The sequence below is a fragment of the Mycolicibacterium brisbanense genome, assembly GCF_001570425.1.
In the GTDB taxonomy this organism is placed as follows: Bacteria; Actinomycetota; Actinomycetes; order Mycobacteriales; family Mycobacteriaceae; genus Mycobacterium; species Mycobacterium brisbanense.
The window spans coordinates 55,749-112,952 of sequence record NZ_BCSX01000028.1; the positions used below are offsets into that span (position 1 = coordinate 55,749).

Genomic DNA, 57,204 nt, shown 5'->3' on the forward strand with positions numbered 1-57,204 from the left:
GCGGATCCGAAGATCCACGGCGCCATAGGAACAACGACGTGGAGAAATCGGCGGTGCCCAGCGGTCGGAACCTTCAGGCCCTCGATGAGGGGTATGGGTGTTGCGCCGCTGCGGGTTTCGGCAGAGCGACGCAGCACAGCCCACAGTGCCGGCAGGCACAGCGCCGCATGGACGAGATAGGTCAGCACCAGAGGATCGGGCGCGAATACGGCGAGCAACCCCGAGCACAACGGCCCCACGCCGAAACCCAGTGAGAGACAAACCGATGCGCGGCGGGCACCGGCACCGGCGGAGGCGTTCTCGAACGGCGGCTTCGACAGCTCCGTGATCCATGCCGAACCGACCGACATCGCGATACCGACCGCCAGGCCGCTGAGGAGCCGGCCGACGAACAATGCCGTGAACCCCCAGCTGTCCCCGATGGCCAGGACCAGGCTGCCCAGCGCGGAGCTGATCAACCCGGTGACCATCGCGGGCCGTCTGCCGTGTCGGTCCGAGAGCGCCGAGGCCACGAGCAGACCAGGCACCAGCCCGATGACGTAGGCGCCGAGCAGGATGTCGACGTCGACGCGGGTGTATCCGGAATGCTGCGCGTAGGCGATCAGCAAGGGCGTGAACTGATTACCGCCCCACCCGATGCAGAACACGGCTGCGGCGACAGCGAACCACGGGCGAAGTGCCTGTCTCTGTGTGCTTTCCGCGGAATCGAGTGTGTACGTCATTCGAGCACCACCCGGTAGGTGGCTTCGAGGTGTGCCAACAGCGCGGTCTCGAATGCGTTCACGTCGCGTTGTCCGATGGCCTCGGCCAGCCGGCCGTGCTCATCGACGAGCAGTGCGAGCCGGGCCGGATCGGCGCGCGCCGCGTCCGTCATCATCCGGCGTTGCCGGTCGCTGAGTGAACCGTAGAAGCGCTGCGCAATCGAGTTGCCCGCCACTTCGACGATGCGGCGGTGGAACGCGTCGTCGGCTGCCGCGAACTGGCGGGCGTCGCCCGCCGCGGCTCCCCGGCGCTGTTCGTCGACAAGCTCGGACAGCTCGGCGAAGAGTGGTTCGATCGACTCGGGCGAGCGGCACAACCGTCGCACCGCGGCAGTTTCCAGCGCCAGGCGCATCTCCAACACATCGGTGGTGTCGTGCGGCGAGACCGGTACGACGACGGCACCGCGCCGCGGCACCAGATCGAGCAGGTCCTCGGCCGCGAGCCGCAAGAACGCCTCATGGACCGGAGTCCTGCTGACGCCGAGCTGCGTGGCGACTTCGACCTCGCTCAGCAGCTGGCCACCCCGGACCTCGCCGGACAGGATCTGATCCTTGGTGGCCTGGTAGGCGCGCTGGCTGGACTTCTGCACGAGGACTACCGTACGCCCATGCATGCAACCTTGCATGCATGCACTTATCATTGTGACCGATCCCACCGCCGGCAGGCGCATGGTTAGCTTCGACCATGCGCATCGACGGCCAGCAGCTTGCCGCGCTGGCCGCCGTGATCGAGTCGGGCAGTTTCGAGGCCGCTGCGGGCCGGCTGCACGTCACGCCCTCAGCGGTGAGCCAACGCATCAAAGCCCTGGAGCAGCGGGTCGGCCAGGTCCTGGTGGTTCGTGAAAAGCCTTGCGTGGCAACTCCGGCCGGAGTTCCGCTGCTGAGACTCGCGGCGCAGACCGCAATGCTGGAGGCGGAGGCGCTGGCCGAGATGAGTGGCGACGCGGCCCCGTGGACCCGGATTGCGCTGGCCGTCAACGCCGATTCGATGGCGACCTGGTTCACCACGGTGCTGGCACGCCTGCCCGGTGTGCTGTTCGACATCCGCATCGAGGATCAGGATCACTCGGCGCAGCTGCTGAGAGAAGGCGTCGTGATGGGCGCAGTGACCACCGAGCGCAGGCCTGTGCCGGGCTGCCGTGTGTACACCCTTGGCGCCATGCGGTACGTGCCCGTGGCCACCGCCGACTACGTCGAGCGATATTTGCCGCACGGGTTCACCGCGGCGGCCGCCTCGCAGGCACCGTCACTGGCGTGGAACCGGGCTGACGCGTTGCAGGACAGCTTGGTACGCAAGGTGTTCCGCAAGGACATCGTCCGGCCGACGCAATTCGTACCGACCGCAGAGGGTTTCGCCGCAGCCCTGCGGGCCGGTCTGGGCTGGGGCATGTTTCCCGAGGAGCTCGTCGAGGCGTCCTGGGTCCCGATCGCCCCACAGCATCTCGACGTCCCGCTCTACTGGCAGTGCTGGAAATTGGACAGCGAGGTGGTCTCGACCGTCACCGAGGTGATCCGCGCGGCCGCGGCGAGCCTACGCGCGCGCCGATAGCGGCGAGGACGGCGCCGCGTCGTCCGCTGCCGCTCGGCCCCACCGTCCGGCCAGGGCGGCGCAGGTGGCGAGCTGGATTTGATGAAAGATCATCAGCGGCAACACGATCAGTCCAACCGGATGACCGGCGAACAGTACCGTGGCCATTGGCAGGCCGGTCGCCAAGCTCTTCTTCGAGCCGCAGAAGATGACCACGATCCGATCGGCACGGTCGAAGTGCAACAGTCGTGCCATCCCCGCGGTGATGCTCAACACGACGGCCAACAGCACGACGCTGACGGCGATGACGGCGGCGATGCTGGAGACTTTCATCCCGGTCCAGATGTGCTCGGCCATACCGGCACTGAACGCCGCGTACACGACCAGATACACCGAGCCGCGGTCGACGACCTTGGTGAGCGTTGTGTGCGATAGCAGCCGGCGCAATTTCGATCGGAGCACCTGCCCGGCGACGAACGGCACCAGCAGCTGCAACACGATCTCCAGGATGGAGGTTGCCGAGACGGTCGCGCCGCCGGTGGTCTGCATGAGCAGGGTCACCAGCAGCGGGGTGATGAGGATGCCCAGCATGTTCGACGCCGACGCGCTGACGACGGCCGCCGCGACATTGCCGCGGGCGATGGAGGTGAAGGCGATCGAGGATTGCACCGTGGACGGCAGCAGGCACAAGAAGAGCATGCCGATGTAGAGCTCATCGGTGAGCACCGACGGGACCAGCACCCGCATCGCCAGTCCCAGCAGCGGGAAGAGCACGTAAGTCGCGGCCAGGACGGTGGTGTGCAGCCGCCAGTGCTTGAGCCCCTCGAGTGCCTCCCGGGGTTCCAGGCGCGTGCCGTACAAGAAGAACAGCACGGCGATGGCGACCTTCGTCGCCCACTCCAAGACGTTCGCGGCATCGCCGCGCGCAGGTACCAGCAGACCGATGGCCATCGAAGCGACCAGGCCGAGCAGGAACCCATCGATGCGGAGTTTGGCGAGCACCGGTTCACCGTACGGCGATCGGCACTCATAGCAGAAGTCGATGAAGTCGATATATCTAAACGGGTATCGTGATTAATGTGTTCGACCCGGAGTTGCTGCGGACCTTCCTCGCAGTCGAGCGGGCAGGCGGTTTCACCGCAGCCGGACGCGTGCTCGGACTGCGGCAATCGACGGTGAGCGGCCATATCGCGCGATTGGAACAGGCCGTCGGCCGCGAACTGATCCGGCGGGACACCCGCAACCTGGCATTGACCGCCGACGGCGCCGCCATGGTCGGTTTCGCCCGTCGCATCCTCGACGCGCAGGCCCAGGCCGACCGATATTTTTCCGAATCCCGACTCACCGGCTTCATCCGGCTCGGCGCGTCCGATGACCTGGTGGCGCGCGAATTGCCCGACGTGCTTGTCGAATTCCAGCGGTCCTATCCGGGCGTGGATCTCGAGTTGGTCGTGGGTCTGAGTGAGAACCTCAAAATCCGCATGGCTGCAGGTGAACTGGACATGATGGTGGCCAAGCGCCTGCCCGGTGACCGGCACGGCCGGCTTTTGTGGCGCGACCGGTTGGTGTGGGCGGGACGGCCCGGCCTGAGCGATATCGCCGATCCGGTTCCCGTCGTGACCTATCCGACGCCGAGCCTGACGCGTCGTGTCGCGCTGCGTGCGCTGGAACGTGAGCGCCGCGCCTGGCGGATCGCGTGCGTGAGTGACAGTCAACTGGGTCTGCAGGCAGCGGCACTCGCGGGGCTCGGTATCGTCCCGCATGCCGAAACCCTGTTACCGACAGGCCTTTTCCCGGTCGATGACGATCGGTTGCCGGACCTCGGTGAACTCGAATTCGTATTGCTGCGCAGACGTACCGAGCCGTCGGAGCCCGAGCAGGCGCTCTACGACGCGATCGTCGACGGCGCGAACCGCATGCACCGATGAGGCCCTATCCGTTGCTGTAAACCCGTGTGGGCGCGATGAGTACGGCGGTGCGGCCCTGTTCGACCATCACCCGGTCGTAGGTGTCCCAGTCGTCGTGCGTGCCGCCGGCGGCGGTGAAGATATCCCGCAGCAGCACACGCAGCCGTTCCGGGTCCAGCCAGGGTTGCGGATCGTCGGGACCTGCCAGCTCGGCATGTCCCTCGACGGTGGCTCACTGCCAACCATTGCGGAACGTCACCGAAAGTTGCGGCCTGGCACGCAGATTTGCGAGTTTGACCCGGCCGTACGTGACGAATCCGAGGACGGGTGCCGACGTCGCCGGGTGCGCCAGCACGCCGGCATTGACCAGCGTGGACTGGATGGTCGCGTCAGCGCGCAGTGTCGACACCACCGCCAGACCGTGGTCGTCGCGGGCCAGAGCAGCGGCCTCTTCCAGTGTCGGCATGCGTGCTCCCCTCGTCTCAGCCCACCGGCACCACACCTCGCGGCAAGATGAGCGGCAGGTCGTTGTACGTGACGATACCCGGCGCGGCCGACACGACAGCGGGGATCGCATTGAGTGGTGGGGTGGCCGTCATGATGTGGCCGAGCACCATGAACTCCTCGAGCGTGGTGGCCTCGAAGTCGGGCGGTGGCAGGAAACCGACTTTCATGGTGACCGTCGGACGCCCGGCCACCTCGATCACCCAGCCGTCCTGATCGATCTGCCAATCCGGTTGCAGTGTTTGCCCTTTGCGCCACCGCACGTTGATCTCGACGCGCGTCACACCCCCGACCACCCCCTTCCAGCTGGCAGACACACCCGCCACACACCCCGCCGGAATGGTCCACGAGCCGAGGTCGAGATCCTCGGTGGTCTGGGCGTACTCGGCATCGCAGCGAACTTCGTCGAGCTCGATGCCGAGGGCATCGGCGACCATGCGCACGGCTTCACCGAACACGCCGGTGCCGTGTGCTGTCATGGCCTGCAGGTCGGGATGGTCGATGGGCTGACCGAAGCCGACCGGTTTCTCGGTGGCGGGCGAGTCGTAGAACGTCGTATCGGCCGCCTCGTTGACGGTGATCTTGTCCACCCGGTCGCAGATGCCCGCGGCCACCACCGACAGCTGGTTGACATAGCCCGGGCTGATGCCGGATCCGAACATCGTCGCGCCTCCACGCCGGCATGCGTCGGCAATGCGATCCCGCCCGTCGCCCTGGTTATGGCCGGTGATGAACGAGGCGGTGGCGACCACGTTGATGCCCGCCTCCAGGATGCGGACCAGCTCGTCGACGTCGATCCACATCGGGTTGTAGACCACGACATCGGGTTTCAGTGCGAGCAGCGCATCGATGTCGTTGGTCGCACTGACGCCGAGCCGTTCGATCCCGCAGAGTTCGCCGACGTCGCGGCCCGTCTTGTCGGGCGACCATGCGTAGCAGCCGACGAGTTCGAGGGTGGGGTTGCGCGCGATGGCCGCCACCGAGCTCTTGCCGACATTGCCCGTCGTCCACTGGACCACCCGATAGCTGCCTGACACCTGATCGGCCCCTTCCGTCGGCTCCAGTGGTAGTTTTCCACGGCCGTGAGAAAAAGGGAAGGCCTGGGTGTGTCACCGACGGTGCCACTACTGTTGCCGCAATGACCGCCCGATCAGGTGACCGTGGGAGCGCCGAGGACACCCGACGGCGCCGCGGTCGGCCGCGTCGCATCGATCACCAGCAGATCGTCGCTGCGGCACGCGGTATCGCTCCCGAGGACTTGACCATGCAGGCCGTCGCCGACGCGCTCGGCGTGGACCGCACGGCGCTGCACTACTACGTAGGCGATCGTGACGGGCTGCTGGAACTCGTCGTCGCGGACCTGTTCGAGACCGAGATCCGGGCGCTCGAGCTGCCCGATGAGGTCGATTGGCGAGAGACGTTGCGGGCCTACGCCAACGCGATCCGCCACGGCGTCCTCAAACTCGGCGCAACCGGAATGAGCTTCCGGCTCAGTGGTATTGGCGGCGCGGCGAGTCTCGGGCTCGCCGAGCGTGTGCTGCGGTCGCTCACCGGCGCCGGCTTCGGTGTCGATGACGCCGGACGAATCCTCACGCTGGTGTCCGGCATCGCGCTCTCGGCAGCCCACGACGTACTCGGATCCGCGGATTCCCGGCGGCACCATCAGAACCCGGAGGTCGCCAGGGCACTCAAAGAGCTGCCGGCCGAGGACTTCCCGCTGCTCGGCACCGTCAACGCCCGACGTGCTGCGGCCGCGGCCGACGACCGCGACTTCGAATTCAACCTCGGGGTGATCATCGCGGGCCTCGAACACGCCCTCGACGACTGACGCGGACTACTTGGCGCGCAGCGCCAACCGCTCGGCGTTGTCAATCAGAATGCTCTTGCCCTGCACGCGAATCCAGCCACGCTGAGCGAAATCGGCCAGCGCCTTGTTGACCGTCTCGCGGGAGGAGCCGACCAGCTGGGCGATTTCCTCTTGCGTCAGTTCGTGGTTGACCCGCAGGGCATTGCCTTCGCGGCTGCCGAACCGCTGCGCCAGGTACAACAGCTGCTTGGCCACCCGTCCCGGGACGTCGGTGAAGATCAGGTCGGACAGGTTGTCGTTGGTGCGGCGCAACCGGCGGGCCAGCACGCGCAGCAGCTGCTCGGCGATCTCTGGCTCCTCGGCGATCCAGGACTGGAGTGCCGCACGGCTCATCGACACGGCCGACACCTCGGTGAGGGTGGTGACCGTGGAGGTACGCGGGCCGGGGTCGAAGATGGCGAGTTCGCCGAACATGTCCGACGGACCCATCAGGGTGATCAGGCTTTCGCGGCCGTCGGTGGTCCGGCGCCCGATCTTCACCTTGCCGGAGATGATGATGTAGAGCGTGTCGCCCGGTTCGCCTTCGACGAACACGGTGCGCCCGCGGGGGAAGGTCACCGGTTCGAGCTGACGTGCGAGCGTCTCGATGGCTTTGGGCTGCAGGCCCTGGAAGATACCGGCACGGGCCAGGACCTCGTCCATGCCGCCCCCCTTCAAATAATCGCCTCAGGCGTCACCGTCAATTTCGTACCCTACCGGGGGCGCGGATTTCCCAACGTGACGGATACCACTTTAGCTGACCGGTTTTCCGGTCCTTGTGTCACTGGGGGGCGACGAGGCCGGTGTCGTAGGCGTGGATGATCGCGGCGGCCCGGTCACGCAGGTTCAGCTTGACGAAGATTCTGCCAATGTGGCTCTTGACAGTGAGCCCGGAAATGCTTAGTTCATCGGCGATCTCGGAGTTCGACCGCCCCTTGGCGATGAGGGTCAGGACGTCGAGTTCACGCGCCGTGAGGTCGTTGACCGCGGTGGCGCGCGGTGCCGTCGCGGCTTTGCGGTAGGTGCTGAGAACCCTGGATGTGACGGCCGGGTCGAGGTAGCTGTGCCCCTGCGCGACCGCCCGGACAGCTCGAATCAGCTCTTCGGCGGAGGAGTCCTTGAGCACAAAGCCTGCGGCCCCGGCCCGAAGCACGCCGGACAGCAGCTCGTCGTCGTTGAACGTGGTCAGGGCCAGTACGGGCGGACCCGACTGCGCAGTGAGAAGGCGCGTGGCTTCGATGCCGTCGACGCGTTTCATCCGGAGATCCATCACGACGACGTCGGGGCGGTGCCTGTCGACGGCGGCGGGCACCTCGTCACCGTCAGCGCATTCGGCGACGATGGTGAACCCGTCCTTGCGGCGCAGAATCCGGCGGAGCCCGGAGCGCACCAGGTCCTGATCGTCGACGAGCACGACCGCGATCTCGGGTGCCGGATCGGTCATGACGGTGCCAGAGGGCAGGACGACTCGGCGGTGCCGAGCGGAATGTTGGTGCGTACCGCCCAGCCGTCGGATGTCGGGCCGACGCTGATGATGCCGCCGAGCTGCCCGACGCGCTGTCGCATCCCGCGCACACCGCGACCTTCCGAACATCCGGCCGTGACCGCGACCGGCAGCTGGTTGACCACGTCAAGTGTTACCGAGGTGCGTGAGATGGTCAGCGTCACAGATGATTTCGCTTCAGGCGCGTGCTTGGCGATATTGGCCAGCGACTCCTGGGTGATGCGGTAGAGGGCCAGGCCGACAGCGGGGGAGACCTGCGTGGTGCGTCCGCCGGCGGTGAACTGCACGGTGAGGCCGGCGCGGACGAAGTCGTCGATCAGCCCGGAGATGTCGTCGATGCCCGGCTCAGGCGTGGTGCCCATCGGTGCGCTGTCGAGAAGCCCGACCGTGCGGCGGATGTCGGCCATCGCCTGGCGGCCAAGATGTTCGGCCTGCTCGAGCGCGTCGACGGCGTCATCGACATCGCGGTCCTGCTGCAACCCGCGGCGCGCACCTGTGATGTGCAGCAGCGTCACACTCAGCGAGTGGGCGATGACGTCGTGCACTTCGCGGGCGATCCGGCGCCGCTCGTCGGCTGCGGCATGGGCGGCCAACGCTGCCTGGGCATGCTGCTGCTGCTCCATCAACACGGTCTGCACGCGCATGAGATAGCCCACCAGCCAACCCATTCCGAGGATGCCGAGGTAGAGCGGAAGGTTGTCGAGCCTGTGCAACGCAGCCGCGGTCAACAGCAGAGCGGCGGCGGACACCGAGGACAGACACCCGCCCGCAAACCCCGTCAACGACGTCACCTCGCCCACCATCAACACCGCCAGCAGGGGAGCGAAATCGTTGGCGACCGGCGTGGACGTCGCAAAGAGGAGCAACGCGGTGCCTGCCGTCCAGGCCACCCCCACCATCGGCGCCTTGAACTTGGCACCCGTCGCGTAGACCTGCACGAACGGGGCGACCGCCAGGGCGAGTGCCAGCAGGGACACCGCAAGATCGGCGCTGGGCCGCTGCACGGCGGCGACCACTGCGGCGCCCACCACGGTGGCGTCGACCGCTATGACGGACGCCCAGTTGTGGCCGACCGGGATCGACTCGCCTTGCCTGCGCATCTGCTCGCGCACGGAGCGCGCCATCGCACTCAGCATGTTCCGATCGTAGAAGCCCGGGTCGCCGGTTCGCATCATGCCGCGGGGGTATGGACGTGTCCTACCACGGTCGTAGAGCTACAGCCGCAACATCTCGCGGCCCATCGCGGCGTCCTCGATGAAGTCGAGTCGGTGCGGTCGGTGGTACTCGGGTTGCGGCTTCGCGATCAGTGCGGGGGCGAGCAGCCAGGCGCGTACGGCCGCCATGATCCGCCGCGATCGGTCGGTGATCGGGTGCGGCCTGGTGGCAGGTATCGCGATCGGGACGGCGCGCGGCAATGCACGTGCGACGACCGCCATCTGGTGGGCTGGTGAACGTTGTGCTTGCGTCATGGTTTGACGCTATGGAGCCGAGGCGGTCTTCCACATCGCGCTGCTGTCCGATCTTGATGTGCTACCGCAGTAGGAGATCGGCAACCGACCGCAGCACCAGATTCAGGAGTGCTTGTCCTTCTTGCCGAATGGCAGCACGTGCATGATCGCGACCACGATGCCGCCGACCACCAAGCCGATGACAGCCGATGCCGCGGTGTTGACCAGCCACGCCGCGACGCCACCGAGCCCCGCCGCATTCGCCAGTGCGTGATGCACGAATTCCTCTGCGTGGTGCACCAACCCGTACGGGCCATGCCAGCCAAGGGTATTGGTGCCCGCGAGCAGGATGTGACCGCCGACCCACAGCATCGCGACCGTGCCGATGGCCGACAGCGCGGTGAGCAGCTTGGGCATACCGGCGACCAGGCCACGCCCGATCCACTTGGCGAACCGCGAATTGCGTTGTGTCAGAGCCAGACCGATGTCGTCCATCTTCACGATGCCTGCCACTACGCCGTACACCGCGGCGGTGATCACCAGGGCGACGATGGCCAAGATGATCAACCGGGGGAAGAACGGTTGGTGGGTAACCTCATTGAGGGCGATGACCATGATCTCGGCCGACAGGATGAAGTCGGTGCGGATCGCGCCGGTCACCATGTAGCGCTCGGCGTCCCCGCCGACCGCGCCTGCGGGCGCATCGTGATGGTCGCTCCCGTGTTTGGCGACGTAGCCCCAGACCTTTTCGGCGCCCTCGAAGCAGAGGTAGGTCGCACCCAGCATCAGGATCGGGGTCAGCAACCACGGCGCGAACTGGCTGAGCAGCAAGGCCACCGGCAGGATGAACACGATCTTGTTGCGCAGCGAGCCGATCGCGATGCGCTTGATGACCGGTAGCTCGCGATCGGCGGTGATGCCGTGTACGTACTGAGGCGTCACCGCGGTGTCGTCGATCACGACACCGGCGGCCTTCGCGGTGGCTTTCCCCGTCGCGGCGCCGATGTCATCGATCGAGGCCGCGGCCAGACGTGCCAACGCCGCGACGTCGTCGAGCAAACCGAACAGGCCGGCGCTCACTGCTTGTTCTCTTCGCGCAAGCGGCTCATCGGCGCGTCTCCATGAGCCTGAACATTACCTGTCAGTGCATGCCGATGAGCGACTCGATCCAGCCGCGAGCGAAGTACAGGATGAAGCCGGCCGCGACGATCCACAGCAGCGGGCTGATCTCCCGGGCCTTGCCCGCGGCCGACCGCAGCACGGCCCACGCGACGAAGCCGACGCCGATGCCGTTGGCGATCGAGTAGCTGAACGCCATGGTGGCCACCGTGAGGACGACCGGCAGCGCGATCGAGAACTCGGAGATATCGATGTGACGCAGGTGCGACACCATCATCGCGCCGACGATCACCAGCGCCGCGGCGGCGACTTCCGTGGGCACGATCGAGGCCAGCGGCGAGACGAACATCGCCGCGAGGAACAGGGCGCCGGTGACGAGATTGGCCAGCCCGGTGCGGGCGCCCTCCTCAATACCCGCGCCCGATTCGATGAATACCGTGTTGGACGACGCGGACGACGCACCGCCGACGACGGCGCCTGCGCCCTCGACGATCAGCGCGGACCGCAGACGCGGGAAGGTGCCCTGGGCATCAGCCAGACCGGCCTCGCGGGACAGTCCGGTCATGGTGCCCATGGCGTCGAAGAAGTTGGCGAACACCAGCGTGAAAACCAGCATGATGGCGGCCAGCGCGCCGATCCGGCTGAAACTGCCGAGGCTGAATGCGCCGACGAGCGACATGTCGGGCAGCGCGAACGGAGATCCGGACAGCGACGGTACCGACAGACCCCAGCCGCCGTGGTGCTCGGTCGCCGACCCCAAGTGCCAGATGGCCTCGACGATGATCGCGATCACCGTGCCCGCGGCCAGCCCGATCAAAATGCCGCCGCGTACCCGCCGGGCCACCAGGATGCCGGTGATCAGCAAGGTCACCACGAACACCACGGTGGGCACGGTGTTGATCGAGCCGGTGCCGCCGCTACCCAGGCCCACCGGCGGTGACGGGTGTCCGGTGGAACCCACGAAGCCGGCGTCGACGAGGCCGATGAACAGGATGAACAGCCCGATGCCCGCTGTGATGGCGAGCTTGAGCTGGATGGGCACGGCGTCGAAAACCAGCCGTCGCAAGCCGCTCGCCGCCAGCAGCACGATCACCAGGCCGTTGATGACGACCAGACCCATCGCCTCCGGCCAGGTCACCGAGCCGACGACCGTGGTGGCCAAAAACGAGTTGATGCCGAGGCCTGCCGCGAACGCGAAGGGCATCCGCGCGATGACGCCGAACAGGATCGTCATCACGCCGGCGGCCAGCGACGTCGTCGCCGACACTTGCGCGAACGTGAGCTTGTTGCCTGCCACGTCGGGAGCGCTCGAGAGGATGACGGGGTTCAGCACGATGATGTAGGCCATCGCGATGAACGTGACGACGCCACCGCGTATCTCGGCGGAGACACTGGAGCCGCGCGCCGAGATTTCGAAGAAGCGATCGAGGCGGTTCATAGCTGATGACCCTAAAGTCGGCGGCCGCCGCTCGCTCAGCATTGCCCCGACTGCGTTGCCCGTGCCGCGCCACGGAACGCCTTGACCTCAAGTTGACTTCAGGTGCCATGCTGCGGTCATGACAGTCGGATGGCCGCCCGTAAAACTCGCTGCGGCGTCGGGAAACCAGCACGAATCCGGGGGTAAACCCCCTGGGAGTGGGTTTCGGCGCGGGATAGCTTCGGGTTACGAAGTGGCCAGGACCGGATCGACGACAAACGGCAGGAGCGGGGCCATGCCAGTCACCAAGCCAGTCCCTATGAGCGTGCGATTCGAGCGCGATGCGCTGCCCCTGTTGGACCAGCTCTACGGGGTCGCGCGCAAGTACGCGCGTAGCGCCGCCGATGCCGAGGACCTGGTGCAGGAGACAATGCTCAAGGCCTACGCCAGTTTTCACACGTTCGAAGAGGGCACCAATATCAGGGCGTGGCTGTTCCGGATCCTCACCAACACGTGGATCAACTCGTATCGCGCTGCCCAGCGCAGACCCGACGAGGTGCTGGCCGACACCGTTACCGACGCGCAGTTGGCCGCTGTGGCAGCACGTTCGACGGTCGAGTTGGCGTCGGCGGAACTCGCCGCGCTTGAGTCGCTAGGCGACGACGAAGTCTGCCGGGCCGTGCAGTCCCTGCCGGAGTTTCAGCGGATCGTCGTCTACTACGCCGACGTTGTGGGCTTCCGGTACAAGGAGATCGCCGAGATCCTGGACATTCCGGTGGGCACTGTGATGTCCAGGTTGCACCGCGGCCGGCGCGAATTGCGCGGCTTGCTTGCCGAGATCGCCGTTGCCCGTGGCTATGTCGGCCGCGACGGCTCTGCGGGAGCGGCAGCCTAGCTCCCTGGCCGCCCGGTCGCGGCCGAGGATTGTCCGGTGAATCGGGAAGCCGGGCGCGCCTGCCCGTGTTGTCACGTGATTGAGGCACGGCTCAGTGGAGCGGATAACCCGGCTTAGGTGTAAGGTTTTTCCGGCTGTACATAGTTATTCGAACTAATTCGCTGAGCGTTCGCACAGTTCGGGTGATGTCGGGAGGTATGGGTGGTGGCGAGTCGCATCGCGCGAGTGTTCAAAGTGCTGTGGATACCGCTGGTCCTGATCGTCGTGTTGGCGATCTCGGGTCTGGCGGTGTCCCGACTGCACCGGATGTTCGGCTCCGAAGATCTCAACGCGAATGCCGGTGCCGGCATCGAGATCGTGCAGTTCAACCCCAAGGTGCTGGTGTACGACGTGTACGGGCCGGAGGGGTCGACCGCGACGATCAGCTACTTCGACCCGGACGCGAAAATCCACGAGGTCAACACCACCCTGCCGTGGTCGGTCACGTTGTCGACCACGCTGCCGACGGTCAGCGCCAATCTCATGGCCCGCAGTGACAGCAACCAGATCGGCTGTCGCGTCACGGTGAACGGGACCGTTCGTGAAGAGCAATCCGCCGATGGCATCAATGCCCAGACCTACTGCTTGGTGAAGTCCGCATGACAGACATCCAAACCGCAGAACCTGCTCAGCCTGCGCACGCCAAGAACGCCCGAGGGCATCGGCCCTACTTCGCGCACGCGATGCGCATCCTGGCTGTGCCGATCATCCTGTTCTGGGTGGCGTTCGCGGTCGTGGTCAACGTGATCGCGCCGCAACTGGAGGTCGTCGGCGAGGAGCACTCGGCGCCCATGGCGCCGGCCGATGCGCCGTCGATGATCGCGATGAAGCGGATGGGCGCGAACTTCCAGGAGTTCAACTCCAACAGCACGGTGATGATCGTCGTGGAGGGCCAGAACGCGCTGGGCCCGGAAGCGCACCGGTATTACGACGAGATCATTCGCAAGCTGCGTGAGCATCCCGACCACATCCAGCACATCCAGGACTTCTGGGGTGACACGCTGACAGCCGCGGGAGCGCAGAGCGCCGACGGCAAGGCCTCGTACGTGATGCTCAACCTGGCCGGCGAGCAGGGGCAGACCCTGGCCAACCAGGGCGTGGACCTGGTGCGCGAGGTCATCAAGGACACCCCGGCCCCGCCGGGCGTGCAGGCCTATGTGGCCGGGCCGGCGGCCCTGACCGACGATCTGCACGTCATCGGTAACGCCAGCCTCGGCCAGATCACCCTGTACACGCTGGTGGCGATCGCGGTGATGCTGCTCATCGTCTACCGGTCGATCCGGACGACCCTTGTCCAGTTGCTGCTCACTGCGGTCGGCCTGCTGAGCTCCCGTGGTGTGGTGTCGGTGCTCGCCACGCATGATGTGTTCGGCCTGACGACGTTCGCCGGGAACATCCTCACGATGCTCGCCATCGCGGCGGCGACCGACTACGGCATCTTCCTGTTCGGCCGCTACCGCGAGGCCCGCGGCGCCGGCGAGGAACGAGAAGACGCGTACTACACCACATTCAAATCCGTGTCACCGGTCATCATCGGTTCCGGCCTGACGATCGCCGGGGCGACGTACTGCCTGAGTTTTTCGCGGCTGCCCTACTTCTCCACCATGGGTGAGCCTGTCGCGATCGGCATGATCGTAGTGGTCGCGGCGGCGGTCACGATGGGACCGGCGGCGCTGTTCCTCGGGACCCTGGTCGGCCTGTACGAGGCGAAAAAGCCTCCGAAAGGCCGGTTCTGGCGCAAAGTCGGGACCGCCGTCGTTCGTTGGCCCGCGCCGATCCTGGTGGCCAGTGCGTTCGTGGTGTTGATCGGTCTGGTGGCCGTTCCCGGCTACAAGCCGGCGTACAACGACCGCTGGTATCTGCCGACCGACGCGCCGGTGAACATCGGGTTCGCCGCCGCAGACCGGCATTTCACCCAGGCCCGGATGAATCCTGACATCCTGATGGTCGAGGCCGACCACGACATGCGCAATCCGGCAGACATGCTCGTGCTCGATCGCGTGGCCAAGAACGTGTTGCGCACCCACGGGATCGCGATGGTGCAGAGCATCACGCGTCCACTGGGAATCCCCATCCAGCACAGCTCGATTCCGTTCCAGACGAGCATCCAGGGCCAGACGCAGAATCTGAATCTGCCGTTCCAGCGGGAACAGTTGGCAGACCAGCTCAGGATGATCGACGCCACGAACGTGTCGATCTCGATCCTGGAGAAGCAGTACCAGCTGTCGCTCGAACAAACCAAGCTCACCCAGGATTCGGCGGCCAAGTCGCAGGAACTCCTCGCCGTCACCGAGAAAATGCGAGACAACATCGCGAATTTCGATGACCAGTTCCGTCCGCTGCGCAACTACTTCTACTGGGAACCGCACTGCTTCGACATTCCCATGTGTGCCGCGACGAGGTCGATATTCGATTCCCTCGACTCGATCGACGAATTGACGGACAAGACGGCCTCGGTGCAGGTCAATACCGACCAATTGGCAGACCTGGCACCGAAATTGACCGCGCTGCTACCCCAGACGATCGCGTCGATGAAGACCAGCAGGGATCTGTCGCTGGCGTCGTACAACTCGCAAAAGACGCTGCTCGACCAGATGCAGGCGATGAACGACACCGCCCTTGCGATGGGGCAGAGCTTCGACGACGCCAAGAACGACGATCTGTTCTATCTACCGCCCGAGGCGTTCACCAACCCCGACTTCGAACGCGGTCTGAAGATGTTCCTGTCCCCGGACGGCAAGTCGGCGCGGATGTTCATCACCCACCAGAGTGATCCGGCGACGCCGGAAGGCATTGCGCGCGTGGATGCCGAGCGGACGGCCGCGCAGGAGGGCCTCAAGATGTCCTCGCTGTCCGACGCCAAGATCTACCTGGGCGGCGTGGCGGCGACGTACAAGGATATGAGCGACGGGGCTCGTTACGACCTGATGATCGCGGTGGTGTCGGCGCTGACCCTGATCTTCATGATCATGCTGATCCTCACCCGCAGTGCGGTTGCAGCCTTGACGATCGTCGGCACCGCGGCCAGCTCGATCGCGGCGTCCTTCGGTATCTCGGTGTTGTTGTGGCAGGACCTCTTCGGCATTCATGTGCACTGGCTGGTCATGTTGATGTCAGTGATCATCCTGCTGGCGGTCGGATCGGACTACAACCTGCTGTTGGTGTCCCGGTTCAAAGACGAGATCCATGCCGGCCTCAAGACCGGCATCATCCGCTCGATGGCCGGCACCGGCGGTGTGGTGACCTCGGCCGGTCTCGTGTTCGCCGCAACCATGGCGGGGATGATGGGCAGCCAACTGATCGTGTTGGCCCAGATGGGTTCGACCATCGCGATCGGTCTGCTGCTCGACACCCTGATCGTGCGGTCCCTGCTCATGCCGTCGATCGCGACGCTGCTGGGCCGGTGGTTCTGGTGGCCGCAGGTCGTCTACCCCCGCGGTGACTACCACTTCCGCAAGTACGAGCCGCGTCGTCAAGACCCCGGCAAGGACGACGACACGGTTTCCCTGCCGGCTCAGGTGTAGCGCTGCGGTTGCCCGCCGCACGGGCAACCGCAGCACGACTGCTCAAATAGCCGATCTGGGTCGAATACCTTGTCGAGCAAGGCTTCCCGGCACGGCTCAGGGTCTGGGTCCCCGTTGGTAGATGGCCTCACTATTATTTCGTGATCGGACCCCTCGACCGCCGCTGGCCGGGCGGCTGGGCGCCACGAGAAACGGACGATGGTGCGGATGACGAGTGCTGGCGGGGGACAACTGCTGCGGGGGCGTGCCGCGGAATGCGAAACGCTGCGCGGCGTCGTCTCCGACGCGCGTTCCGGCATCAGCCGGACGCTGGTGTTGCGTGGTGAGGCCGGGGTCGGCAAGACGGCGTTGCTGGACTACGCCATCCGCCAGGCCTCGAGTTTCCGGATAGCCCAGGTGTCCGGAGTGGAATCCGAGATGGAGCTGGCCTTCGCCGGGCTGCAGCAGTTGTGCACGCCGCTGCTCGGGCACATCGACGAGTTGCCCGAACCGCAACGCAACGCCGTGTCGGTGGCGTTCGGACTCGGCGTCGGGCCGACCCCCGACCGCTTCCTGGTCGGGTTGGCCGTGCTGAGCCTCATGGCCGCAGCAGCCGACGACCGGCCGCTGTTGTGTGTGATCGATGACGCACAATGGCTCGACCAGGCATCGGTGCAGACGTTGGGGTTCGTGGCGCGCCGAATGTTGGCCGAGCCGGCGGCCATGATCTTCGGAGCGCGCGATGGCGTCGAAGACTTCCTGAGCGGCCTGCCGGAGTTACGGGTCACCGGCCTGCCCGACAGTGACGCACGGGTGCTGTTGGAATCGGTCATGTTCGGTGGGATCGACCCACGTGTCCGCGACCGTATCGTGGCCGAGACAAGGGGAAACCCGTTGGCGCTCTTGGAAGTGCCGCGCACCATATCGGCGGCGGAGATGGCAGGCGGCTTCCGGCCCGCCGCCGTGCGGCTGCCTGCCGACCGAATCGAGAACGGCTTCGTTGAGCGGATCAAGGCCTTGCCGCCGGACACCCGGCGGTTGGTATTGGTTGCGGCCGCCGAACCGGTCGGTGACGCCGCGTTGTTTCTGCGTGCCGCCGAACACCTGGGTATCGCGGCCGATGCGTTGATCCCCGCCGAGGATGCCGGGATCGTCGAATTCGGTCCGCGCATGCGCTTCCACCATCCGCTCGTGCGTTCGGCCGCCTACCGCGCTGCGGACATCGGCGAGCGTCGCGACATCCACCGCGCCCTGGCGCAGGCCACCGACTCGGCCATCGACCCCGACCGCCGGGCCTGGCACGCCGCAAACGCCACCGCGGGGCCCGACGATGCCGTCGCGAAGGAACTGGAAGCCTCGGCCTGGCGGGCCCAGAGCCGCGGTGGTATCGCCGCGGCCGCGACCTTTCTGGAGCGCGCGGCCATTCTCACCGCTGACGCCGCGTTGCGCGGCTCCCGTGCCATCGCGGCCGCCCAGGCCAAACGCGATGCCGCGGAGCTCGAAACCGCTTATGAACTCCTCGCTTTGGCTGAGCTGTGCCCACTGACGGAGCTGCAACAAGCCGAGGTCGGACGGTTGCGAGCACAGATGGAGTTCACGCGAAGCCGCAGCGGCGCCGCTGACGCACCGCAACTCGACCAGGCTGCGGCTGCGCTGATCGACGCCGCCACCCGACTGGAAAGCCTGCACGGTGAACTCGCCAGGGAGGCCTACGTCGAAGCCTTCGCTGCGGCGATGTACGCCTCACGCAACCGGCCCGACGCGCTGACGCGGGTGGCGACAGCGGCCCGCAACGCCGTCGACCGGGTTCCGGATCTGCGGCATCCCGTCGACCTACTGCTCAGTGGCATGGCCTATCGCGTCACCGACGGGCTGGCTGCCGGTGCCCGCCAGCTACGTGCCGCACTCGAAACCTGGTGCACGCCAGGCGGCCCCGATGACGATGCACAGGCACTGCGGTGGATGGCGCTGGCATACCCCGTGGTCCACGAATCCGCGGCGGGCGAGCTGTGGGACGACGATCTCCTCGACCGGATGTCCGGCGCGATGGTTCAGCGTGCGCGTTCTGCCGGCGCGTTGGCACTGTTGCCGCCTGCCATCGCATTCCGGGCCGGGGTGCACGTCATGGAGGGTGAATTCGCCTCGGCCACAGCACTTATGGAAGAGGCCGACGCGATCTCGCTGGCGATCGGACATCAACCGATGCGCTACCACAAGGTGGAACTGGCCGCCTGGCAGGGTGACCTCGCGGTGGCGAGCGGCCTGATCGAAGCGGGCACCGCCGAGGCAGCAGCCAAGGGGGAGGGCCGCCTGGCCGGCGTCATCGGCTACACCGCGGCGGTCCTCTACAACGGGCTGGGGCGGTACGAAGAGGCAATGGCCGCCGCCACCGAGGCGTGCCGGTTCGATGACCTGGGCTTCTACGGCTGGTGCCTGCTCGAGCTCGCCGAAGCCGCTGCCCACACGGGCGACCGCGCAGCCCTCTCGATGGCGGTGCGACGCCTGGAGGACGGCGCGGGCGTCAGCGGAACAGATTGGGGGCTGGGTGCTTTGGCGAGCGCGCGGGCCATGCTGGCCGATGATGCCGAGGCCGACGCGCTGTTCACCGAGGCCGTCGAGCGGCTCGGGCGCACCAGGGTCCGGTCGCAGCTGGCCCGCGCGCACCTGCGCTACGGGGAATGGCTGCGGCGCAAGAAGCGTCGCGGCAGCGCCCGCGAACATCTCGGCACCGCCCATGACATGTTCACCGGGTTCGGGGCCCGTGCGTTCGCCGAACGTGCCCGCCGCGAACTCATCGGCACCGGCGAGAAAGTGCGAAAGCAGGCCATCAGTTCCGGTGACGAGATGACATCGCAGGAAGCGCAGATCGCGCGGCTGGCCCGCGACGGACTGACCAATCAGGAGATCGGCGCGCAGCTGTTCATCAGCACTCACACCGTCGAGTGGCACCTGCGCAAGGTCTTCGTCAAACTCGGCATCAGTTCCCGCAGACAGCTGCGTACGGTCTCCTGGCCGCGCTGAGTTCTCGCCGTTGCAACTGACCGCGACATTGTCACGTGACGTCTTGCTCGCCCCGGCGGGGTCCGCCCGCCGACGGGCGACCGGTACCCCCTGCGCCCCCCGGAACCGCCGCTGTTAGATAGCGCTCGTTTTCCGGGAAACGGGTGCAATACACGGCCGCTGGCGGAGGATCGGGGGCATGGACCGAGATAGCGGACGTACCAGAAGGCTGCGGGTCTCCTCGCTGGCGGCGGTGGCCAACCCGTCGTACTCGCGGATCGACACGTGGAACCTGCTCGACGATGCCTGCCGGCAGCTGCTTGCCGTGCACCGCGCGGGTCTGGACACCAAGCATGAGACGGTTCGGGTGAAACGGTTGCTGGACCGGCTCAGCGCCTACGAACGGTACTGGCTGTATCCCGGTGCGACGAAGGTGGACGAGTTTCGCGGCTACCTGGGTGATCTGGCGACAGAGCTGCTCAGTGACGAGGTGTCGCTCGCGGTCCGGTTGCTCTCGGATTACGGCGACCGCGCGGCGTTGTTCGACACGTCCTCGTCGCTGGCCGAGCAGGAGCTCGAAGCGAGAGTCAAGCGGCAGCAGTACTACACGGTCCTGCTCGCCGACGACTCGACATCGACAGGCCCGGAGGGGCTGGCCGAGAGCTTGCGCGCGCTGCGCAATCCGGATGACGATGTGCAGTTCGAGCTGCTGGTGGTGCCCAGCGTCGAGGATGCGATCACCGCGGTCGCGCTCAACGGCGAGATCCAGGCGGCGATCATCCGTCACGATCTGCCGCTGCGCTCGAAGGACCGGTTGCCGGTCATGGCGCGGCTGCTCGGCGCCAACGACGTGGCCGTGGCGACCGACCGCACCCACGACTGGGTGGAGTGTGGAGAGTGGATCCGGGAGCTGCGCCCGCACATCGACCGGTATCTGGTCACCGACGAGTCGATCGCATCGCCCGGCGAGTACGAGCCCGACATCTATCACCGCACGTTCTACCGGCTCAACGACGCCACGGACCTGTACAGCACGGTGATGGCAGGCATGCGCACCCGGTTCGCGACCCCGTTCTTCGACGCGTTGCGCGAGTTCGCGCAGTCGCCGGTCGGGCAGTTCCACGCGCTGCCGGTGGCCCGGGGTGCGAGCATCTTCAACTCGAAATCACTGCAGGACATGGGTGAGTTCTACGGCCGCAACATCTTCATGGCCGAGACCTCGTCGACCTCGGGTGGCCTGGACTCGCTGCTGGACCCGCACGGCAATCTCAAGAAGGCGATGGACAAGGCCGCCAAGACCTGGAATTCCAACCACACCTATTTCGTCACCAACGGCACCTCGACGGCCAACAAGATCGTCGTGCAATCGCTGGTCCGGCCCGGCGACATCGTCCTCATCGACCGCAACTGCCACAAGTCGCACCACTACGGTCTGGTGCTGGCAGGAGCGTCGCCGCTGTATCTCGATGCCTACCCGCTGGAGTCGTTCGCGATCTACGGCGCGGTGCCGTTGCGCACCATCAAGCAGACCCTGCTGGATCTGGAGGCGGCCGGGCAGTTGCACCGGGTGCGGATGTTGCTGTTGACCAACTGCACCTTCGACGGCGTCGTCTACAACCCGCAGCGGGTCATGGAAGAGGTGCTGGCGATCAAGCCCGACATCTGCTTCCTGTGGGACGAGGCGTGGTACGCGTTCGCCACCGCGGTGCCGTGGTCACGTGGCCGCACCGCGATGATCAGCGCCGAACGGCTGGAGACCATGCTCGAATCGTGCGAGTACGCCGAGCGGTACCGGGCCTGGTGTGCGGAGATGAAGGGCGTCGAGCGCAGCGAGTGGGTCAACCGCCGGCTGCTGCCCGACCCGAAGAAGGCCAGGGTGCGGGTGTATTCGACCCATTCGACCCACAAATCCCTCTCGGCGCTGCGGCAGGCGTCGATGATCCACATCCGGGATCAGGACTTCAACACCCAGAGCCGGGATGCGTTCGGCGAGGCGTTCTTGACGCATACGTCGACCTCACCGAACCAACAGCTGCTGGCATCGCTGGACCTGGCTCGGCGCCAGGTCGACCTGGAGGGCTTCCAGCTGGTCCGGTACGCCTACAACATGTCGCTGGTGTTCCGGCACCGCGTCCGGATCGACCCGTTGGTGAAGAAGTGGTTCCGGATCCTCGACGAGTCCGATCTGGTTCCCGAGCAGTTCCGGCCCTCGGAGGTGCGGTCGTACCGACAGGTCAGCCAGGGCGCGTTGGAGGGCTGGAACGAGGCGTGGCGGTCCGACGAGTTCGTGCTCGACCCCACCCGGCTCACGTTGTTCATCGGCAAGACCGGGATGACGGGTTATGACTTCCGGGAAAAGGTGCTGATGGACCGGTTCGGCATCCAGATCAACAAGACCTCGATCAACAGTGTGCTGCTGATCTTCACGATCGGTGTCACGTGGTCGAGCGTGCACTATCTGCTCGATGCGCTGCGCCGGGTCGCGACGGATCTGGATCGGCAGTTCAGCACGGCGAGCAAGGCCGATCGGGCACTGCTGGCGCGCCGGGTCGAGGAGATCACCGAGGATCTTCCGCCGTTGCCGGACTTCAGCGAGTTCGACATCGCGTTCCGGCCTGACGCGGCCAGCTCGTTCGGTGACATGCGCTCGGCCTTCTACGCCGGATACGAGGAATCGGACCGGGAGTACGTGCCGCTCGGTGCCGCGGGCAGGCGCATCGCGGAGGGAAAGACGTTGGTGTCCACCACATTTGTGGTTCCCTACCCGCCGGGCTTCCCGGTGCTGGTGCCGGGACAGGTGGTCTCCAAAGAGATCCTGTACTTCCTCGCCCAACTCGACGTCAAGGAGATCCACGGCTACAACCCCGATCTCGGGCTGTCGGTGTTCACCGAGGAGGCTGTCGCGCGGCTCACCGCAGCCCGGCTCGGCGGTGGCACGCATGCGGTAGACCGCCTGCCCGAGACCGCGTTGGACGTCAGTTGAGTGCCCGCATCGAGATGATTGGCGAACACCCGACGGGGTCGTCAAATACCTGTCACGATGACTGCCATCGGGGCGATCATTTGGACAAGTAGGAGCATCCCATGGCCAAGCGCACCACGACGTTGCTGTCCGCCGGTTTATTTGCGGCCGCAACGGCATTCGTACCGCTGATCAGCGCACCGACGGCCGGAGCCGACGTATGTGCGGGGGCCGACGGGCGGCATTTCGCCGCGGGCGGCTGCACCAACATCGCCGGTGACGTCGCCACCGGTGCGGCCATCGCCGCGGCTCACGTGCCGTACGTGCCCGGCGAGATCCCGTGCTACACGGTCGAAGGCGTGCCGTACTACACGCCGCCGGGCGACCCCTGCTGAGACGCGGCTACTTCAAAGGCTGGACCTGCAACGCGATCCAGGCGCTGACCCGGGTCTGCGGATCGTCGAGCTTTCCCGGCAGCACGGCCTCGATGGCCTCGAGCCGGTTACGCACGGTATTGCGGTGCAGGCCGAGTTCCTCGGCGACCTTGAGCCGGGATCCGTGGTGGCGCAGGAAGCAGCGCAGCGTCTCCAGTTGTTCGGAATCCAGGTCGCTCAACCATGATTCGGCGAATGCCGCGGCCCGCTGCGGATCGATCAAGCCCAGCGGGCCGTCGCCGATGACGCGGTCCCAGTTCACCACGCGCGCGGTTGGGGTGGCCTGGGCGAGTGCCAGACCGGCGGTGCGGTAGCCGGCGGCGGCCTCGGCCAGCGGCACCGCGTGGCCGATGCCGATCAGCAGACCGGTTCGGTCCAGCCGGTCTGCGGCCTGCTGCGTCTGCTCCGGCGTCAGGACCGCGCACAGTTCGCCGGCCACCATGCCGGCCAGCATGCCGCGTCGCTCCAGCGCCGACATCGCGTCATCGGTGTCGTGCTCGGGACCCGTCGCGCGCAGGATCCGAACCCGCTCCGGCAGCACCGGCACCGGCCAATCCACTTCGAGCACCAATTGCGCTGTCCTGGAATCGTTTCCGACGACGAGCTCGACGGCTCGCCCACGCAGATGCCGCCGGGTCCTGGCGCGGCTGCGGTCCTGCTCGTCGACGAGGCCGAGCACGGCCACCGCCGTGGTGACCGCGTGCCGCTGCCCGTCGGACAGCCGCATCGGGCCCATCGCGGCCAGATATGTCGATGGTCTGCCGCGCAACCCGATGGGGTAGACCGACACCGATTGACCTGGGCGGGATTGGACCGCGGCCGAGTGTCTGCCGTGTGCGTGCAGCCGACGGACATCTTCCTCGACCTCGTCGAGCGGGAAGTCCGCACGCCGCGGTCCGACGGGGCCGGTCAGTACCCGTCCGTCGGGCGCCATCAGGCACACGGCACCGTTGACGGCCTGAGCCAGCGCCGTGACGACCGCGGCTGTCGGGTCGGGTTTGGCCGCAGCGGAGATCAGCTGGCGCTGGGTCGTGAGGGCTTCGCGGGCGGCGGTGGACTCCTGTTCCTCGAGCAACTGCGCGATGTGCCTGCTGATCGCGACGAACGGGGTCTGGCGGGGCACCTCGAACAGATTCACGTCGTGTGTCCGGCACGCCTTGATCAGGCCCGTCGGCGTCTTGGTGTGGGTCAACCCGGCCGCCATGCCGATCGCGGCGACCCGGGCCTGCGCCAGCCGTTGTACGTACCCGTCCCATTCGGTGCGCCAGCGCCCGGTCTCCAGACCCGTGGTGAGCAGGATTTCGCCGCCCTCCAGAAACGGCGCCGGATCGGCCAGTTCGCTGGTGGCCACCCAGCGGACATCGGCATCGGGCCGCGGGACATGGATCCCGTGCAGCCCCAGCGCTTCGGATCGCAGGATCTCGCCGACGGTCAGCATGATGCCATTTTTGCACAGTATGCAGATACGCAATTGTGCGTCTCTGACATGCCGGAGTGACTCCGGTCTCCCTAACGTGGTCGGCAATACCGCTCAGTAGTTTTTAGGAGGAGCACGTGACCACCACGGAGCTTTCGGCCATCGCACAGGAACGCCGGCTCGTCACAGCCATTCCGGGACCCGTCTCGCAGCAGATGCACGCCCGCAAGGAGTCCGCGGTGGCCCGCGGCGTCGGAGCCACCCTGCCGGTGTACGTCGTCGCCGCAGGCGGCGGCATCCTGGTCGACGCGGACGGCAATCAGCTCATCGACTTTGGTTCCGGCATCGCCGTGACCACTGTCGGCAACAGCGCTCCGGCCGTCGTCGACGCCGTCAGCCAGCAGGTCGCGGCGTTCACCCACACGTGCTTCATGGTCACGCCCTACGAGGGCTACGTTCGGGTCGCCGAGGAGCTCAACCGGCTCACCCCGGGTGATCACGCCAAGCGCACCGTGCTGTTCAACTCCGGCGCCGAGGCCGTCGAGAACGCGGTCAAGATCGCCCGTGCCCACACCCGCCGCCAGGCCGTCGTGGTGTTCGACCACGCCTACCACGGCCGCACCAACCTGACCATGGCGATGACCGCCAAGAACCAGCCGTACAAGAACGGCTTCGGCCCGTTCGCCGGTGAGGTCTACCGCGTGCCGACGTCCTTCCCGCTGCGCGACGGCGAGATCGACGGCGCCGCCGCGGCGGCCCGCGCCATCGACCTCATCGAGAAGCAGGTCGGCGCCGAGAACGTCGCCGCTGTGGTCATCGAGCCGATCCACGGCGAAGGTGGCTTCATCGTGCCCGCGCCCGGATTCCTTGGCGCGCTGCAGAACTGGTGCACGACCGCGGGTGCGGTGTTCGTCGCTGACGAGGTGCAGACCGGATTCGCCCGCACCGGCGCGATGTTCGCCTGCGAGCACGAGGGCCTGGTGCCCGATCTGATCGTCACCGCCAAGGGCATCGCCGGCGGCCTGCCGCTGTCCGCGGTCACCGGGCGCGCGGAGATCATGGACGCCCCCCACGCAGGCGGATTGGGCGGCACCTACGGCGGCAACCCGCTCGCGTGCGCTGCGGCCCTCGCCGTGGTCGACACCATCGAGCGTGAGCAGCTCGTCGCGCGCGCCGCGGCCATGGGCGAGACCATGATCAGCCGGCTCACCGCGATGGCCGCCGCCGATCCGCGGATCGGCGATGTGCGCGGACGCGGTGCCATGGTCGCCGTCGAGCTGGTCAAGCCCGGCACCATCGAGCCCGACGCCGATCTGACCAAGCGCATCGCGGCCGCCGCGCATGCCCAGGGCCTGGTGGTCCTGACCTGCGGCACCTACGGCAACGTGCTGCGCTTCCTGCCGCCGCTGTCGATGCCCGAACACCTGCTGAACGAAGGCCTGGACATCCTGGCCGCAGCCTTCGCGGAGATCGCATGACCATCGCGACCGAAGCGCCCGGCGCGCTGAATCCGCTCGACGACGCCCGCTCTCAGCTGCGTGAGGCGACGACCATCCTCGGCTACGACGACGGCGTGTACAACGTGCTGTCCACCCCTCGCCGTGAGGTGACCGTCGGCATCCCGCTGCGCCGGGACAACGGCGACATCGAGCTGCTCATCGGACATCGGGTGCAGCACAACGTATCCCGCGGCCCGGCCAAGGGTGGTCTGCGCTACTCGCCGGACGTCACGCTCGACGAGGTACGGGCACTGGCGATGTGGATGACGTGGAAGTGCGCCCTGCTCGACGTGCCGTACGGCGGCGCCAAGGGCGGGGTTCGCATCGACCCGCGGCAGTACAGCACCGCCGAACTCGAGCGCGTCACGCGCCGCTACACCAGCGAGATCAGCCCGCTGATCGGCCCGGCCCACGACATCCCGGCGCCCGACGTGGGCACCGACGAGAACACCATGGCCTGGCTGATGGACACCTACTCGGTGCAGAAGGGCCACACCGTCCTCGGCGTCACCACCGGCAAGCCGGTGAGCCTCGGCGGATCACTCGGCCGGGCCACCGCGACCTCGCGCGGCGTGGTGCACGTGGCGCTGGCCGCGATGCGTTCGCGTGGCATCACCGTCGACGGATCGACCGCTGCCGTACAGGGTTTCGGCAAGGTCGGCAGCCACGCCGCCCGGTTCCTCTTCGATGAGGGTGTCCGGGTGGTCGCGGTGTCCGATCAGTACGGCGCTGTCGCCAACGTCACCGGACTCGACGTGCCTGCCCTCGAAGACCATGTCGCCGCCACGGGCTCGGTGGTCGGTTTCCCCGGCGGGGCCGAGATCTCAGGTGCCGATCTGCTGGAGAGCGACGTCGATCTGCTGGTGCCGGCCGCCATCGAAGGCGTCATCACCGCCGCCAACGCGCATCGCATCCGGGCGCAGGTCGTGGTGGAGGGCGCCAACGGCCCCACCACGCCCGAGGCCGACCTTGTGCTCAACGACGCCGGTCGTCTTGTGGTGCCGGACATTCTGGCCAACGCCGGTGGTGTCATCGTCTCGTACTTCGAATGGGTGCAGGCCAATCAGGCGTACTGGTGGCGGGCCGACGAGGTCGAGTCACGTCTGGCCGAGCGCATGCTCACCGCGTGGGACGAGGTCTCCGCGCATGCCGCCAAATTGAACCTTCCCCTGCGTACCGCGGCCACCTGCCTGGCCGTGGAACGCGTCGCCCAGGCCGCGCAGCTGCGTGGGCTCTACCCCTAGGGAGCCGACCGTGAACTACCAGAAAGCCATCGCCGAACTCGACGCCAAACACGGCATCCTGATCGACGGCCGGGCGCACGGCACCGCAATCACTTTCGAGGTGTACGACCCGGCGAACGGGTCCGTCATCGCCGATGTGTCCGACGGGACCGTGGCCGACGCCAAGGCGGCAGTCGATGCCGCACACCGGGCCTTTCGCACGTGGGCGGCCATGGCGCCGCGCAATCGCAGCGAAATCCTGCGCTGCGCATACGATCTCATGATCGCCGATGCCGACCGTCTGGTCGCGCTGATCTGTGCCGAGAACGGCAAGCCGCAGGCCGACGCTCGTGCCGAGGTCATGTACGCCGCCGAGTTCTTCCGGTGGTTCAGTGAGGAAGCGGTGCGTACCGATGGCGGCTACGGCATGAGCCCCGCGGGCGCTGCCCGTACCCTGGTGACGCACAAGCCGGTCGGGGTGGCCGCGTTGGTGACGCCGTGGAACTTCCCGGCCGCCATGGCAACTCGCAAGATCGCTCCCGCACTGGCCGCCGGCTGCACCGTGGTGCTCAAGCCTGCTGCCGAAACCCCGTTGACCGCCTTGGCGATCGCGCGGATCCTGTCCGACGCAGGCGTGCCCGAGGGTGTCGTCAACGTGGTGCCGACCACCGACGCCGGGGCCGTGGTGTCGGCGTGGCTGGCCGACGAGCGGGTCCGCAAGGTCTCGTTCACCGGGTCCACCGGCATCGGCCGGGTGCTGCTCAAGCAGGCTGCCGATCGAATCGTCAACGCCAGCATGGAACTCGGGGGCAACGCGCCGTTCGTGGTGACCGCCGACGCCGACATCGAGGCTGCGGTGCAGGGCGCGATGATCGCCAAGTTCCGCGGTGGCGGACAGGCCTGCACCGCGGCCAACCGGTTCTATGTGCACGCCGCGGTGGTCGACGAGTTCGTCGCCCGCTTCGGCGCCGAGGTCGCCGCGCTTCGCGTCGGCCCGGCGGCGGATCCGGCGTCGCAGGTCGGGCCGTTGGTCAGCGCGAAGGCCGCCGAGCGCGTGCGTGGTGCGGTCGAGGCCGCCGTCGCCGACGGTGCCGCGATCGCCGCGCAGGCCAAGGCGCCCACCGATGGTTGGTATGTCGCACCGACGCTGCTCACCGGGGTCGCTCCCGACGCGCGGATCCTCGCCGACGAGATCTTCGGACCCGTCGCGCCGGTGGTGGTGTGGGAAGATCAGGACGAGCTGCTGCGCTGGGTCAACGACACCGAATATGGTTTGGCCGCATACGTTTACGCGGGCCGCCTGCAGGACGCCCTGCGCCTTGCCGAGTCCATCGACGCCGGCATGGTCGGCATCAACCGAGGCATCGTCTCCGACCCCTCGGCGCCGTTCGGCGGCATGAAGCAGAGCGGTCTGGGGCGCGAGGGCGCTCGAGAGGGCCTGCACGAGTTCCAGGAGACGCAGTACTTCAGCGTGGCGTTCGACTGATCCGCGGTAGGTGGTCGCCCTTGCCGGGCAACTGCAACTCGCGGGTCAGCGTCCTATGGCAGTCGTTATAACACCCGGTACCCTGCCTATAACACTCGTTATAGGCAGGGAGGCCGGGGATGTCGGAAGTTGCCGCGGACGCACGGGCCCGCCTGGTCGCGGGTACCGCCGACATGCTCGGGCGTCGGGGGCTCAATGCTGCGAGTGTGCGTGAACTGGCCAAGCACGCCGGTGCGCCGCTGGGCTCGACCTACCACTACTTTCCCGGTGGCAAGTACCAGCTTGCCGCCGAAGCGGTGCGATGGACCGATGACCTCACCGCGCGGGCGCTCGCCCAGGCGCTGACTGCGGGGCCGCGCGAGGGGCTTGCGGAGTTCCTCGCCATGTGGCGCAAGACCCTACTCGACAGCGAGTTCCGGGCCGGCTGCCCAGTGCTCGCGGTGTGCATCGACGACGTGCGCGACGAAGACAGCGCGCCGCGCGAAGCGGCGGTCTTCGCGTTCAGCAACTGGGTGTCCATCCTTGCTTCGGCTCTGCGGGAGAACGGCTGGGAGCGCGAAGATGCCACGGGGACGGCAACATTGATCGTCGCGGCGGTCGAGGGGGCGGTGGCGATGTGCCGCGCGGAGCGCAGCACCGACCCACTGGACCGGGTGGGGGAGCGGCTGCTGCGGGTGCTGACCCGCGATTAGTGCTTCTCCAGGTAGGCGACGATCGCGTTGGACAGTCCGCGGCGTGCCTCGTCGAGGTCGATGTAAGTGCCCAGCTGCCGTTCTGAGGTGATGCCACGCATGGCTCCCGGGATGAACAGTGCCACCTCCCGCACTCGGGCCGGGTCGACGTCGAGGTCGGCAAATGCCTTCTGGCAGTCCTCGATCCATGTCCGCTGCCAGGACGCGAGCTCGGCAGCGGTCTTTGGGTAGAGGCGTTCCAACTCGGCTCTGTCGCGAGGCAGGGCTGCCCGGAGGTTCTCGATCGCGCGCGAGTCCGTCGCGGTCAACCCGTCGTACATCACATCGAGAATGCCGGTGACGCGTTGCCGCAGCGTTCCGTGCGGGACGGCTTGCGCCGGCATCTGTCCCCGGCGTTCTGCGGTGTATCGCAACACCGCCGCCCACAGGCCGTCGATGTCGCCGAACTGGTATTTGACCGTGCCCCACGTGGCGCCCGCATCCTTGGCGATGCGGTTGCCCGACACCGAGCCGGGGGCGCCCGAGGCCAGTGCGTGGACTGCGGCGTCCAGCATGCTCTCGCGGCCGGCCTGGCCGCGCCGGTTGGTGCGCCGCTCGGTCATCCCGGGGATGTTACGCGACTATTGACTTTTGATAGAACCCTCTGTGATTCTTGGCCCATGGCAAAACCGCCGTTGTCGATGAAACCGACAGGCTGGTTCCAGGTGGCGTGGTCGGACGAGATCGGTGCGGGCGACGTGCACCCGATGAAGTACTTCGACCGCGAAATGGTCGCCTGGCGTACGCAATCCGGACAGGTGACGGTGATGGACGCCTACTGCGAGCACCTCGGCGCGCACCTGGGCTACGGCGGACGCGTCGAGGGCGAGGTCATCCAATGCCCGTTCCACGGCTGGCAGTGGAACCACGAAGGCCGCAACGTCTGTATCCCATACCAGGACCGCCCCAACCGCGGCAGGCGCATACGCACCTACCCGGTGGCCGAACGCAATGCCTCGGTCTACATCTGGCATGACGTCGAAGGGCGCGAGCCGTACTTCGACGTGCCGGACATCTTCGCCGACTTCGGGGACAAGACTGCGGCGGACTACTATCCGCAGCAACGGTTGTTCCGTCAGGGCCTGGAACTTCACCCGCAGTACGTGCTCGAAAACGGCGTCGACTTCGCGCATTTCAAGTTCGTGCACCAGACGCCGATCGTCCCGGTGTTCACGCGGCACGACTTCGCCGAGCCCTGGTCCTATGTCGACTTCACCATCACCTTCGAAGGCGACGACGCGCAGAAGATCGAGGATGTCAACAGCGGCGTCGAGGCCATCAACGGCGGGCTGGGCATCGCGGTGACCAAGAGCTGGGGCATGATCGACAACCGCACCATCTCGGCGGTCACCCCCGTCGACGACTGCACGTCTGATGTGCGTTTCATGGTGTACATCGGGCGCACACCCGGACGTGACGACGAGAAGACCGCGGACCGGGCGCGGCTGTTCGGTGACGAGGTGATCCGCCAGTTCACCCAGGACATCCACATCTGGTCGCACCAGCGCTATTCCGACCCGCCCGCGCTGGCCACCGCCGAGTACGAGGGGTTCACCGCAATTCGCAAGTGGGCCATGCAGTTTTACCCTGACGGTCTGAGCGGTTCTGCCGCAGACCTTGCCACGAGAGGCTGAGATCACATGACTGTCCGCGTCTTCCAGGTGGCCACCGGCAACGTCGGCACCGAGATGATCAAGCGCATCGCCGCTCATCCAGACCTGACCCTGGTCGGATTGCATTGCTACACACCGGAAAAGATCGGCCGGGACGCCGGCGAGATCGCCGGACTGGCGCCGAACGGTGTGATCGCCACCGGATCCGTCGACGAAATCATCGCCGCCAGACCGGATGTGGTGACGTTCCACGGCGTGTTTCCCGACGAGGACCTCTACGTGAAAGTTCTCGAGGCGGGCATCAACATCGTCACCACAGCCGACTGGATCACCGGGTGGCACCGCGACGCCAACCATCCGCATCCTTCCGGCAGGAAAGTCTCGGAGCTGCTCGCACAAGCCTGCGCGAAGGGTGGTGCGACGTTCTACGGCACCGGTATGAACCCTGGACTGAATCAGATCCTCGGTGTGGTGTGCTCTGCCGACGTCGCCGAGATCACCAATGTCACCACCATCGAATCCGTCGACGTGTCCTGCCATCACTCGGCTGAAACCTGGAAAGAGGTCGGATACGGTCTGGCCGTTGACGATCCACGACTGCCCGGCATGCTCGAGAAGTACACGCGGGTATTCGCCGACAGTGTGCTGTTGATGGCCGACTGCTTCGACGTGCAACTGGACGACGTCACGTTCAGCTACGAGCTCGGAGCATGCACCAAGGATGTCGACCTCGGCTGGTATCAGCTGCCCAGGGGCTCACTCGGCGGCAGCTACATCAAATACCAGGGTCTGGTCGACGGTGAGCCGAAGATCGAAACCCATCTCGAATGGCAGATGACCCCGCACACAGATCCCAGCTGGGATATCAAGGGCTGCTACATCACTCAGATCATGGGAGATCCGTGCGTCTACAACAAGCACATGATCTTCCCGAAACCCGGGGTGGATCTGTCCGACCCGAGCAGCTTCGCGTCCATCGGCATGACGGTGACCGGGCTGCCCGCGCTCAATGCCATCACGTCGGTCGTCGCCGCCCCGCCCGGCCTGCTCACGAGCGCCGATCTACCACTGCGGGGTTTCGCCGGCCGGTTCAAGTAGCGACGGGATGACCGGCTGCCACATCTGACCGTTGTTGAACGGGGTGGTGTGCAACGTCGCGCTCAACACGCACACGGCTGCCGACAGCAAGAAAGCCAGCATGACGAGAGCCATGGCGACGACGACCAGTCCTTTCAGGCACTCACGCTTGGCCCGCTCGATCTTGGCCAGGAATTCGGCATGCTTGTATTCGTTTGCGTAGACGGCGAACTCGACGTCGAACAACTCCGCTTCGGAGGCGGGGGCGCCGGTGGCGATCTCGCGAAGGCGGGCTGCGGCGATGCCGACACCGACGTCGGCGAATCGACGGCTCATCTGCCGTGCCTGCCGCCGGCTCAGGCAGTGATCACGCATATGCACCGGATGAGGCCAATATCCCCATTCGCCGCCATGCGCGTTCGCCGACGCCATAACTTGCCCAGTTTACTTGTGAGAGGGTGCCTTCGACAGGGCGTTCATCGGATATGTCGGTGCACGTCTTCACCGACAGCACCGCCTTCCTGGGCGATCCACGGTCCGTCGATCGACGGGTCGACGATCCCGTGCTCGAGCCAGGTGTAGCGGCCGGCGAGCACGCCTTTCACCAGAGATCGGTCTGAGTCGTCGCTGTTGTCCCACAATTGCGCGAACAGCTGGTCGGCCCGCACGCGCGCCTGGCGGCTGAATGCGTCGGCGAGATCGCGGGCGCCGTCGTTCGTCTCGTCGCTCTGAGCCCGGACGCAGGCCGCGGTGATCGCGAACAGTTCCGCGCCGATATCGACGATGCGGCCCAGGAACCGTTGCCTGTGCTCGAGGCCGCCCTGCCACCGCGACATCGCGTAGAACGTGCTGCGCGCGAGCTTGCGACTGGCGCGTTCGACATAACGCAGATGTTCGGCGAGCGTTCCGAACTCTGAGTACGACGTGCGCAGCTGACCTTTACCGGTCACCAGTGTGGGCAGCCAGCGGGCATAGAACTTGCCTGCCTGCGCGGCGGCTTTGGCCTTCCGGCGCAGGTCGGCATCGGGGTCGATGATGTCGCCTGCCACGGAAAGGTGGGCGTCGACCGCCTCGCGGGCGAGCATCAAATGCATGATCTCCGTGGAGCCTTCGAAGATCCGGTTGATCCTCATGTCGCGTAGGACCTGCTCGGCGGGCACGCCGCGCTCACCGCGGGCGGCCAGCGACTCAGCGGTTTCGAAACCCCGTCCACCCCGGATCTGCACCAGCTCGTCGGCGATCAACCAGGCCATCTCCGAGCCGTACAGTTTGGCCAGCGCGGCCTCGATCCGGATGTCGGTGCGGCCCGCGTCGGCCAATTCGCCGGCCAGCTCGACCATGGCCTCGATCCCGTAGGCGGTGGCCGCGATGAACGCCAGCTTGCCGGCGACCGCGTCGTGCTCACCGACTGGGCGCCCCCACTGCACACGTTCCTTGGACCACTCGCGGGCGATCTTCAAACACCACTTCGCGGTCCCCGTGCACACCGCGGGCAATGACAGGCGGCCCACATTGAGCGTGGACAACGCGATCCGCAACCCTTCCCCTTCACGGCCGATGCGATTGGCGGCGGGCACCCGGACATCGGTCAGCCGGGTCAGACCGTTCTCGATGCCGCGCAACCCCATGAACCGGTTGCGGTTGGCCACGACGATGCCGGGCGTGGCGGCTTCGACGACGAAGGCCGTGATGCCGCCGCGGTGTCCTTCACTCGGGGGCACCTGGGCCATCACCACGAGCAGATCGGCGATGACGCCGTTGGTGGTCCAGAGTTTGACGCCGTTGAGCACGTAGTCGTCGCCGTCTGGAGTGGCCGTCGCGTGCAGCCGGGCCGGATCGCTGCCGACATCGGGTTCGGTCAGCAGGAACGCGCTGATCTCGCGCGTGCACCGGGGCAGCCAGGCGCGCTTCTGCTCCTCGGTTCCGAACATCGCGACGGGTTGCGGTACGCCGATCGACTGATGCGCCGAGAGCAGCGCGCCCAGCGAGGGATGTACGGAGCCGACGAGGGCGAGCGCCTTGTTGTAGTAAACCTGCGACAAGCCCAGCCCGTCGTACTCGGTGCCGATCTTCATGCCGAACGCGCCGAGTTCCTTCAGCCCCCGGATCACCGCGTCCGGGATCTGGGCCTCCCGTTCGATCACCGTGGCGTCGATCTGCGTCTCGCAGAACTCCCGGAGCCGGGCCAGGAACGCCTCGCCGTGCTGTACTTTCTCGGCTGGGCCGCGTGGATGCGGGTGGACCAGATCCAACCGCAATCTGCCGAGGAACAGTTCTTTGCCAAAACTCGGCTGGTGCCACTGCGCTTCGCGGGCCTCTTCGGCAACCTGCCTGGCCTGTCGTTCGTTGACTTCCTCGCTGACGGTCATCGCAGACCTCCATCGGTTCACGCTCAACTGGACGGCAACGCCGTCCGGGGTTCGGGATACCCGCAATCCGCGTGGTTCACGCGTTGCCTTCTCGCTGGACCACCGGGGTGATGGAGGAGCCGTCGCCTGAAAGCGAACGCCTCAAATGCGAAACCGACGACGTGCGTGCAGATGATCTCTGCAGCACGCCGTCGGTTTCGGATGGCGAATAGCCGGGTGTTACCCGGCGAGGCTCAGTGGGCGAGCAGGTGCCGATGGGCGACCCGGCGCCGCCGACCCAGAAGGATTGTCAGCCATCGAACGTCGATCAGCATGGTGGTGGCCCTTTCTCTCAGGCGCTCTTGGTGAGCAGGGGGAGCAGCCGGCGGCGAGCCAGGTTGCCTTCGGCGAAGTGGTGCAGGGCTTCGGCCACCGACGCGGTGACCGGCACGCCGATGTCGTCGAGCCCGGCGATGACCGCGTCGCTCGCGACTACCGCCCAATCCACACCGAGTGCTCCGCAGCGTTCGTCAACGTCGTAGAACAACGAGATCGACTGCGCGGCAAAGCCTGTCACGCCACTCATGTCGACGACCAGAGGCTTCTCGGGAAGTGTGGACCGGCGGACGTATGCGGTGATGGTGTCGATGTTGAAAGTGTTGACGTCACCCTTGATCGTCACCACCGTGGCCAGCTGTCGGCACTGTGATCGGATCGAGGCACCGTCGCAGACGAGCGCCTGGTTCACGTACCGGAGATTGCCGTCCGAAGCCGGGGTGTTGGTCGTGATAGTCATGATCAGCCTCCCTTCGGTGGTTCCTGTGCTTGCTGGGTTGTGCGTCGTCGCTTCAACCTGTCCACAACGCTAAGTGGGCAATCTAAGGCGGCTGGGTGCTGCCGTTAATACTTTGCTAAGAACCTGAATTCGTACTGGTCAGTAGCGGAAACGGGCCGGGCGGGGCTGCTGCGGCCTTGACGACGTCGCATTCGATCCTCTAACGTGACCGCCATCACGAATTGAAACGTTTCAATTCGCGGACCCAGTGGGAGAGGCGGTCCATGAAGATCGGAGCACGCTCCACAACCGGGTGGCGGGCCACCATCGCGGTCGCCATGTCGAACTACATCGAGGCGGGGTCGATCATCGCGATCGCCACCAGCCTCGGGTTCTGGCAGGCCGCCTTCGGCATCGGCAACTTCGCGGTTGGATTACTTGCGGCATTGAGCGCCAACGCTTTTGGTGCGGCCATCGGTGCAATCATGGGCGGTCCGCTGTGTGATCGCTTCGGGCGCAAGGCAATCTACACATACGATCTGTTGGTTTACATGGCCGGTGTGCTACTCGCGGCGTTCGCGGTGAATTACGCGATGCTGCTTGCCGCATTCGTCATCACCGGTATCGCGGTCGGCGCGGGTGTCCCCGCATCGTGGACCTACATCGCCGAACAGGCGCCGTCGACCGCCCGCGCCAAGCACGTCGGGACCGCGCAGCTGGCCTGGTCGATCGGACCGCTCATCGGCTTCGCGCTGGCGGCCGCCCTTGCCCCGCTCGGACTGATCGGGTCTCGTTTGGTGTTCGGACACCTCTTCCTCGTCGCCGCCGTGGTCTGGTGGGTACGGCAGGGCCTGGCCGAATCACAGATCTGGGCCGACGAGGGCCGCCACGAGTCAACTTCGCTGGCATCGGCGGTCGGGACGCGTGGTCTGCGCGGACTGTTCTCCCGCCGGATCAACATCACCGCTCTGTTGTTCCTCGGCGGTATCTACCTGTTCTGGAACACCGTGGCTGGGCAGGCGGGCATCTTCATGCCGCGCGTATACGACACGGCCGGCCTGCACAGCCCGGTGGCCCAGAACCTGCTCCAGGTCCTGGTGTGGGGCTGCACGGTGCTCGCCACATACTTCGGCTTCATGCGCTACGCCGACCGGATGAGTCAGCGCCTGCTCTACGTGATCGGTGCGGCGCTCGGGATCATCGCCTGGATCGTGCTGGTGGCGTTCACCGACGACGGTGTGCCGACCATGCTGGCCTTCGCCGTGCTGTGGGGAGTCTCCAGCGGCATCGGCGCGCAGGCCTTCTACAGCCTGTGGGCCAGCGAGCTGTTCGCCACGCCGTACCGGGCCAGCGCCCAGGGCGTGATGTTCTTCGTCGTGCGCACCGCCACCGGGCTGTTGAGCTACTTCTTCCCGACACTGCTCGCGGCGACCGGTCTCACCGCCGTCGGAATCCTGCTCGTCGCGTTACTCAGCGTGGCCCTGCTGATCGGTGCCATCGGCGCCCCGCGAACCCGCGGCAAGACGCTGCAGCAGATCGAGGTCGAGCGTTACGGTGCGCCCGTCGTCACCACCATGGAAAGGACCGCAGCATGAGCACCGTCGTCTTGCCCGCCCAACTGGACAGGCTGGCGATCGAACTTCCGTCGTGGGCGTTCGGGAACTCCGGTACCCGCTTCAAGGTGTTCGGTACGCCCGGTACCCCGCGCACGGTCCGGGAGAAGATCGCCGATGCGGCGACGGTGCACAGGCTGACCGGTCTGGCGCCGAGCGTGGCGCTGCACATCCCGTGGGACACCGTCGACGACTACGCAGCACTGGGCAGCTACGCCGCCGAGCAGGGCGTGCGGCTGGGCACCATCAACTCCAACACCTTCCAAGACGACGACTACAAGTTCGGCAGTCTCACCCACACCGACAAGACCGTGCGGCAGAAGGCCATCGACCACCACCTGGCATGCATCGAGATCATGAACGCCACCGGGTCGCGCGATCTGAAGATCTGGCTCGCCGACGGCACCAACTATCCCGGCCAGGGCGACATCCGGGGCAGGCAGGACCGGCTCGCCGAGTCGCTGGCCTCCATCTACCAGCACATCGGCCCGGACCAGCGAATGGTGCTGGAGTACAAGTTCTTCGAACCGGCGATGTACATGACCGACGTGCCGGACTGGGGCAGCGCCTACGCCCAAGTCAGTGCGTTGGGGGAGCGGGCGGTCGTGTGCCTGGACACCGGGCATCATGCGCCGGGCACCAACATCGAATTCATCGTCGCCCAACTGCTGCGGCTGGGAAAGCTCGGGTCGTTCGACTTCAACTCCCGCTTCTACGCCGACGACGATCTCATCGTGGGCGCCGCCGACCCGTTCCAGTTGTTCCGCATCTTGTACGAAGTGGTGCGGGGCGGCGGGCTCGACGGCCGGGGCGAGCGAAGCGACGGGGAAAAGCACGGTTCGGAGGTGGCGCTGATGCTCGACCAGTGCCACAACGTCGAGGCGAAGATTCCCGGCCAGATCCGCTCGGTACTCAATGTCCAGGAGATGACAGCCCGCGTGCTGCTGGTCGACACCGCCGCGCTGGCGGTCGCGCAGAGCAGCGGAGACGTGCTGGGCGCCAACGGGATTTTCATGGATGCGTTCTACACCGACGTGCGGCCCGCACTGGCACAGTGGCGCGTCGAGCGGGGACTTCCGGCCGATCCGATGGCGGCGTTCGCGGCATCGGGATATCAGGACACCATCAACGCCGAACGGATCGGCGGTACGCAATCGTCATGGGGAGCTTGAGTATGACCAATCCTGTCGCCGAACTGATCGCCCGGTCCAACCGGCTCGGAGCCGACCCGAAGAACACCAACTACGCCGGCGGGAACACCTCGGCCAAAGGCACCGCCATCGACCCCGTCACCGGTAAACCGGTAAACCTGTTGTGGGTCAAGGGTTCCGGTGGCGACCTCGGCACTCTGACCGAGGCCGGGCTGGCCGTGCTGCGGCTGGACCGCATGCGCGCGCTGGTCGATGTGTATCCCGGTGTCGAACGCGAGGACGAGATGGTCGCCGCATTCGACTACTGCCTGCACGGCCGCGGCGGCGCTGCCCCGTCGATCGACACCGCGATGCACGGGCTGGTCGACGCCGACCATGTCGACCACCTGCATCCCGACTCGGGCATCGCGCTGGCGACCGCCGTCGACGGTGAGGCGCTGACTGCCAAGATCTTCGGTGACCGGGTGGTGTGGGTGCCCTGGCGGCGCCCCGGTTTCCAGCTCGGCCTGGACATCGCCGCCATCAAGGAACGCAACCCGCAGGCCATCGGGACCATCCTCGGCGGCCACGGCATCACCGCGTGGGGCGCGACATCGGCTGAGGCCGAGGCGAACTCGCTGGAGATCATCGAAACCGCCGAGCGTTACATCGCCGAGCACGGCCGTCGCGAGCCGTTCGGCGCACCACTGCCCGGTTACGGTCCGCTGCCCGACGAGCAGCGCCGCACCAAGGCCGCCGAGCTGGCACCGTTCATCCGCGGGCTGGCCTCCACCGACAAGCCGCAGGTCGGCCATTTCACCGACGATCCGCGGGTGCTCGAGTTCCTCTCCGGCAGTGAGCATCCGCGACTGGCGGCGCTCGGCACGAGCTGTCCCGACCACTTCCTGCGCACCAAGGTCAAGCCGATGGTGCTCGACCTGCCGGCCGATGCGTCCATCGAAGACGCCAAGGCCCGGCTGGCCGAACTACACGAGGCCTACCGTGCCGACTACCAGGCGTACTACGACCGGCACGCGGATGCGACGACACCACCCATGCGAGGCGCCGACCCGGCGATCGTGCTCATCCCGGGTGTCGGAATGTTCAGCTATGGCAAGGACAAGCAGACCGCCCGGGTGGCCGGCGAGTTCTACCTCAACGCCATCAACGTCATGCGGGGCGCCGAGGCCATCTCCACGTATGCGCCGATCGACGAGTCGGAGAAGTTCCGCATCGAGTACTGGGCGCTGGAGGAGGCCAAGCTGGCCCGGATGCCGAAGCCCAAACCACTGGCGACCCGTATCGCACTGGTCACGGGCGCTGCGTCGGGCATCGGAAAGGCGATCGCAACCCGGCTGGCCGCCGAGGGTGCGTGTGTGGTGATCGCTGACCTCGACGCGCAAAGGGCCGCTGCGGCTGCCGAAGAGATCGGCAACAGCGATGTGGCTATCGGGATCGCCGCCGACGTCACCGACGAATGCGCCGTGCAGGCCGCCATCGACGCCACCGTTCTCGCGTTCGGCGGGATCGACATCGTGGTCAACAACGCGGGGCTGTCGCTGTCGAAATCGTTGCTGGACACCACGGTCGAGGATTGGGATCTGCAGCACAACGTGATGGCGCGGGGCTCGTTCCTGGTGTCGAAGGCGGCCGCACGGGCGCTGATCGACCAGAAGCTCGGGGGCGACATCATCTACATCTCGTCGAAGAACTCGGTGTTCGCCGGCCCCAACAACATCGCGTACTCCGCCACCAAAGCCGATCAGGCCCACCAGGTTCGGCTGTTGGCCGCCGAACTCGGCGAGCACGGCGTCAAGGTCAACGGCATCAATCCCGACGGGGTCGTGCGCGGTTCGGGTATCTTCGCCGGCGGTTGGGGGGCCAAGCGGGCCGCGGTATACGGGGTCCCGGAGGAGGATTTGGGCAAGTACTACGCGCAGCGCACCCTGCTGAAACGTGAAGTGCTGCCGGAGAATATCGCCAACGTCGCATTCGCGCTGTGCACCTCCGATTTCTCCCACACCACGGGATTGCATGTGCCGGTGGATGCGGGTGTCGCCGCGGCTTTCTTGCGATGAGCGCTCAGGTCGCCGCTGTCGACCTGGGTGCGACCAGCGGCCGGGTCATGGTCGCCGACATCAGCGACGATCGATTCGAGATGCGCACCGTCGCGCGGTTCCCCAACGAACCGCTGCGATTGTGGGATGGCGCCCGCGAGGCGTTGCACTGGAATGTGCCTGGGCTGTACGCGCAGGTGATGGACGGCTTGGCGGCCGCCAGCCGGGACTGTGCCAACCTGGTCGGGATCGGCGTCGACTCGTGGGCCGTCGATTACGGTCTGCTCCGCGACGGCCGGTTGTTGTCCTTGCCGCACCACTATCGCGACACTCGAACCGATCATGGCGTCGATCTGGTCCACTCCAAGATCGGCCCAGAAGAGCTGTACCGCCGCAACGGATTACAGTTCTTGCCGTTCAACACCGTGTATCAACTCGTCGAGGAACAGGCGCACGGGCTGCTCGATTTGGCCGATGCCGTACTGCTCATACCGGATCTGGTGACGTACTGGCTGACCGGTGTCCTCGGAGCGGAACGGACCAACGCGTCGACGACCGGTCTGTTGGGCCTGGACGGTGCCTGGGACGGCGAGCTGATGGCTCGGTTGGGGCTGTTGCGGCAGCTGTTCCCCGACATCGTGGAAGCAGGCACTGGCCGCGGGCCGGTGCTGCCCAGCGTGGCCGAGCAGATGGGATGCGCTGCCGAGGTGGTGTCGGTGGCCTCGCACGACACCGCTTCGGCAGTCGCCGCCATCCCGATGGATCCCGATCACGCCGCCTACATCTCCTGCGGGACTTGGGGTTTGGTGGGTGTCGAGCTGCCGGGGCCAGTGGCGACCGAGGCCGCCCGGGCCGCCAATTTCACCAATGAGGTGGGGTTCGGTAGCCGAATCCGCTTCCTGCACAACGTTATGGGGATGTGGCTGCTCAGCGAGACGCTGCGGCAGTACCAGCGGGAAGGGCGCCACGTCGAACTCGGCGACCTGCTGGCACAAGCCGCTCACGCCCCGGGCGTGGACGACGTGTTCGACACCAACGACGCCCGCTTCCTGACCCCCGGCGACATCCCCACCCGAATCCGCCAGTGGTACACCGAGCGTGGCAGGCCCGCCCCGGCGGGGCGAGTGCACATGGTGCGGGCAATCCTGGAAAGCCTGGCCGCGGCTTTCGCCGCGGCGGTGCGCACGGCCGCCGAGCTGTCGGGCGTCGACGTGCAGACAGTGCACATCGTCGGTGGCGGCTCGCAGAACGAGCTGCTGTGTCAGCTCACCGCGGACCGGCTCGGCGTGCCGTTGCTGGCCGGGCCGGTCGAGGCCACCGCCCTGGGCAACCTGCTGCTCACCGCGCGTGCCCAGGGGCTGATCGACGGAGGCCTGGCGGAGTTGCGTGAGCGGGTGGCCCGGTGGTTTCCGCCGCGCCGGTACGTCCCGCGCACGAAGCGGGCCGCCGCAATGGTGTGATGGTGCCGTGGTGAGCATGCGCGAGGTCGCCGCTGCGGCGTCGGTGTCGGTGGGCACGGTCTCCAATGTGCTCAACGCACCAGACAAGGTCGCGCCCGCAACCGTGGCCCGGGTGCAGGCCGCCATCGACCAGCTGGGTTTCGTCCGCAACGACGCCGCCCGCCAACTCAAGGCGGGGCGGTCCCGCAGTGTGGGTCTTGTGGTGCTCGACATCGGCAACCCGTTCTTCACCGACATCGCCCGGGCCGCCGAGCGCCGCGCGGGGGAGCACAACCTCACGGTCCTGCTGGGCACCTCCGACGACGACAGTGACCGGGAGCGCGCCTACATCGACGCTTTCGACGAACAGAGGGTGTTCGGCTTGTTGGTATCGCCTGTCGGTGAGGATCTCGCTCGACTGAACGCGTTGCGGGAGCGGGACACTCCCGTCGTGCTCGTGGACCGCGACGGCAGCGGCACGGCCTTCGATTCGGTGGCCGTCGACGACGTTGCCGGTGCGCGGCTGGCCGTGCACCACCTCTGTGCGATCGGACGACGCCGCATCGCGTTCGTCGGCGGCCCTGCGACCCTGCGGCAGATCCGGGACCGCCGCCGGGGTGCTGCCGACGCTGTTGCGGAAACCCCTGGCGCGCAACTGGAAATCATCGACACCAGCGCGCCCAGCGTGCTCGACGGCCGCGCGGCCGGCGAGCGGCTGCGAGACCGTGCCCCCGAGGATCGCCCCGATGCGGTGTTCTGTGCCAACGACCTGCTGGCCATGGGTGTCCTGCAGGCGCTGACCCTGATGGGCGGGGTTCGGGTGCCGCAGGACGTCGCACTGGTCGGCTACGACGACATCGACTTCGCCCGTTCGGCAGTGGTGCCGCTGACCTCGGTGCGCCAGCCCACCGCCGAGATCGGGACCACTGCGGTGGACCTGCTCGTCGAAGCGGCCGAAGGACGGCCCGGCGAGCCCAAACACGTGGTGTTCCAACCCGAATTGATCGTGCGGGACTCCACGGCGGGCTAGACGATCAGCACATCGAGCGTACGAGGACCGTGCACACCCTCCACGCGTTCGAGTTCGATGTCACTGGTCGCGCTGGGCCCCGAGATGAAGGTCAACGGCCGGGCGGCGGTCAGTGCGGCGAACCCTTGCGGCACGGTGTCGACGACTTGATCGACGCGCACCACACAGATGTGGTGGTCGGGCACCAGGGTGAGGGCACGACGGCCCTGGGTGGCGCCGGCGTCGAGCACGATGGTGCCGGTCGCGGCGATGCCGACGGCGCACCCGGTCAGCACGGCGTCGGCCCCGTCGAGGGCATCGATGCTCAGCACCGGATCGTCGACGAGGGTTCGCACCCCGGTGACCCATTCGTCGGGTACATCCGCGGGGATCACCACGGTGGCGTCGGCACCCACCAGCGCGCGTACGGTGGCGGCGATGTCGGCGACCGCGACGCGGTGCACCCGGGCCCGGTACTCGGCCACCGTTTCGGCAAACCGCTCCACATCGCCGGGCCCGGTGAGCGGCCGGCGGTCGTAATCGCGCGGTACCACAACGGGTTGCGGTGGGGCGCCCGCAAGGGCCGTGCGGATGCGGCCGAGGATTTCCGAGCGTGGGTCGTTCATCGCGTGCTCCCGTGCGTACGGATCCACCACTGCCGGAACGTCTCTTTCGGCGGTTCGGGCAGATCGCGGCTGGCGGTCCATTTCGATGCCGGCCACGGCAACGCGGAGATGCGGTGATCACTGCCCGCAACCAATCTCCCTGCGGCCAAGGCCTTTTCGGCCAGCGAGAAGCGGCCTGCAGAGGCCATCGCCCAGCCGGCCGCCCGCATCGCCAGGTCCTGGCCCGACGGTAGGCCGCCCCTCTCCTGATCGACCTGTGCCGCCCGCAGGTGCACCAGGATGGACGGGATGTCGATACGGACCGGGCAGGCCTCGAAACATGCTCCGCACAGCGACGATGCGTAGGGCAGGCTGGCATTGGGATCGTCATGGCCCCTGGTGCCGGTGAGCTGTGGGCTGAGGATCGCACCGATGGGTCCCGGATACACCGATCCGTAGGCGTGCCCGCCGGTGCGTTCGTAGACGGGACACACGTTGAGGCACGCGCTGCACCGAATGCAGTGCAGCGCAGCACGTCCCACTTCATCGGCGAGCACCCGGGTGCGGCCGTTGTCCAGCAGCACGAGGTGGAACTGTTGCGGCCCGTCGCCGGGATGCACGCCGGTCCACATCGACGTGTAGGGGTTCATGCGTTCGGCGGTGGACGAGCGGGGCAGTAGTTGCATGAACACCTCGAGGTCGGAGAACCTCGGCACGATCTTCTCGATGCCCATCACGGTGATCAGCGTCTGCGGCAGCGTCAGGCACATCCGGCCGTTGCCCTCGGACTCCACCACGGCCAGCGTTCCCGTCTCGGCGACACCGAAATTCGTGCCACTGATCGCGACCTTGGCGGTGAGGAACTTGCGGCGCAGATGCGCCCGCGCGGCCATCGCCAGCACCCGCGGCTCGTCGGTGAGCGCACCCGCGTCGGGCATCTCGCGTTGGAAGATCTCGCGGATCTCCGCCCGGTTGCGGTGGATTGCGGGAACCAGGATGTGGCTGGGCTTGTCATGACCGAGTTGGACGATCAGTTCGGCCAGATCGGTCTCGAACGCCGAGATGCCTTCGGACTCCAGGTATTCGTTGAGCCCGATCTCCTGTGTGGCCATCGACTTGACCTTGACGACTTCGTCGGCCCCGGCGTCGCGTACCAATCCGGCGACGATGCGGTTGGCCTCGTCGGCGTCCCGCGCCCAGTGCACCACGCCGCCGCGGTCGGTGACGTTGCGTTCGAGCTCGTCGAGCAGCTCCGGTAGCCGGGCCAGCACGTCTTGTTTGAGGGCGCTTCCGGCCAGACGCAGCTGCTCCCAATCCGCGCACTCGTGGATTGCGTTGAGCCGCTTGGCTCGAATGGTGTGGGTGGCGTGGCCGATGTTGCGGCGCAGCTGAGAATTGGCGAGTGCGGTGCGGGCGGCCTTCGGGAAGGATGCGTCGCCGCGCAGATTCCCGGTGCCCGGGATGCCCAGGAATGTGCTCATGCTCCCGTCCTCCTGCCGTCGCCCTGGCCCGCCAGGATCTCCGCCAGATGCACGGTGCGCACTCCGCTGCGCAGCCGGCTGAGTCCGCCGCCGATGTGCATCAGGCACGACGAGTCGCCGGCGCTGCACACTTCCGCACCGGTGTCGAGGATGTTCGTCATCTTGTCGGTCAGCATGGCCGTGGAGGTGTCGGAGTTCTTCAGGGCGAAAGTTCCGCCGAAACCGCAACAGGATTCGGCGGCGGGCAGTTCCAGCAGGGTCAGCCCACGGACATGACGCAGCAGCCGCAGCGGCTTGTCTCCGACACCCAGCATGCGCAGCGAGTGGCAGGTGGGGTGATAGGTGACGCGGTGCGGGTAGTAGGCGCCGACGTCCTCGACGCCGAGCACGTCGACGAGGAACTCCGAGAGTTCGTAGGTGCGGGCCGCGATCGCCTCGGCCCGGGCGGCCAGATCCTCGTCGCCCGCGCGGCGTGCGACCATGGCGTGCTGGTGGCGCACCGATCCGACACACGAACCTGACGGGGCGACGACGGCGTCGCAGTCCGCGGCTTCGAACACCTGCACGTGGTTGCGCACCACGGCGGCGGCTTCTCTGAGGTATCCCGTGTTGACATGCATTTGGCCGCAACAGGTTTGGCCGGGGGGAAACACGACCTGGTGCCCGAGCCGCTCCAGCAGTTCTACGGTGGCGATGGCGGCCGGGGGAAAGAGGGCGTCAGCCAGGCAGGTCGCGAACAGGGCGATTCGCATGATGCCTCACGCTACCGGCGGCGCGGCGGTCGCGGCTGCGAACTCGTGGGTCCACAGGGTCATGGGGGCGGCCTTCCACGTTGTTGAAACGTTTCAATGACTGGCGATGAACGTAGTGTGACGACGGTCATGTGTCAAAAGTGAGCTCTGCTGGCGCGCACGCAAACCAGTGCTGCTGCGGACAATCGGTCGGAGATCAACCTTGCCGCCACTGCTTCCCGGAGTAGTTCTCCCACGGACTGTAATCGGCGATCAGATCCTCTTGTGGTGGGCGCTCGGCCTCCGGCACGTGCTGCAGATTGATCCGGATGCGGTACCAGATGGAGCTCGGGCCGCGCATGCCGTCGACCAGAACGTCCACGGGCTCAAGCCGTGCGGCGACCTCCGGATACCGCTCACGCCACACGTCCAGCGCCGCCATGGCCTCGTCGCGCGTCTTGGTGCGGGCGATCTCGATCAGCGGCATCGCTGAAACCCGCCGACCGTCGCGGGACGCACCCTTGGGCGCCTTCTCGGCGGGGCCGAGTTTGTCGGCCAGATCCAACAGCGCATCCAGGCTGCCAGGTGCGGCGTCCATGCCTTCCCAGGGATCGCCGATCTCGGCGAACCGCGCAGGCACCGTCGAAATGGTGAATCGCTCCGGACGGCAGTCCGGTACCTCGTCCCACTGCAACGGTGTGGACACCCGCGCATCCGGGGTCGCCCGTACCGAGTACGCCGAGGCGACCGTGCGGTCCTTGGCGTTCTGGTTGAAGTCGACGAAGACGCCTTCGCGCTCCTCTTTCCACCAGTGCGCCGTCGCGAGCTCCGGAGCGCGCCGTTCCACCTCGCGGGCGACGGTCTGGGCGGCCAGCCGGACCTTCGCGAACGGCCAGCGGGGGTGGATGCGGGCGTAGATGTGAAAGCCCCGCGAGCCCGACGTCTTGGGCCACGCGGTGAGGCCGTGGTCCTGCAGCACGTCGCGCGCTACGAGTGCCACTTCGACGATCTGGCGCCAGTCGACCCCTGGCATGGGGTCCAGGTCGACGCGCAGTTCGTCGGGGTGATCGAGGTCGGTGGCCAGTACGGGATGCGGGTTGAGGTCGACGCAGCCGAGATTCACCGCCCACACCAGCCCGGCCGCGTTGTCGATCACGGCCTCCTTGGCCGACGTGCCGGACCGGTATTTGAGCTCGGCGACGTCGATGTAGTCCGGGCGTTTCTCGGGCGCGCGCTTCTGAAAAATCGCTTCGGCGGTGATGCCCTTGACGAACCTCTTGAGAATCATCGGACGCCCGGAGACCCCGCGCAGCGCACCGTCGGCAACCGCGAGGTAGTAGTCGATCAGGTCCCGTTTGGTGACGTTGGCGTCAGGGAAAATCACCTTGTCCGGGTTGCTGACCGACACCTGCAGACCGTCCACATCCAGTGTCACACCACCGGCCATCAGCTCATGGTAGCTATCCCACCCGACTGCGACCCGCGTCACATATTGTGGGCCCCATGCCAAGTCTTTCTGACCTGCCTGCGCAGGTCGCGGGGAAAGCCCAGCGATACCTCGACCGCGGCGCCGCGGAGTTGCACTACGCACGCAAGATGTTCGAAGCGGGCGCATTACGCCTGGAACCTCCGCAGAACATGGCCGCGATGCTGGCCGACATCGTGCGTTGGGGCGAGTTCGGCATGATTCCCGCGCTCAACGCGCGTCGTCACCCCAACCGCACCGCGGTCATCGACGACGACGGCGAGCTGACGTTCGGCGAGCTCGACAAGGCCGCGCATGCGGTTGCCAACGGACTGCTGACCATGGGGATCACGGGCGGCGACGGCGTCGCGATCCTGGCCCGCAACCATCGGTGGTTCCTCATCGCGGTGTACGGGGCGGCCCGCGCGGGGGCCCGGATCATCCTGCTCAACAGCGAGTTCTCCGGGCCTCAGATCAAGGAGGTCGCCGAGCGCGAAGGCGCCAAGGTGATCATCTACGACGACGAGTACACCGCGGCGGTCGCGCAGGCCGAACCGGAACTCGGCAAGCTGCGGGCCCTGGGCACAAACCCCGACTCAGCCAATTCGTCGGCGTCCGCCGACGGCGAAGAGCCGCAGCCTAGCACCGACGAGACGCTGGCCGATCTCATCGCCCGCAGCAGCGGCAGCCCCGCCCCCAAGGTCACCAAGCATTCGTCGATCATCATCCTGACCAGCGGAACCACCGGCACGCCGAAGGGCGCCAACCGCAGCACCCCGCCGTCGCTCGCCCCGATCGGCGGTGTGCTGTCGCATGTTCCGTTCAAGGCGGGCGAGGTGACATCTCTGCCTGCGCCGATGTTCCACGCGCTGGGTTTCCTGCACGGCACCATCGCGATGATGCTCGGTACCACGCTGGTGCTGCGTCGTCGCTTCAAGCCGGCCACTGTGCTCGCCGACATCGAGAAGTACAAGGTGACGGCCATGGTGGTGGTGCCGGTCATGTTGTCGCGCATCCTCGATGCCCTGGATCAGACATCGCCCAAGCCGAACCTGTCGTCGCTGCGCATCGTGTTCGTCTCGGGTTCACAGCTGGGCGCCGAGCTGGCCACCCGTGCGCTCAAGGATCTCGGGCCGGTCGTCTACAACCTGTACGGCTCCACCGAGATCGCGTTCGCGACCATCGCGCGGCCCAAGGATCTCTCGATCAACCCCGCGACGGTCGGGCCGGTGGTCAAGGGCGTGCGGGTGAAGATCTTCGACGACAACGGCAACGAGGTGCCGCAGGGTGAGGTCGGGCGGATCTTCGTCGGCAACACCTTCCCGTTCGAGGGCTACACCGGCGGAGGCGGCAAGCAGATCATCGACGGCATGCTCTCGTCGGGCGATGTCGGCTACTTCGACGAGCACGGTCTGCTCTATGTGAGCGGCCGCGACGACGAGATGATCGTCTCGGGCGGCGAGAATGTCTTCCCGGCCGAGGTCGAGGATCTCATCAGTGGGCATCCCGAGGTCGTCGAGGCCACCGCGCTCGGTGTCGAGGACAAAGACTGGGGTGCGCGACTGCGTGCTTTTGTGGTCAAGGCCGAGGGCGCCACCATCGACGAGGACGCCATCAAGACCTACGTCAAGGATCACCTCGCCCGGTACAAGGTGCCCCGCGAGGTGGTGTTCCTCGACGAACTGCCCCGCAACCCGACCGGCAAGATCCTCAAACGCGAGCTTCGGGACATCGAAGTCGGCGGAGCAGACGAATCGCGCTAGCGGGCTTTTCTCCGGGGGATTTTTCGCGGCGAGCAGTCCCCGCGGTACCCGAAACCCGGCGTGTCGCGTACCCGCATGTCTGTTCGCGGGGGGAACGCAAGGGGAATAGCTGGGTCTGACGGTATGTAGTACCTCGGCGTGAACATCGACCTGACCGGAAAGACCGCACTCGTCACCGGCTCGACGCAAGGCATCGGGCTGGCCATCGCCGAAAACCTCGCCCGCAGTGGCGCGCGCGTCGCCGTTAACGGCCGCACCGCCGAACGAGTCGACGGGGCCGTCGCCAAATTGGCGGGCCTCGACGTGATCGGGGTGGCCGCCGACGTTGCGACGGAGGAGGGGACTGCTGACCTGCTGCGGCAGCTGCCTGCCGTCGACATCCTGGTGAACAACCTCGGCATCTTCGGCGCGGTGCCGCCCATGGAGATCACCGACGAGCAGTGGCGTACCTATTTCGACGTGAATGTCCTTGCCTCCGTGCGACTCATCCGCAGCTATCTGCCGGGGATGGTCGAGCGGGGTTGGGGCCGGGCGATCCAGATTGCCAGTGACTCGGCGATCGTGACGCCTGCGGAGATGATCCATTACGGCGTGTCGAAGACGGCATTGCTGGCCGTATCGCGTGGATTCGCGAAAGAGGCCGCCGGTACGGGGGTGACGGTCAACTCGGTGATCGCCGGGCCGACCCACACCGCAGGCGTCGAAGACTTCGTCTACCAGCTGGTCGACAAGTCGCTCCCGTGGGATGAGGCGCAGCGGGAGTTCATGATCAAGCACCGGCCGCAGTCGCTGTTGCAGCGCTTGATCGAGCCGGAGGAGATCGCGAACATGGTGGCCTATCTGGCCTCGCCGCTGTCGTCGGCGACCACGGGTGGCGCGTTGCGCGTCGACGGCGGCTACGTCGACGCGATCCTGCCCTAGGCTGAATGGCCAGTTATTGCAGGGTTTTTGGTGATGCGCGTGCGCGACTACGGGGACAGTATTGCCGAACCCGGCACGGCCAGGCAGACCAGCGAGAAAGCCAGCAGGAACCAGCCGGCGCCGTGCCAGATGGGCCAGGTGCCGCCGACCTTCCAGACCTGATATGTGCGCACGAACGCGCCGACACCGCCGACGAACAGCACGGTGGGGACCAGAATTGCCGACAGCATCGAGTGGTCGCCGATGAATGCGTACGACGCGAGAGCCACGCCTGCCACCAGAACGACGCACACGACGTAGGTGACGGCCGACCGGAACATCTGCGGATCGTGCCAGCGCTTTTCGACGTCGTTGGTCATAGTTCTCACGGCCCGTTCACGTACCACGACAGGCATCCCGGCTTGCCGCGGCACGCGATGATGGCCCCTGCGTCGGGAGCCGCGCCGCGCACCCGCGGCAGTCTGGGCTGTAGGTTGCAGTTCACGATGTACGGGTTCCACGGAATGACGCCGTCTACACATGGGTCGGCGCGAGTTTCGGTGGGACCTGGCGAGATCTGCTGGACGACCGCCGTCGGCGCAATGACAACCGACAGCGCTGCGGCGCTCAGCAACACCGGGCGCAGTACACGTTGTCTGAACATCTTCATCACTAATGCCAACCGTCTGTGACGTCCGCCTATTTCGACGGTAGCACCGGATTTCCCCGGCGAGCAGACATAAAAGCTCGCGAAAACCGGCGTTTCGCGGACTTTGACGTCTGCTCGCGCAAGGAGAGGTTACGGATCGCGCGGCAGTCCCAGCAATCGTTCGGCGATGATGTTGAGCTGCACTTCAGAGGTTCCGCCGTAGATCGTGGTGGCCCGGCTGGCCAGTAGGTAGTCCGCCCACCGGCCGGGTGGCTGCGTGTTGTCCCCGATGGCCGCGTCGGTCCCGAATGAGGCGACCGCGAATTCGGCATAGCCCTGACCGGTTTTCATCGACAGCAGCTTGGAGATGGCTGCCGCGGGCATGGCGTCGCCGCCGGCGAGCGTGAGGAGGGTCGATCGCAGGTTGAGCACCTTGGCGGCGTGGCCTTCCGCGATCAACTGACCGGCCCGGTTCTGCTCGATCTGGTCGAAGTGGCCGTCGCGCACAAACTCCACGAACTGGTCCAGGTTGGCCAGGAACGGCGGCTCGCTGCTGCCGATCGACACCCGCTCATTGGTCAGCGTGTTGCGGCTGACCTCCCAGCCACGATTCACCTCGCCCAGCACCATGCTGTCGGGCACGAACACGTCGTCGATGAACACGGTGTTGAACATCGCGTTGCCGGTCAGTTCGCGCAGCGGCTTGACCTCGACGCCCGGTGACTTCATGTCGAGCAGGAAGTACGTGATGCCGTTGTGCTTGGGAGCGCTCGGATCGGTGCGCGCCAGCAGCGCGCCCCACGCCGAGTATTGCGCACCGGTGGTCCAGATCTTCTGCCCGGTGATGCGCCAACCGCCGTCGACCTTGGTGGCCTTGGTGGTCAGGCTGGCCAGGTCCGATCCCGCGCCGGGTTCGGAAAACAGCTGGCACCAGATCACTTCGCCGCGGAACGTCGGCGGCAGGAAACGTTGTTTCTGCTCGTCGGTGCCGAACGCCACGATGGACGGGATGATCCATGCGGCGATGCCCATCTGCGGCCGCTTCACCCGGCCCGCGGAGAACTCCTGGGCGATGATGATCTGCTCGATCGGCTCCGATGCGCGGCCCCACGGTTTGGGCAGATGTGGCTGCACCCAGCCGCCCTCGGCGATGGCCACGTTGCGCTCCTCACGTGGAATCGCTTTGAGCGCATCGACTTCCGCGCGGATCTCCTCCCGCAGTTTCTCGGTGTCGGGGTCGAGATCGATGTCGACGGGCCGCATCCCGGTGGTGGTCGCGGTGTCGACCACCCGCTGCGGATACTCGGCGGCGCGTCCGAACGACGCTGCGAGCACCAGTGCTCGACGGTAGTAGACGTTGGCGTCGTGCTCCCAGGTGAAGCCGATACCACCGTGCACCTGGATGCAGTCTTGCGTGCAGTGCTGCGCCGCGGCCGGCGCGAGCGTGGCCGCCACGGCTGCGGCGAACTCGAAATGGGTGTCCGCTGAATCGTTCTCGCGGGGGTCGTGCGCCTCGTCCAGGGCGCGCGCGGCATCCCAGACCGCCGCGGTGGCCCGCTCGGTCTCGGCGATCATCCCGGCGCACTTGTGTTTGATCGCCTGGAACTGACCGATCGGCCTGCCGAACTGCTCGCGAATCTTGGCGTAGGCCGCGGCGGTATCGGTGGCCCACCGCGCCACCCCGATGGCCTCGGCGGAGAGCAGGGTGGAAATCAGCGCGTGGGCCAGTGGCCGGCTGAGGTTGGTGAGCACCCGGGCTGCGGTGTCGTCGGAGCTCAGCTCGACCGCGTTGGCCCGCACGTCGGCCAGCGGACGCAGTGGGTCGACGCTCTTGACGGGCGCTATCTCCAGCGAGTCGGCGTCGAGGACCACCCACTCCTCGCCGGAGTCGATCGCGACCGGGAGCACCAGGATCGAGGCCTGTGCGGCGGCGGGCACCGCCCGCACTTCACCGCGGATCACGAGGCCGTCGCCGTGCCGGGTTGCGGTGAGCCCGGAATCGATGGCGTAGGCCGCGATCGCCTCTCCGGAGGCGAGCCCGGCCAGCACGTTGGCCACCGGATCGTGCGCGGCGATCAGCGCACTGGCTATCGCCGACGAGACGAACGGCCCGGGTACCGCGCCGTAGCCGAACTCGGCCAGCACGATGGCCAGCTCGAGGATCCCGAATCCTTGTCCGCCAACGAATTCCGACAAGTGCACGCCCTGCAGACCTTGTTCGGCCGCGGCTTTCCAGAACGGTGGGGGATTGGGGATGGGGGTTTCCCAATCGGCGTCCAACGCCTCGTGCAGCACCTCGGACGGTGCGACGCGGGCCACGAACGATCGGACCGAATCGGCGAGGTCGGTGTGCTCAGACGTGATGGCAATGGGCATGCGGTTCCTCCGTTGGCAGCATTTCCCTATTAACCGGTGGGTCGGGTTCGAGGGTACGCCGGGGTGATCGGCGCCACCGCTGGGGCCTAGGTCACCTCGTTCACCACGTTCACCAAGGGCTGGCCGTCGTGGATGCGGCGGCAGTTGTCCACGGCCGCCGCCAGATAACGCCGCATGGTGTCCGCGGTGTACCAGGCCACGTGCGGCGTGAGCACCACGTTTTCCAGGGCCAGCAGTGGATGCCCGGCCGGGATCGGCTCGACCGGGAACACGTCGAGGCCGGCTGCGGAGATCTGTCCGGTGCCGAGCGCCTCGAGCAGGGCGGTCTCGTCGATGATCGGGCCGCGCGCGGTGTTGACGATAACCGCGCCGGGCTTCATCGAGGCCAGCGCTTCCCGGTCGAGCAGGCCCCGGGTGGCCTCGGTCAGCGGTAGGTGCAGTGACACGATGTCGCTGGTGGACAACAGCTCTGGAAGGTTGCGCCAGCGTGGATGGCCCGTGTTGCGGGTGCTGGTGTGCAGTACGTCGGCGTCCATGGCCGTGACGATCCGCTCGACCCGATGCGCGACGTTGCCATAGCCGATCAGCCCGACCGTACAGCCCCCGATGTCGCGGACCGTCTCACCCAGGGTCGGGTCTGTCGGCCAGCCGTCGCCCTCACGGGTGTACTGATCCAGCTCGATCAGGCGCCGCAAAGCGGCCAGCATCAGCAGCACCGTGCCTTCGGCAACCGAGGCCGCGTTGGCCCCGGGCATGTTGGCCACCAAGATCCCCAGTTGCGTGGCGGTGTCCACGTCGATGGTGTTCACCCCGGCGCCCATCTTGTGGACGAGCCGCAGCCTCAGAGCACGATGCAGATCCTCGCCGGTGATCGGCCGCAACACATGCCAGAGGACCTCAGCCTCGGGCAGCTCACGGTAGAAGGTGGTGTCGTCGTCCTCGGCGCAGAACCGGACATCGAGCCAATCAAGCTGGGGCGCAAGGAAATCCAGTACCTTCTCGCCCGGCTCGAAATGCGCGAGGACCCGGATGGGCCCTGGGCTCACCGCCATCTCTTGCCGATCCAGCGTGCGATGGTGTCGGCCTGCTCACTGCGGGCGCCCGGCGTGGTGAAGTAGTGGTCGGTGTTGATCGAGCACTGCGACTTGTCGGTGCTCGCGAGCGCACCGTAGATGCGCTGCGCGTCGGAGGGGTACACCCCGGTGTCCTGGTCGGCGTTGATCACCAACGCCGGGCAGTGGATGCGAGCCAGATGCGGCTCGGCCCTGGTCTGGGCATGGCGCAGGCTCCACATCCCGAGCCAGTTGCGCAGAGTGGTGGCCGCGGCGATGCCTCGGGCCGAGCGATTGGCCTTGACCGGGACTCCGGCGTAGCACAGATTGGCCTGCCGCCCGGTCGGCTCGATGGTCGGGTCGACCATTCTGGGGTCGGCCCAGGTCCGCAGCACGGTGAATGGCCGATCCGAATATCCGGCGGCCTGCACGTGTTTGAGTTCCTGCTCGGCCCAGTCGGTGATGGCGTCGTTGCGGGCGATCTGGGCGGTCCGGTAGCGGGCCACGAATTCCGGTGCGAACGGCGGGCCGTTGCGTTCGTCGAACAGGTCCAGTGCGGGGTCGCTCGCGACCGCGTCGTTCTCGTCGACCACCGACGCGTCCATCCACGCCGTGAGCACGTCGGGGCGGCCCGGGTGGGCGGCGCTGGCGATGTACCCGTCGGCCGGTGGTAGATCGCCGACGCCTGCCGCCGGGCGCATGCCCTCGAGTGGCGTGAGGTGCCGGTCGACGGCTTGCGCCTGGTAGGCGGCCATCAGCGAACCGCCGCCCGAATTGCCGAGCAGCACCACGGTTTCGATGCCCTGGGTCTCTCGCAGCCAGCGCACCCCGACGCCGATATCCACCAGTGCGTGGTCGAGTACGAAACTGCTCTCGAAGCCGCGGAACCGGGTGTTCCAGCCGAGGAACCCGATACCGCGGGTGGCCATGTAGTCGGCGAGATAGTGCTCGGAGAAGTCGATCTGGTAGTGGGTGGCGATCATCGCCACCTTCGGTTTGCGGCCGACGCCGCGGTAGTAGATGCCCTGACACGGGTGTCCGCCTGCGCCTGCGCGCCGCGCGGTGGGGGATTCCAGTCCGACGAATTCACGGACGACACCCGCGGCCGCTGCTGACCCGGGAGTTCTGCTCATGGACGCGTGCTCTCCTTGTAGTAGATGGTCCGGTAGAAGATGTTGGCCAGGGTGGTCACGCAGGCCTCGTCGTCGACGTCGGCCGCGTTGCCTCCCGACAGCTGCGTGTAGCAGAACTGATTGAGTGTCGACACCAGCGCGACGGCGGTCAGGTGCGGATCGTCGCCCGGGCAGAAGCCCTGTCCCTGAGCATGTTTGACCATATCGGTGATCAACCCTATGGGTAGTTCGCAGATCTCGGCCCAGTACCGGGCGAAATCCTCGTTGACCATGGCGAGTTGGTACACGCTGATGATCTCGGCGAGCCGGTGCCGGTAGGTTTTCCAATGGGCGGCTGCGGCTTCGTACGAGCGTTCCCATCCGGACAGCCCAGGTTTGGCGCCGGCACGGGCTCGGTCGCGCGCCTCATCGCGGAAGCGCAGTGCCCATTCGCGGACCATGGCTTCCTTGGAGTCGTAATAGTTGTAGAACGAGGCCGTCGACCGGCCCGCCTCCGAGGCGATATCGGCGATCGTCGTGGCCAGGATGCCCTTGCGGGCGATCACTTCCCGGGCGGCGGCATCGATGGCGGCCTGGGTCTGCCGGCCACGTGCGGTCGGCAGTTGCTCGCGGGGGCTGACAGTCACGGGTCTCCTTTTCGAGCGTTGATCAGAGCTGAATCTGATGTTAGATTCAGATTGGGAGCCACGCCAGTTCTCGGCGGGTTCGCAGCGGAGGAGTCGCGACGTGATCAAGCCCAACAATCCCAATTCCGAGTTCGAGCTCGGCGGCATCAACCATGTGGCACTGGTGTGTTCGGACATGGAACGGACCGTCGACTTCTACACCAATGTGCTGGGCATGCCCCTGGTGAAGTCTCTGGATCTGCCGGGCGGCATGGGTCAGCACTTCTTCTTCGACGCGGGAAACGGCGACTGTGTCGCGTTCTTCTGGTTCCGTGACGCGCCAGACGGCGTCCCCGGGGTGTCGGCACCGGCCGCGATCCCGGGTATCGGCGAGATCGTCAGCGCCACCGGCTCGATGAACCACCTCGCGCTGCATGTGCCCGCCGAGAAGTTCGACGAGTACCGGCAGAAGCTCAAGGACAAGGGGGTGCGGGTGGGCCCCGTGCTCAACCATGACACCAGCGCCATGCAGGTCTCGCCCACCGTGCATCCTGGCGTGTACGTGCGGTCGTTCTACTTCTTCGACCCCGACGGCATCACCCTCGAATTCGCCTGCTGGACGAAGGAATTCAGTGACGAGGACACCCACGTGCCCCCGAAGACGGCGGCCGACCGGCGGCCTGCTCAGGCGCCCTTGACTGCCTCGACGAAGTAGCCGCGCGGCACGTTCGGCACGTCGAGCGGAACCGCGGGGGCGAACCACCGATTCCAGCGGTTGCCCGGTTCGGCCACGTCGGTGACGACGGCCGACCAGCCCAGCCGCTCGCTCAGGCTGCCGGGTTCGTCGGTGCCGAACAGCCACGGTGCGCTGTTGCGCGCCATGTGCTCGCGGACCGCAGTCAGCATCACGTTGTCCAGCAAGGTCTTGCCCACCACGTCGTACAGCAGCACCGAATGCGGGGCGGAGACCGCGTCGACGCGCTCGAACAGGGTGTGCACCGCGGATTCGTCGAGGTACTGCAGTAGCCCTTCGATCAGCCAGACCGCTGGCCGCTGGGGATCGAAACCTGCCGCCCGCAGTGCGGCGGGCCAGTCCTCGGCCAGGTCGATGCCGATCGCGACGCGCCGGCAGCGTGGCTGCTCATCGGCCAGCGCCTTGGCCTTGGCGGCGATCACCGCGGGTTGGTCCAGTTCGTAGACCGTCGTGCCGTCCGGCCACGGCAGGCGGTAGGCCCGGGCATCCATTCCGGCGGCCAGGATCACCACTTGGTCGACCGTGTCGACGGCACGCAGCAGCGCCTCGTCCCAGAAGCGGGTGCGCACCACGATCTGCAGCGTGGTCTTGTCGCCGGCGGTGGCGATCGCCTCCTCGAGCAGTTGGCGGCCGGATTCGCCGGCCAGCTTCTCGGCGAACGGATCGGTGAACAGCCGGTCGTCGCGCCGGGATTCCTTGGCGCGGATGGCGGCCACCAACAGCCCGGTGTCGGCCACGCCCTGTCCAGAACTCATGACGTCATCATGCGGGTCCGCTCGTGTGCAGTCTTGGATATTTTTGCCCGATGCTATAACTTGCTTGTCAACAAGTAAGTAAGAGGGTGGAGGGCAGCATGGCAGACCCATCCGCGCGTCGCACCCAGGAGGAGCGGCGTGGCGAAGCCGAACGCAGACTGATCAGCGCGGCCGCCGAATTGGTGGCCGCGGTTGGCCCAGCGCGCGTCACCCTGGCCAACGTCGGTGAACGCGCCGGCTACAGCCGGGGATTGGCCACGCACCACTTCGGTTCCAAAGGCGCACTGATGCAACGCCTGGTCGAAACCGTTACGCACCAATTCCGCGATGCCATGTTCGACCGGCCCGGCGTCGATCCGCTGGGCGAACTCCATACGCTGATCGACATCTACTTCACGGTGTTGGGCAACCCGCAGCCCGTGAACCGGGCCCGGCTCGTGCTGTGGGCCGAAGCCGTCACCAACCCCTCGGAGGAGATCCGGCCCGCCATGGTGGGGGCCGACCGAGAGTTCCGTGAAGAGATCGAGAAGCGTCTGCAGTCGGCCGTGGCCGAGGGCCGGTTCCCCGCCTCGGTCGACCCGCACGGGCTGGCCACGGTCATCATCGCCATGTTGCGCGGCGTGGCCCTGCAAGCGCTGATCGACGACCACG

At 66.7% G+C, this 57,204-nt stretch carries 49 protein-coding genes and 2 pseudogenes (2 of these 51 running past the window's edge); 24 read left to right on the plus strand and 27 right to left on the minus strand.

Annotated features, from left to right (window positions below; translation table 11 throughout):
* Positions 1 to 722 carry the 5' portion of an MFS transporter gene (locus RMCB_RS16795; protein WP_062829677.1) on the minus strand. The gene continues 517 nt to the left of window position 1, outside the view, so only the first 722 of its 1,239 coding nucleotides appear in the window; the start codon lies at positions 720 to 722; its stop codon lies beyond the left edge, outside the window.
* Positions 719 to 1,351: a GntR family transcriptional regulator gene (locus RMCB_RS16800; RefSeq protein WP_234792147.1), complete on the minus strand. Its 633-nt coding sequence runs from the start codon at positions 1,349 to 1,351 to the stop codon at positions 719 to 721. Before RMCB_RS16800 ends, RMCB_RS16795 begins: the two co-directional genes overlap by 4 nt.
* Before the next feature lie 95 nt (positions 1,352 to 1,446).
* On the opposite strand from RMCB_RS16800, the gene RMCB_RS16805 reads away from it, so the two are divergent.
* Positions 1,447 to 2,310: a LysR family transcriptional regulator ArgP gene (locus RMCB_RS16805; protein ID WP_062829679.1), complete on the plus strand. Its 864-nt coding sequence runs from the start codon at positions 1,447 to 1,449 to the stop codon at positions 2,308 to 2,310.
* Here the strand turns inward: RMCB_RS16805 and RMCB_RS16810 are convergent.
* Positions 2,293 to 3,291 (minus strand): bile acid:sodium symporter family protein, encoded by a 999-nt coding sequence (locus tag RMCB_RS16810; protein ID WP_407662128.1) that lies wholly within the window; start codon positions 3,289 to 3,291, stop codon positions 2,293 to 2,295. The genes RMCB_RS16805 and RMCB_RS16810 overlap by 18 nt on opposite strands.
* Before the next feature lie 71 nt (positions 3,292 to 3,362).
* On the opposite strand from RMCB_RS16810, the gene RMCB_RS16815 reads away from it, so the two are divergent.
* Positions 3,363 to 4,217 (plus strand): LysR substrate-binding domain-containing protein, encoded by an 855-nt coding sequence (locus RMCB_RS16815; protein WP_029368579.1) that lies wholly within the window; start codon positions 3,363 to 3,365, stop codon positions 4,215 to 4,217.
* Positions 4,218 to 4,221: 4 nt separating this feature from the next.
* On the opposite strand, the pseudogene RMCB_RS16820 reads toward RMCB_RS16815, so the two are convergent.
* Together RMCB_RS16820 and RMCB_RS16825 are read right to left on the minus strand one after the other, a co-directional pair.
* Positions 4,222 to 4,662 (minus strand): annotated as a pseudogene (locus RMCB_RS16820) (TIGR03618 family F420-dependent PPOX class oxidoreductase).
* 16 nt (positions 4,663 to 4,678) lie between these two features.
* Complete coding sequence (locus RMCB_RS16825; RefSeq protein ID WP_062829680.1) at positions 4,679 to 5,737, minus strand: NAD(P)H-dependent amine dehydrogenase family protein; 1,059 nt, start codon at positions 5,735 to 5,737, stop codon at positions 4,679 to 4,681.
* A gap of 101 nt (positions 5,738 to 5,838) precedes the next feature.
* Here RMCB_RS16825 and RMCB_RS16830 point away from each other — a divergent pair, with 101 nt between their 5' ends.
* Positions 5,839 to 6,528 (plus strand): TetR/AcrR family transcriptional regulator C-terminal domain-containing protein, encoded by a 690-nt coding sequence (locus tag RMCB_RS16830; RefSeq protein WP_062829681.1) that lies wholly within the window; start codon positions 5,839 to 5,841, stop codon positions 6,526 to 6,528.
* 6 nt (positions 6,529 to 6,534) lie between these two features.
* Here RMCB_RS16830 and crp read toward each other — a convergent pair whose 3' ends face one another.
* The 6 genes from crp to RMCB_RS16860 all read right to left on the minus strand — a co-directional run bounded on the left by crp (position 6,535) and on the right by RMCB_RS16860 (position 12,055).
* On the minus strand, positions 6,535 to 7,209 hold the full coding sequence (gene crp, locus RMCB_RS16835) for a cAMP-activated global transcriptional regulator CRP (protein ID WP_029368573.1): 675 nt from the start codon (positions 7,207 to 7,209) through the stop codon (positions 6,535 to 6,537).
* Positions 7,210 to 7,327: 118 nt separating this feature from the next.
* Complete coding sequence (locus tag RMCB_RS16840) at positions 7,328 to 7,990, minus strand: response regulator transcription factor (protein WP_062829682.1); 663 nt, start codon at positions 7,988 to 7,990, stop codon at positions 7,328 to 7,330.
* Positions 7,987 to 9,186, minus strand: a complete 1,200-nt coding sequence (locus tag RMCB_RS16845) for a sensor histidine kinase (protein ID WP_062829799.1) — start codon at positions 9,184 to 9,186, stop codon at positions 7,987 to 7,989. Before RMCB_RS16845 ends, RMCB_RS16840 begins: the two co-directional genes overlap by 4 nt.
* 78 nt (positions 9,187 to 9,264) lie before the next feature.
* Complete coding sequence (locus tag RMCB_RS16850; RefSeq protein ID WP_131805545.1) at positions 9,265 to 9,519, minus strand: hypothetical protein; 255 nt, start codon at positions 9,517 to 9,519, stop codon at positions 9,265 to 9,267.
* Between the two features lie 102 nt (positions 9,520 to 9,621).
* A complete protein-coding gene (locus RMCB_RS16855) occupies positions 9,622 to 10,578 on the minus strand; it encodes a DUF808 domain-containing protein (RefSeq protein WP_062829684.1) in 957 nt (318 codons plus the stop codon).
* Between the two features lie 61 nt (positions 10,579 to 10,639).
* Positions 10,640 to 12,055, minus strand: coding sequence for an NCS2 family permease (locus RMCB_RS16860; RefSeq protein ID WP_062829685.1), 1,416 nt, complete (start codon positions 12,053 to 12,055; stop codon positions 10,640 to 10,642).
* A gap of 274 nt (positions 12,056 to 12,329) precedes the next feature.
* On the opposite strand from RMCB_RS16860, the gene RMCB_RS16865 reads away from it, so the two are divergent.
* The 6 genes and pseudogenes from RMCB_RS16865 (at position 12,330) to RMCB_RS16890 (ending at position 22,828) form a co-directional block, all read left to right on the plus strand.
* A complete protein-coding gene (locus tag RMCB_RS16865) occupies positions 12,330 to 12,929 on the plus strand; it encodes a sigma-70 family RNA polymerase sigma factor (protein WP_072278493.1) in 600 nt (199 codons plus the stop codon).
* Positions 12,930 to 13,133: 204 nt separating this feature from the next.
* Positions 13,134 to 13,571, plus strand: coding sequence for an MmpS family transport accessory protein (locus RMCB_RS16870; RefSeq protein ID WP_029368561.1), 438 nt, complete (start codon positions 13,134 to 13,136; stop codon positions 13,569 to 13,571).
* Entirely contained in the window at positions 13,568 to 16,492 is a 2,925-nt protein-coding gene (locus RMCB_RS16875) for an MMPL/RND family transporter (RefSeq protein WP_201028309.1), read from the plus strand. The genes RMCB_RS16870 and RMCB_RS16875 overlap by 4 nt, the downstream gene beginning before the upstream one ends.
* Before the next feature lie 207 nt (positions 16,493 to 16,699).
* Positions 16,700 to 19,492 carry a helix-turn-helix transcriptional regulator gene (locus RMCB_RS16880; RefSeq protein ID WP_062829801.1) on the plus strand — a complete coding sequence of 931 codons (2,793 nt, stop codon included), beginning with the start codon at positions 16,700 to 16,702 and terminating at the stop codon, positions 19,490 to 19,492.
* Positions 19,493 to 19,670: 178 nt separating this feature from the next.
* Positions 19,671 to 22,394, plus strand: a pseudogene (locus tag RMCB_RS16885) (aminotransferase class I/II-fold pyridoxal phosphate-dependent enzyme); the annotation flags it as partial.
* 161 nt (positions 22,395 to 22,555) lie between these two features.
* A complete protein-coding gene (locus RMCB_RS16890; protein ID WP_029368555.1) occupies positions 22,556 to 22,828 on the plus strand; it encodes a hypothetical protein in 273 nt (90 codons plus the stop codon).
* A gap of 7 nt (positions 22,829 to 22,835) precedes the next feature.
* On the opposite strand, the gene RMCB_RS16895 is transcribed toward RMCB_RS16890, so the two are convergent.
* Complete coding sequence (locus RMCB_RS16895; protein WP_062829688.1) at positions 22,836 to 24,305, minus strand: PucR family transcriptional regulator; 1,470 nt, start codon at positions 24,303 to 24,305, stop codon at positions 22,836 to 22,838.
* Positions 24,306 to 24,421: 116 nt separating this feature from the next.
* On the opposite strand from RMCB_RS16895, the gene gabT reads away from it, so the two are divergent.
* The 4 genes from gabT (at position 24,422) to RMCB_RS16915 (ending at position 29,184) form a co-directional block, all read left to right on the plus strand.
* Positions 24,422 to 25,762: a 4-aminobutyrate--2-oxoglutarate transaminase gene (gabT, locus tag RMCB_RS16900; RefSeq protein WP_062829689.1), complete on the plus strand. Its 1,341-nt coding sequence runs from the start codon at positions 24,422 to 24,424 to the stop codon at positions 25,760 to 25,762.
* Positions 25,759 to 27,027 carry a Glu/Leu/Phe/Val family dehydrogenase gene (locus RMCB_RS16905; protein ID WP_062829690.1) on the plus strand — a complete coding sequence of 423 codons (1,269 nt, stop codon included), beginning with the start codon at positions 25,759 to 25,761 and terminating at the stop codon, positions 27,025 to 27,027. Before gabT ends, RMCB_RS16905 begins: the two co-directional genes overlap by 4 nt.
* Positions 27,028 to 27,037: 10 nt before the next feature.
* Positions 27,038 to 28,492 carry an NAD-dependent succinate-semialdehyde dehydrogenase gene (locus RMCB_RS16910; RefSeq protein WP_062829691.1) on the plus strand — a complete coding sequence of 485 codons (1,455 nt, stop codon included), beginning with the start codon at positions 27,038 to 27,040 and terminating at the stop codon, positions 28,490 to 28,492.
* Positions 28,493 to 28,611: 119 nt separating this feature from the next.
* The gene (locus RMCB_RS16915; protein WP_062829692.1) at positions 28,612 to 29,184 is read left to right on the plus strand and encodes a TetR/AcrR family transcriptional regulator; all 573 of its coding nucleotides are present in this window, start codon (positions 28,612 to 28,614) and stop codon (positions 29,182 to 29,184) included.
* Here the strand turns inward: RMCB_RS16915 and RMCB_RS16920 are convergent.
* Positions 29,181 to 29,786, minus strand: a complete 606-nt coding sequence (locus RMCB_RS16920) for a TetR/AcrR family transcriptional regulator (RefSeq protein WP_062829693.1) — start codon at positions 29,784 to 29,786, stop codon at positions 29,181 to 29,183. The genes RMCB_RS16915 and RMCB_RS16920 overlap by 4 nt on opposite strands.
* A 57-nt stretch (positions 29,787 to 29,843) precedes the next feature.
* Here RMCB_RS16920 and RMCB_RS16925 point away from each other — a divergent pair, with 57 nt between their 5' ends.
* Positions 29,844 to 30,857: a Rieske 2Fe-2S domain-containing protein gene (locus tag RMCB_RS16925; RefSeq protein WP_062829694.1), complete on the plus strand. Its 1,014-nt coding sequence runs from the start codon at positions 29,844 to 29,846 to the stop codon at positions 30,855 to 30,857.
* Positions 30,858 to 30,863: 6 nt separating this feature from the next.
* Positions 30,864 to 31,934 carry an NAD(P)H-dependent amine dehydrogenase family protein gene (locus RMCB_RS16930; protein WP_062829695.1) on the plus strand — a complete coding sequence of 357 codons (1,071 nt, stop codon included), beginning with the start codon at positions 30,864 to 30,866 and terminating at the stop codon, positions 31,932 to 31,934.
* On the opposite strand, the gene RMCB_RS16935 is transcribed toward RMCB_RS16930, so the two are convergent.
* The 3 genes from RMCB_RS16935 to RMCB_RS16945 all read right to left on the minus strand — a co-directional run bounded on the left by RMCB_RS16935 (position 31,899) and on the right by RMCB_RS16945 (position 35,057).
* Positions 31,899 to 32,249: a hypothetical protein gene (locus RMCB_RS16935; RefSeq protein ID WP_234792149.1), complete on the minus strand. Its 351-nt coding sequence runs from the start codon at positions 32,247 to 32,249 to the stop codon at positions 31,899 to 31,901. The two genes, RMCB_RS16930 and RMCB_RS16935, sit on opposite strands and share 36 nt — an antisense overlap.
* 140 nt (positions 32,250 to 32,389) lie before the next feature.
* Positions 32,390 to 34,282 (minus strand): acyl-CoA dehydrogenase family protein, encoded by a 1,893-nt coding sequence (locus RMCB_RS16940; RefSeq protein ID WP_062829696.1) that lies wholly within the window; start codon positions 34,280 to 34,282, stop codon positions 32,390 to 32,392.
* A 331-nt stretch (positions 34,283 to 34,613) separates the two neighbouring features.
* The gene (locus RMCB_RS16945) at positions 34,614 to 35,057 is read right to left on the minus strand and encodes an STAS domain-containing protein (protein ID WP_062829697.1); all 444 of its coding nucleotides are present in this window, start codon (positions 35,055 to 35,057) and stop codon (positions 34,614 to 34,616) included.
* Positions 35,058 to 35,320: 263 nt separating this feature from the next.
* Between RMCB_RS16945 and RMCB_RS16950 the strand changes: the two genes are divergently transcribed.
* Genes RMCB_RS16950 through RMCB_RS16970 form a run of 5 tightly spaced genes read left to right on the plus strand, consistent with a single transcriptional unit; the run spans position 35,321 to position 42,305 of the window.
* Positions 35,321 to 36,631: an MFS transporter gene (locus RMCB_RS16950; protein ID WP_062829698.1), complete on the plus strand. Its 1,311-nt coding sequence runs from the start codon at positions 35,321 to 35,323 to the stop codon at positions 36,629 to 36,631.
* Positions 36,628 to 37,821: an L-rhamnose isomerase gene (gene rhaI, locus RMCB_RS16955; RefSeq protein ID WP_062829699.1), complete on the plus strand. Its 1,194-nt coding sequence runs from the start codon at positions 36,628 to 36,630 to the stop codon at positions 37,819 to 37,821. Before RMCB_RS16950 ends, rhaI begins: the two co-directional genes overlap by 4 nt.
* Before the next feature lie 2 nt (positions 37,822 to 37,823).
* A complete protein-coding gene (locus tag RMCB_RS16960) occupies positions 37,824 to 39,857 on the plus strand; it encodes a bifunctional rhamnulose-1-phosphate aldolase/short-chain dehydrogenase (protein WP_062829700.1) in 2,034 nt (677 codons plus the stop codon).
* Positions 39,854 to 41,296 carry a rhamnulokinase gene (locus RMCB_RS16965; RefSeq protein ID WP_062829701.1) on the plus strand — a complete coding sequence of 481 codons (1,443 nt, stop codon included), beginning with the start codon at positions 39,854 to 39,856 and terminating at the stop codon, positions 41,294 to 41,296. Before RMCB_RS16960 ends, RMCB_RS16965 begins: the two co-directional genes overlap by 4 nt.
* A 16-nt stretch (positions 41,297 to 41,312) precedes the next feature.
* On the plus strand, positions 41,313 to 42,305 hold the full coding sequence (locus tag RMCB_RS16970; RefSeq protein WP_062829802.1) for a LacI family DNA-binding transcriptional regulator: 993 nt from the start codon (positions 41,313 to 41,315) through the stop codon (positions 42,303 to 42,305).
* On the opposite strand, the gene RMCB_RS16975 is transcribed toward RMCB_RS16970, so the two are convergent.
* The 4 genes from RMCB_RS16975 to ligD all read right to left on the minus strand — a co-directional run bounded on the left by RMCB_RS16975 (position 42,302) and on the right by ligD (position 46,548).
* A complete protein-coding gene (locus RMCB_RS16975; RefSeq protein WP_062829803.1) occupies positions 42,302 to 42,910 on the minus strand; it encodes a LutC/YkgG family protein in 609 nt (202 codons plus the stop codon). The genes RMCB_RS16970 and RMCB_RS16975 overlap by 4 nt on opposite strands.
* A complete protein-coding gene (locus tag RMCB_RS16980) occupies positions 42,907 to 44,370 on the minus strand; it encodes a LutB/LldF family L-lactate oxidation iron-sulfur protein (RefSeq protein WP_062829702.1) in 1,464 nt (487 codons plus the stop codon). Before RMCB_RS16980 ends, RMCB_RS16975 begins: the two co-directional genes overlap by 4 nt.
* Positions 44,367 to 45,122: a (Fe-S)-binding protein gene (locus RMCB_RS16985; RefSeq protein ID WP_062829703.1), complete on the minus strand. Its 756-nt coding sequence runs from the start codon at positions 45,120 to 45,122 to the stop codon at positions 44,367 to 44,369. The genes RMCB_RS16980 and RMCB_RS16985 overlap by 4 nt, the downstream gene beginning before the upstream one ends.
* Before the next feature lie 196 nt (positions 45,123 to 45,318).
* Entirely contained in the window at positions 45,319 to 46,548 is a 1,230-nt protein-coding gene (gene ligD, locus RMCB_RS16990; RefSeq protein ID WP_062829704.1) for a non-homologous end-joining DNA ligase, read from the minus strand.
* 56 nt (positions 46,549 to 46,604) lie between these two features.
* Between ligD and fadD2 the strand changes: the two genes are divergently transcribed.
* A complete protein-coding gene (gene fadD2 / locus RMCB_RS16995) occupies positions 46,605 to 48,329 on the plus strand; it encodes a long-chain-fatty-acid--CoA ligase FadD2 (RefSeq protein WP_062829705.1) in 1,725 nt (574 codons plus the stop codon).
* Positions 48,330 to 48,467: 138 nt separating this feature from the next.
* Complete coding sequence (locus RMCB_RS17000) at positions 48,468 to 49,250, plus strand: SDR family NAD(P)-dependent oxidoreductase (protein WP_062829706.1); 783 nt, start codon at positions 48,468 to 48,470, stop codon at positions 49,248 to 49,250.
* A gap of 47 nt (positions 49,251 to 49,297) precedes the next feature.
* Here RMCB_RS17000 and RMCB_RS17005 read toward each other — a convergent pair whose 3' ends face one another.
* The 6 genes from RMCB_RS17005 to RMCB_RS17030 form a co-directional block, all read right to left on the minus strand.
* Complete coding sequence (locus RMCB_RS17005; protein ID WP_062829707.1) at positions 49,298 to 49,609, minus strand: hypothetical protein; 312 nt, start codon at positions 49,607 to 49,609, stop codon at positions 49,298 to 49,300.
* A gap of 5 nt (positions 49,610 to 49,614) precedes the next feature.
* Positions 49,615 to 49,899, minus strand: coding sequence for a hypothetical protein (locus RMCB_RS17010; protein ID WP_062829708.1), 285 nt, complete (start codon positions 49,897 to 49,899; stop codon positions 49,615 to 49,617).
* A 129-nt stretch (positions 49,900 to 50,028) separates the two neighbouring features.
* A complete protein-coding gene (locus tag RMCB_RS17015) occupies positions 50,029 to 52,254 on the minus strand; it encodes an acyl-CoA dehydrogenase family protein (RefSeq protein WP_062829709.1) in 2,226 nt (741 codons plus the stop codon).
* Positions 52,255 to 52,340: 86 nt separating this feature from the next.
* On the minus strand, positions 52,341 to 53,306 hold the full coding sequence (locus RMCB_RS17020; RefSeq protein WP_062829710.1) for a 2-hydroxyacid dehydrogenase: 966 nt from the start codon (positions 53,304 to 53,306) through the stop codon (positions 52,341 to 52,343).
* The gene (locus RMCB_RS17025) at positions 53,297 to 54,439 is read right to left on the minus strand and encodes an alpha/beta hydrolase (protein ID WP_062829711.1); all 1,143 of its coding nucleotides are present in this window, start codon (positions 54,437 to 54,439) and stop codon (positions 53,297 to 53,299) included. Before RMCB_RS17025 ends, RMCB_RS17020 begins: the two co-directional genes overlap by 10 nt.
* Positions 54,436 to 55,065, minus strand: coding sequence for a TetR/AcrR family transcriptional regulator (locus tag RMCB_RS17030; protein WP_029373972.1), 630 nt, complete (start codon positions 55,063 to 55,065; stop codon positions 54,436 to 54,438). Before RMCB_RS17030 ends, RMCB_RS17025 begins: the two co-directional genes overlap by 4 nt.
* Before the next feature lie 100 nt (positions 55,066 to 55,165).
* On the opposite strand from RMCB_RS17030, the gene RMCB_RS17035 reads away from it, so the two are divergent.
* A complete protein-coding gene (locus RMCB_RS17035; RefSeq protein WP_062829712.1) occupies positions 55,166 to 55,759 on the plus strand; it encodes a VOC family protein in 594 nt (197 codons plus the stop codon).
* Here the strand turns inward: RMCB_RS17035 and RMCB_RS17040 are convergent.
* Entirely contained in the window at positions 55,729 to 56,553 is an 825-nt protein-coding gene (locus tag RMCB_RS17040) for an SAM-dependent methyltransferase (protein ID WP_062829713.1), read from the minus strand. The two genes, RMCB_RS17035 and RMCB_RS17040, sit on opposite strands and share 31 nt — an antisense overlap.
* A gap of 98 nt (positions 56,554 to 56,651) precedes the next feature.
* On the opposite strand from RMCB_RS17040, the gene RMCB_RS17045 reads away from it, so the two are divergent.
* Positions 56,652 to 57,204: the 5' portion of a TetR/AcrR family transcriptional regulator gene (locus tag RMCB_RS17045; protein WP_062829804.1), read on the plus strand. Its footprint extends 74 nt past the window's final position; only the first 553 of its 627 coding nucleotides appear in the window; it begins with the start codon at positions 56,652 to 56,654; the stop codon falls past the right edge of the window.

What these genes read in the sequence shown, in the direction of transcription:
- RMCB_RS16805 (WP_062829679.1), top strand. Translation starts at nt 1,447, where the DNA reads ATGCGCATCGACGGCCAGCAGCTTGCCGCGCTGGCCGCCGTGATCGAG.
- RMCB_RS16830 (WP_062829681.1), top strand. Translation starts at nt 5,839, where the DNA reads ATGACCGCCCGATCAGGTGACCGTGGGAGCGCCGAGGACACCCGACGG.
- crp (WP_029368573.1), bottom strand. Translation starts at nt 7,209, where the DNA reads ATGGACGAGGTCCTGGCCCGTGCCGGTATCTTCCAGGGCCTGCAGCCC.
- RMCB_RS16840 (WP_062829682.1), bottom strand. Translation starts at nt 7,990, where the DNA reads ATGACCGATCCGGCACCCGAGATCGCGGTCGTGCTCGTCGACGATCAG.
- RMCB_RS16845 (WP_062829799.1), bottom strand. Translation starts at nt 9,186, where the DNA reads ATGCTGAGTGCGATGGCGCGCTCCGTGCGCGAGCAGATGCGCAGGCAA.
- RMCB_RS16850 (WP_131805545.1), bottom strand. Translation starts at nt 9,519, where the DNA reads ATGACGCAAGCACAACGTTCACCAGCCCACCAGATGGCGGTCGTCGCA.
- RMCB_RS16860 (WP_062829685.1), bottom strand. Translation starts at nt 12,055, where the DNA reads ATGAACCGCCTCGATCGCTTCTTCGAAATCTCGGCGCGCGGCTCCAGT.
- RMCB_RS16865 (WP_072278493.1), top strand. Translation starts at nt 12,330, where the DNA reads ATGCCAGTCACCAAGCCAGTCCCTATGAGCGTGCGATTCGAGCGCGAT.
- RMCB_RS16875 (WP_201028309.1), top strand. Translation starts at nt 13,568, where the DNA reads ATGACAGACATCCAAACCGCAGAACCTGCTCAGCCTGCGCACGCCAAG.
- RMCB_RS16880 (WP_062829801.1), top strand. Translation starts at nt 16,700, where the DNA reads ATGACGAGTGCTGGCGGGGGACAACTGCTGCGGGGGCGTGCCGCGGAA.
- RMCB_RS16890 (WP_029368555.1), top strand. Translation starts at nt 22,556, where the DNA reads ATGGCCAAGCGCACCACGACGTTGCTGTCCGCCGGTTTATTTGCGGCC.
- RMCB_RS16895 (WP_062829688.1), bottom strand. Translation starts at nt 24,305, where the DNA reads ATGCTGACCGTCGGCGAGATCCTGCGATCCGAAGCGCTGGGGCTGCAC.
- RMCB_RS16905 (WP_062829690.1), top strand. Translation starts at nt 25,759, where the DNA reads ATGACCATCGCGACCGAAGCGCCCGGCGCGCTGAATCCGCTCGACGAC.
- RMCB_RS16915 (WP_062829692.1), top strand. Translation starts at nt 28,612, where the DNA reads ATGTCGGAAGTTGCCGCGGACGCACGGGCCCGCCTGGTCGCGGGTACC.
- RMCB_RS16920 (WP_062829693.1), bottom strand. Translation starts at nt 29,786, where the DNA reads ATGACCGAGCGGCGCACCAACCGGCGCGGCCAGGCCGGCCGCGAGAGC.
- RMCB_RS16925 (WP_062829694.1), top strand. Translation starts at nt 29,844, where the DNA reads ATGGCAAAACCGCCGTTGTCGATGAAACCGACAGGCTGGTTCCAGGTG.
- RMCB_RS16930 (WP_062829695.1), top strand. Translation starts at nt 30,864, where the DNA reads ATGACTGTCCGCGTCTTCCAGGTGGCCACCGGCAACGTCGGCACCGAG.
- RMCB_RS16935 (WP_234792149.1), bottom strand. Translation starts at nt 32,249, where the DNA reads ATGAGCCGTCGATTCGCCGACGTCGGTGTCGGCATCGCCGCAGCCCGC.
- RMCB_RS16940 (WP_062829696.1), bottom strand. Translation starts at nt 34,282, where the DNA reads ATGACCGTCAGCGAGGAAGTCAACGAACGACAGGCCAGGCAGGTTGCC.
- RMCB_RS16945 (WP_062829697.1), bottom strand. Translation starts at nt 35,057, where the DNA reads ATGACTATCACGACCAACACCCCGGCTTCGGACGGCAATCTCCGGTAC.
- RMCB_RS16950 (WP_062829698.1), top strand. Translation starts at nt 35,321, where the DNA reads ATGAAGATCGGAGCACGCTCCACAACCGGGTGGCGGGCCACCATCGCG.
- rhaI (WP_062829699.1), top strand. Translation starts at nt 36,628, where the DNA reads ATGAGCACCGTCGTCTTGCCCGCCCAACTGGACAGGCTGGCGATCGAA.
- RMCB_RS16960 (WP_062829700.1), top strand. Translation starts at nt 37,824, where the DNA reads ATGACCAATCCTGTCGCCGAACTGATCGCCCGGTCCAACCGGCTCGGA.
- RMCB_RS16965 (WP_062829701.1), top strand. Translation starts at nt 39,854, where the DNA reads ATGAGCGCTCAGGTCGCCGCTGTCGACCTGGGTGCGACCAGCGGCCGG.
- RMCB_RS16970 (WP_062829802.1), top strand. Translation starts at nt 41,313, where the DNA reads ATGCGCGAGGTCGCCGCTGCGGCGTCGGTGTCGGTGGGCACGGTCTCC.
- RMCB_RS16975 (WP_062829803.1), bottom strand. Translation starts at nt 42,910, where the DNA reads ATGAACGACCCACGCTCGGAAATCCTCGGCCGCATCCGCACGGCCCTT.
- RMCB_RS16980 (WP_062829702.1), bottom strand. Translation starts at nt 44,370, where the DNA reads ATGAGCACATTCCTGGGCATCCCGGGCACCGGGAATCTGCGCGGCGAC.
- RMCB_RS16985 (WP_062829703.1), bottom strand. Translation starts at nt 45,122, where the DNA reads ATGCGAATCGCCCTGTTCGCGACCTGCCTGGCTGACGCCCTCTTTCCC.
- ligD (WP_062829704.1), bottom strand. Translation starts at nt 46,548, where the DNA reads ATGGCCGGTGGTGTGACACTGGATGTGGACGGTCTGCAGGTGTCGGTC.
- fadD2 (WP_062829705.1), top strand. Translation starts at nt 46,605, where the DNA reads ATGCCAAGTCTTTCTGACCTGCCTGCGCAGGTCGCGGGGAAAGCCCAG.
- RMCB_RS17005 (WP_062829707.1), bottom strand. Translation starts at nt 49,609, where the DNA reads ATGACCAACGACGTCGAAAAGCGCTGGCACGATCCGCAGATGTTCCGG.
- RMCB_RS17010 (WP_062829708.1), bottom strand. Translation starts at nt 49,899, where the DNA reads ATGAAGATGTTCAGACAACGTGTACTGCGCCCGGTGTTGCTGAGCGCC.
- RMCB_RS17015 (WP_062829709.1), bottom strand. Translation starts at nt 52,254, where the DNA reads ATGCCCATTGCCATCACGTCTGAGCACACCGACCTCGCCGATTCGGTC.
- RMCB_RS17020 (WP_062829710.1), bottom strand. Translation starts at nt 53,306, where the DNA reads ATGGCGGTGAGCCCAGGGCCCATCCGGGTCCTCGCGCATTTCGAGCCG.
- RMCB_RS17025 (WP_062829711.1), bottom strand. Translation starts at nt 54,439, where the DNA reads ATGAGCAGAACTCCCGGGTCAGCAGCGGCCGCGGGTGTCGTCCGTGAA.
- RMCB_RS17040 (WP_062829713.1), bottom strand. Translation starts at nt 56,553, where the DNA reads ATGAGTTCTGGACAGGGCGTGGCCGACACCGGGCTGTTGGTGGCCGCC.